The sequence below is a fragment of the Paenibacillus sp. SZ31 genome, from assembly GCF_012912005.1.
GTDB lineage: Bacteria > Bacillota > Bacilli > Paenibacillales > Paenibacillaceae > Paenibacillus.
Genome location: NZ_JABBEA010000009.1, coordinates 57,672 through 115,342, shown reverse-complemented (window position 1 = coordinate 115,342; position 57,671 = coordinate 57,672). Strand labels below are relative to the sequence as shown.

The window sequence follows — 57,671 nt, the reverse complement described above, 5'->3', positions numbered from 1 at the left end:
CCGTCCATTCTTCATTGAGCATTTTGCCATTCGCCAAAGCAAGTTGGTCTTCCGTGGACAAAGGGAACCGGCTATCCAGTGCCTGCACCAGCAGTCCCTGTCTCTGACTCCACGTTGCCAGATTAGGAAGAACTACCTCGGTCAATACGCCTGACCATTCCTTTACCGGTTCAATTGATTCCTGAAAGCTTTCTGTTCCCCATGCGGCAGAATTGGCATCCTGGATTTTGAATGGGTAGACCATGGATTCGCTTGCCGGGCCTCTCACCGTCAACTCCTGCCCATATTTCAAATGGGATGTAATCCAGCCTGCATTCTCACTATTGATAAACAAGGACAAGGACACCTTCACGTGACTCCCGTCCTCCTGAAGCAGCGTAATGTGGAACGGGTCATTAACCAGTCTTCCGGTATTCGTCAGAATGACCAGATGGGACTGATTCTGACGCATAAATTTCCCGGTTTCCTTAGCAAGCTGCAAATCATTCCAATGTCCATTGGAATATTGCTGTTCGAACTTGGACAGCTTTTTCTTCATACTGCTAACCTTCTGATGCTGATAGAAGTCGGGAAACCAGACCAACTGGGCTAATACCGTCGTTCCGTATAGGAGAACCAGACATCCTGCCATGACCAAGAAAAGCTTCATCGTTACGCCATTTCTTCTCATGCTTCTGCCTCGAAACGATATCCTGTGCCAATCACAGTCCGAATGCACTTGGCTTCATCACCCAATTTGCTGCGCAGCTTCTTAATGTGAGTATCCACAACACGTGAATCCCCTTCAAAATCAAATCCCCATATCCGATTCAGGATGGCATCCCGGGACAATACAATACCTGCATTTCGTACCAAATAGAGCAACAGATCATACTCTTTCGGCGCAAGCTCCACTTCAATGCCGTCCTTCTCCAGTCGCCGAGCCCATGGATCAAGGGTTACCTGTCCGAAGCGAATCACACCCTGCTCTCGTCCAAATGACCCTTCAACCCGCTTCATTAATGTCTCCGCACGTGCAACCAGCACACGTGGACTGAATGGCTTCGTGACATAATCATCTACTCCGAGCTGGAATCCATGAATTTTATCGTCATCCTCGGACCTTGCAGTCAGCATGATAATAGGTACGGTGGATTGGGAGCGAATATGCCCGCATAATGTCCATCCATCCATTTCAGGCATCAAAACATCCAGAATAACCAGATCCACCTCATGCAGAGCCAATAGTTCCAATGCCTGTACTCCATGTTCTGCTTCTATGACGTTCCATTGTTCTTTTATGAAATAATCGGCCACAATCTCACGAATGCGGCTTTCATCTTCCACCAGAAGCACTGTTCTGATCATGGCCGAATCTCCTTTTCGATTTCTGATGATAACATACCTATTCCATGTGTCGTTCATGTGTCCAGACATGTTTTGGAATGAACCCCATGATATATACGATTAATATAAGCCAAAAGTTACTAATTTTTATCAAAATTCGCACAAAAAAGAAGCCATCAACGAGCAATCTCCTGCTCATTGACAGCTACTTGAATGAAATCGAAGTGTGTTATCCAGAAATGATACGCTATTGCGCGCTCACTGGTAACACTTAGCGTTGGTGCTCCAGACGGTGTGCCACATGCAGTGTCGGGCCAACAAAACGGTTCAGCGGGAATCCGCCAGCAATCGCTTTGGTCACGAATGCTTTACCTTCACGAACAGCCTCTTTCACTGAAAGACCACGAGCCAGTCCTGCGGTAATCGCCGCAGATGTCGTGCAGCCCGCACCATGCGTATATCCGGAGCCGACAACATCGGCTTCAAACCATTCGTAGTTGGTTCCATCATAGAGTAGATCCATTGCTTTACCCGGGTTAATCACACCTCGGTCTTTGATCAGGACATGCTTTGAGCCATGAGCATGAATTGCTGCTGCCGCTGCTTCCATCTGTTCTTTAGAGCGAATCGGTCCACTCTTCGCCAGTTGGGATGCTTCGAACAGATTAGGTGTAACCAGATCGGCACCTGGCAACAGGAATTCGATCATCGCTTCCGTATTTTCCGGTTGCAGTACTTCGTCCGTACCTTTGCAGACCATTACCGGATCGATCACGATCTGTGGCAGACCACTGCGGCGAATATGCTTCGCTACCAGTTCAATAATATCTACAGAACCGAGCATACCTGTCTTCATTGCATCAAAACCGATGCCATCAAGAACAGTGCGAAGCTGAGCTTCTACTACATTTAATTCCACAGGAAAGACCTGGTGATCCCATGTATCGGGCTCCATTGCCACAACCGTAGTCAGTACGGTCATGCCATACACACCCAGCTCCTGAAAAGTTTTCAAATCCGCTTGAATCCCTGCACCGCCGCTCGTATCCGAACCAGCTATTGTTAATGTCTTTGGAATCGTCATGGTAGTTGCATTCTCCTTTGTGTCTCAGTTGACATTATCCTATCCCTTGTACGAGCGGATGTCAATGGCATCTGAAGCCACACAGAGCATGGTTTTCCGAATGAATCAATTCACATCTTTGGTCTCCAAACGAACCATGGACATCGAAGCAATCCATATACCTACAGCTCCAAGGGTCAGCGGGATAACAATAAGCGAATGAATGGAAACTTCCGACCCGTTGAATCCGGAGCAGACAATCGAAACTAGCAAAATGGACGAGACCATTGTCGCTGTAACAGAATGCTTACGCATACCGAAGAATAGGGGAATGAGTGCCATACACGCAGCCGATAAAGAACTGATACTGTACTTCACCAGAAGTCCCAACATATCCCGATTGCTCAGTGATTCAGGAATGAAGGAGTAGAATTGATTAACAATCAACAGCAGTGAACCCATCAACAAATCGGTAACCATAATCATCACAAATGTAAAACCAAACACAATAACCAATTTGGCCGCGATGATTTTATGACGCTGGATGGGATAGGTGAACATGACGTTCATGGTTTTATTTCGATACTCACTGATCACCAGCTTGGATAATAAAGCTCCTGCAAATATGATGAAGGTCGCTCTCACAAATGTATCGATAATTATAAAGGCGGTCTGGTAATCGGCATAGGCATAATCTTCTGCTCCCACATCCATGAATCCAATCATAATCAGGAAAAGAAGAATGGCTATGTTGGCAATACCTGCACCTGCAAAATTACGTGCAAAGCGGTGCTTCCGCATCTCAAGTCTGATTAGTTTAAGCAACGTCTTCATCCCCTTTTACCAACTTCATGAAGTGTTCTTCCAGGGAATGAGCCCGTTTGGATATCGATTCGATCTCAATGCCGTGTTGAATCAGCTTGGTGTTCAGTTCCGATGGAATGATTCCCGGATCATAGATTCGTAACGTTTGGTCATCGACCAGTTTATAATTACTCAAACCAAGCTGGTGTTCAATGACATAAGTCGCTTTGCGGATATCTACCGCCTGTAACTCGATGTACTCATTTTGACTTCCACGAATGCTCTCCATCGATACTTCCTCCACCAAGCGACCGCCGCGAATGACACCAACCGTGTCAGCAATCTGTTCTATCTCGCCAAGAATGTGACTAGAGACCAACAGGGTAATGCGATACTCATTGCTAAGGCGCTTGAACAAATCTCGCATCTCCCGGATCCCTACAGGGTCCAATCCGTTGATCGGTTCATCCAAAATGAGCAGTTCTGGTGTGGTTATGAGTGCACGAGCCAATCCCAGCCTCTGTTTCATACCCAGGGAGAAGTCCTTGACCGGTTTCTTGCCCGTATCCTTCAGCCCTACCGTTTCCATCGTGTTGTCGATGATCTTTTTGTTGTGAAATCCCATGTATTCACAATGAAGCTCCAGATTCTCGCGAGCAGACAGCCTATCATAGAAAAAAGGATATTCAATAATGCTGCCCATTCGTTTCAACACTTCATAGGACGTAGGTGTAAGCTTCTCCCCAAACAGTTCAATCTCTCCTGTTGTTGGTTTAATCAGATTGGTCAGCATCTTCATGATGGTTGTTTTGCCTGCACCATTCGGACCGAGAAACCCATAGATCTCACCTTGCTTAATACTCATATTGACGTTGGATACAACCTCGACCCCTTCATATACTTTGGTCACATCTATCGTTCGTGCGATATAAGTCATCGTCTTGTTCTCCTTTACGTCCCCTGTCCGGGTTCCTATATCTGTATTGTAAAGAGAAAAGTCTGCTTTTTTATTAATCAAATCTTACAAAAACCTTAAGCTTGACCGAAAATGCCAAAACAGGCTCTACCTGGCCTTTAAGGTAACCGAAAATACAGTCCGTTGATGTGGCACACTATGTAAATGAATACTTCCACCCATCCGCTCAACTAGCCGCTTCGTGATCGTCAGCCCAAGGCCGCTGCCCTGATAGAGTCGATTGCGAGAATCCTCCAGTGTATACATACGTTCGAACACACGGCTATGCTCACTTTCAGGAATTCCCTTCCCTTGGTCCCAGATTTGTAGCGTCACAGGTCCACCTGTCGAATGTTCGAGCGTTAGCCCCAGCACCTTACCCTCTGCTCCATACTTCATCCCATTGGTAATGAGATTATCCAACACACGGTCCATTGCTTCTTCATTCGCTTGCACGAAGATATCCCCGTCAGGTATCTCCAACTGCACATGCAACCCGAGATTGGTCAACATTTCATAAAAGGAGATCATCTTCAACCGGCATAATTCGCTTATATTAACTCGACTAAGCACTAGCTCAGTGTCTCCAGATTCCAGCTTCGCCAGATCGAAAAAGGAATGAATCAGACGTAGCACTTCCTGCGCCTTATCTTGTATTTTCTCCGTCATAATCTTTCGTTCCTGATCGGTCAATGATGGACTGTGCAGCAAGGTCTCACTATAGCCCAGCACAACCGTAAGCGGCGTTTTCAGATCATGCGAGATGTTGGAGAGCATATTGCGCATCTCCTTCTCCTGGTTCGCATAACCGGCCGTCGCACGGTGCGCATGGTCCAGCAGCTGGTTCATGTCTTTCAGAAGTTGGCTAACTTGATCATCACTGTTGAATACAAGCAAACGCTCAAAGGTGCCTTGATCCAAAATAGCGGATATTTTCTCGTGAATATAAGACAGGTGTTGGCTGCGTTTCCGCAATCTCATCCACATTCCAATGACCACAATGACTAGAATAACTGTTGTACTGGCAAAAATCAGTGTCATGTCTGCTCCGCCTCCAGCTTATATCCGATGCCCCAGAGTGTCTTGATATACTGGGGAGCCGAAGGGTCCACCTCCAATTTTTCACGCAGACGACGCATATGTACGTTAATGATATTTTCGTCTCCATAATAATGATCATTCCAGACCGAAGCGTAGATTTGGGCCTTCGTGAACACTTTGCCGGGATGAGTAACCAATAGCTTCAGAATGCCAAATTCCTTGGAGGTCAGCTTGACGGGTGTACCTTCACGCTCCACCTCGTATGTCTCCATGTCGACCACAAGTCCTCCGAGGTGAATACGCTGATCTTTAGTCACTTCAGCCACAGGCTGTGCGGTATAATTGGCGCGGCGAATCGCAGCTTTAATACGGGCAGTCAGCTCGATTAATGAGAAGGGTTTGCTCAAATAATCGTCAGCGCCAAAACCCAGACCCAGTGCTTTGTCCACCTCCCCATCCTTCGCAGACAGAATAAGCACAGGCACCAAACTGACCGCCCGAATGGTCTGCAGCACATCCATCCCACTCTTGCGGGGCAGCATCAAATCCAAAATAACCAGGTCATACCCAGGTTGTGATTGGCTGAACTGACGCTCTGCTTCTAATCCGTCATATGCATACGTGACGTCGTATCCCTCTTTTTCCAGATAAGGTCCGACCATCTCACTAATTGAACGATCATCTTCAACAAGTAATAAGCGTTGACTTGACACAAGTTCCCCTCCAACATGAACATTTTTCTTTATTACCTCACAGTTTGTTTGAATTGGCAATGACATACGAAAAAACCCGACAGGAGCACCACTTTGGTATAAAGTGTGTTTCCTGCCAGGTCTATGAGCGACTATAGATGAAGGCTTGTGCGTCTAATCTCTATATCCGTTCTCGCTGTGTATCCAGCACAGTCCAATGGTTCCTGCACCTGCATGGATACTCACCACAGGAATAAACGGCATGATTTCGGTCTTTAATCTAGGCAGCAGAGCAGCAATCTGTTTTTTGATTGTGACAGCTTCTTCCTGATTGTTTGCATGCATTATGCACACATGCTTTACTTTCTCCACATCCAGCTTGAGCATATCCAGCATGCGCTCTTTCGTCCGCTTGAACGTGCGAATCTTCTCATTCACAACCACTTTGCCCTCTTCGAATCGAAGCAACAGATGGATCTTGAGCAGTTGACTGATGATCAGCTGTGTGCCCGACACCCGCCCACTGCGGTGAAGATGCTGAAGACTGGCCGGTATGAGGTAAAAAGACATGTTATCAATCATCTGTTCAATATTTACTTTGATCTCGGCAGCCGAACATCCCTGTTTCTGCCATTCTAGTCCTTGCATAATCATCTCACGGTGAGGATAGGCACCTGCCTTTGAATCAATTGCGGTCACCGTCACTCCTGCAATCTCTGCAGCCTGCATAGAAGTATGCAGCGTTCCGCTAAGTGCAGTAGAGCAATGAATCGTAATAATCTCATCGTACTTGTCTTTGAGCGACTCATACAGTTCAATGAACTCGCCAATGGGTGGCTGCGAACTGCTCGCACGTGAAGCCTCCGCAAGTTTCTCATAGAACATTTCAGATGTGATGTCATCGGTTTCCCGGTAACATTCTTCTCCAAATACGATGCGCAGCGGTACGATGTAGATATGATTTTGCTCCGCAAAAACGGGATCCAGTGTACTGGTACTATCGGTGACCCATGCAATTTTCTTCATGACATCCTTCTCTCTTGCCGGATTGTTCGTTCTGTATCCTCAATCGTCAGGCACAAGCCCGGCGGTTTATTTAAAATTTGAATATTTCATATTGTAAACGTTTGCGATACTACCTCTCAATTATAAAGGAACGGACATACCGTTGTCTTGTGGCGCAATCATGAACAACCCTATTAATTCCATTTTTAGCTAAAAAAATGTCTTGCCTGTGAAGGAATAAATTGGTATGCTGTTGTCCTTCTCTCTTTTTTCGCCTTGACTGAAGTGAACGGAAATGCCGTTCAATCCACTTATCGGAGGTGTCACATGCTTTATTTCACGCTGGCTTCCAAAGCCTACTCCCGGAATCTGCAATACCGAGGGGCACACATGGTACATAACCTGGCTAGCGCCATGTTCGGTTACATGTACGCCTGCCTTTGGATCGGCATCGGGGCCGACCACACGCTCGGGGAATACGGGACACAGGGGATGATCAGTTACATTGCGTTCACGCAATCCTCTCTCTGGATCTCGGGTTTTCTCACGAACGGATTGGGTATCCCCTTAACCGTCAGGACAGGGCAGATTGCACTGGATCTGATGAGGCCGGTTCATCTGTTCACCCACCTGATGGCACGCGAATGGGGGCAGATCGCCTACCAGTTCGTGTACAAAAGTATTCCGATCTACCTGCTCTTCTCCATTGTCTTTTCCCTGGATTGGCCTTCAGACGTTTCAACACTGTTCTATGCCGCACTTGGTCTTGCCAGCGCCGCCTACTTGTCCATCTGCATGAACTACATCATTGGTGCTACGTCGATGTGGACCACGGAGTCTTCCTGGCTTCACTGGGGCAATCACGCCATGATGAATCTGCTGGCCGGTTTCTTCATTCCGCTGGAATGGCTACCTGACTGGCTTCAACAACTTGCCTGGCTATCACCCTACCCTTTCCTACTCTATGTACCTACCCGAATCTACCTTGGTTTCGAAGATGGCTCCTTACTATGGGGAACCTTGCTTTGGTGTGTCTTCATGACGTTGATCTGTCTTGCAATCACCCAAGTGTTACGTCGTAAAGTGGAGGTGCAAGGCGGATGAAACGAACTTCCTGGTTCAATTTATATAAAATGCTCATTCGAACAAGCATCCGCAGCCGGATGCAATACAAGTTCAATTTCATCATGGGTTCCGTACTCGCCGCTTTAATTCAGATCTCCGAGTTTCTGATGGTTGCTCTCGTGCTGCACAAATTCGGAGCGATTAAAGGCTGGTCACTCCATGAGATCGGTTATCTCTTCGCCATCATGACGTTATCCAAAACACTGTACCGCACATTCGGCAACGAAGTTCACCATCTGGAAAAATATTTGGTGGGCGGTGAGCTTGATCAACTGTTAACCCGTCCCATGCCCGTATTGCTGGCACTGCTTCCGCAAAACTTTCGCATTATGGCTGGGGAAGTCTTGCAAGGTGGGTTCATTCTCTGCTGGTCTTTGGCAGGCATGATGCACAGCGGACAGATCGGCTGGACTGCCATTCCATTCTCCCTGTTCATTATCCTGACGGGGGCAGTCATTCTCTTTTCCATCGGACTCGCTACCGCTACACTCGGATTCTGGACCACCCGCATCGAGGAATTACAGACGATCACGGAAGATGCAGCACGAACGGCTGCCCAATATCCGCTAACGTTATATCCCAAATGGATGTCTGGCATTCTGCTAACGGTGATTCCGGTAGGATTCGTCAACTACATTCCGTCACTCTACCTGCTGCGTGGTGAAGGAGGAGCGTGGGTCCTTGTAGTTGTTGCGGCGGTTGCCGTACTGAGCTTGGCTGCAAGTCTGCGTTTCTGGCAATTCGGTATGACCAAATATCAAAGTACAGGTAGCTAAGGAGGCGAAACGAATCATGAACATGATCACAGCACGGCATCTGCAAAAGGAATTTAAAACTCCTGTTATTCGCGAAGGACGTTTCTCTGGATTACGTACGTTATTTTCACGTGAATATGTGTCCAAGGAAGCGGTACGCGATATCAGTTTTGATATCGGCCCAGGTGAGTTTGTGGGTTACATCGGTCCGAACGGGGCTGGCAAGTCTACTACGATCAAAATGTTGACAGGTATCCTGCACCCAACCTCGGGTGAAGTAAGGCTTGACGGTATGAATCCACATCAGGACAGGCGCAGAACCGTTGGTCGACTGGGCGTTGTGTTTGGACAGCGCAGCCAGCTCTGGTGGGATCTGCCCGTGAAAGATTCATATGATATTCTGGCCGAGATGTACGGCGTGCGTGCCGAGGATAAAAAGAAACGGCTGTCCCAGTTCGCCGAGCTGCTGGACCTTGAATCGTTCTGGACCACGCCTGTCCGCAAGCTTTCGCTTGGACAACGCATGCGTGCGGATCTCGCAGCTTCCATGCTGCATGATCCGGAATTGCTTTTTCTCGATGAACCGACGATCGGACTGGATGTGAACGCAAAGCGGAACATTCGCCAATTTCTACGTACATTAAATGAAACGTTTGGCAAAACGATTCTGTTGACCACACATGATATGGACGACATTGAGCAGTTATGCAGCCGGGTCATGGTGATTAACCATGGTCAACTGACATATGACGGTACAATCTCATCGCTTCGCGAAACCATCGGACTTCCTACGTTGATTCGGGTAACGTTCCGGGGAGCGTTTCACATCCCGGATGTTATATCGTCCGCGATACAGATTACAACAGTGGAAGGACAGATCGTCACCATTGAGGTGAACCGGAAGGAATGGAGCACAATGGACATTCTGAAACAGTTGGAGCAATGGGGTCAGATTGAAGATGTAGAGATGAAAGAACCCGATTTTGAAGATATCATTCATCGGGTCTATTAATTGGCCCTTTTGTGATGAAATTGGATCAAGACCTGTTCTTCTGCCGTTACATGAAAGAGGGACATGACGTACTGTAATAGCGGAGGTGAAGCGTCATGCTTGTGACCAAACATGTACTGGCAGCATCCAGCGCACACGCTACTCCCTATTACATCGTACGTGGCATGATGCCGGGACCGGTGATGTTCATTACATCCGGGGTTCACGGGAATGAAACGGCGAGTATGGCCGCTGCACAAAAGCTCGCAGATGATTGTGCGACGGGTCGTCGTGTCATTCAGCGAGGGCTGCTGATTATCGTGCCACGCGTGAACCAAAAAGCCTACGCAAAGAAAATCAGAGGCAAGCCAGATCTGAATCGTACGTTTCCACGCCGTATGTCGGGCAAGTCCAAGCATCCATTGGCTGCGGCGGTTTTTCAGCTGGCCCGTGAACATCGGGCCGATTGGTTTCTCGATCTGCATGAAGCCAACGGCCTATCGCAGCTTAGTTCGCGAGTGCTCGGACAGACGCTGATTACCAATCCCGGCAGTCGGACAATTCCGGCTTGCCGAAGAATTATCGAACGTATGAATCGGTCGATTTCGATTCGTGATCGTCATTTTAACCTCAAGCAGCATGAATTACCGGGATCTGCCCGTACAGCGGCTTCAAGGCTATTGCAAGCTCGTTCTGTTACGGTGGAGACCTGTTGGAGTCTGAAACGCGCGACCCGTATCAAGTATCAGACGGAGATTGTGCATCATTTTCTGCGTGAAGCGGGTATGTCATGATTGAGATCATGAAGATAGAACTAAAAGAAACCTCGAACAGAGAGCACCCGAAGTACATCCTCAGGGCTCTCTGTTCGAGGTGTTAAATTTTGTTCCTCATTTCCATTACTCTAATAACACTTCTGCGTTTATCTCTGCATCATGGCTTCCAGTATTTTATTACCCACAGGGTCTAGCGGCATGAGGAGATAAAGGTCTTTTTTAGTTATAAACTTGAATATCGCATCCAGATACTCATCCACAATAGAGGCTGATCCAAAACAATAATTGGACAATAACACGACGCCTATCCCCTGTTGCTTATTTATAGCCAAATAACTGGAGAAACCAAATGTGCTACCGTCATGCCAGAGTATATTCTGATCTGAGATATGATCACTAAACCAAGCGTAATGATGGGTCGAATCTCCAATCATTACAGGAATGTGACTTTGTTGTATTGCAGAGGCTGGCGGATGATCTTCATTCAGATTGGCCTGTACAAATAAACACATATCGTGAAGAGATGACTTGATCGCCCCCGCGCCTTCATGTACACAGTTTCATTATTGGAATGTTGAAATTTCGTTAACCACTATATTTTGGAAAACTTCACTATGTATTCGTTTAAAACTTCCAATTCCCTGCTCGTTAGTTAATGCTTGTTTTCTCCTAAACAGAAAAAGAGCCGTGATTACGGCTCTTTTTTTATCACCCTGAACGACTCAATATAGTTGTGGATATCATCTTCTGGCGTCTTGAGCAATCTGGCCAGATGAATCTGCATTTGTTCCAGGTGATCGATATGCTTCTGAATATCAGCGATTCGGTCAGAGACGAGGGTTTTCAGCGTATCACTCTCCATATCTTCCTGGCTGAGAAGTTGCAGGGTCTCTTGTATTTCCTTTAAGGAGTAACCCAACAGCTGGGCATCCTTAATGAACTTAATTTTGACCAAATAATCCTCGGTATACACCCGATATCCGTTGGAGGAACGACGGGGAGCAGGCAAAATCCCGCTATCCTCATAATAACGGAGGGTTGCCATACTCACACCAGTACGTTTGGCCAACGTTCCTCTTGTCATGGTTTCCATGCCTACCCCTCCACCTTTCTGTGGATTCATTGTGCTTGTTCGTTGCGTATCTTGGTATATTGGGCATCATAGGTGGCCTCGGGGAATTTCGCCGAAGACCCTTGCAGCAACGGCTGCTCTTCCCCTTTGAGATAACGGTCAAAGAATGCCAACGTATAAGATCTTGTTATATTCACATTATGTTCTGGCGTCATGCCTCTGGCAAACATTTTTGGTGAAATTAACGAAATATCCGTAAAGCTCTGATGGAAGAAATTCTCCACCGTCAGATAATAGGTATCATTCAGACTGCTCGTCATCACTCGATCCAGATCCGGCTCAAACTCGGGGTAAAACACTTTATCTTTGGACGAAGCATTCGGATCGAAGCTTTTGGCCGTTCCACCCGACATGATATACATAAACGGCTGTTTCAGGGCTGTCGTGGATACTTTTCCCCAGAATCCGCCTTCCAGACTAAGTCCTGCTTGGAATCGCTCATCCTGCGCCAGTGCTTCCGCTGTCGTTGCCCCACCATAGGAGTGACCCATGATGCTTACATGATCCAAATCAAGCTTGCCTTCGATCAATTGATTCGGGTCATGTGAATTCCACTGGGTAAGCTTATCAAGCACAAATCTTGCATCAGCTGCACGGATACCTATGCCTTCTACATTATATTGATACAATTCCTCTGACGTTGCAAAATCAGGGTCGGCCTCATAGGAGACTGCACGTCCGTCAGGGAAAGTCACTCGTGCTGACGTATACGGGTGATCTATACCCACCACAATATAACCGTGACTTACCAGCTCCTCAATCATTGTCATACTCTGAAAACGGGCTGAGCGGATACCCGGTGAGAATAGCAGTACCGGATACTTGCTCTGGACGGTGGACATCTCAGCTCCTTGCACCACATGTGTTGGAATGGTATCCAGATAACTGAACACCTGAGACGGAATGCCAAACACCAGACTAATCGCTTCTCCCAGTTCACTCGAGTAATGCTCCAGTGGCAGCCCTTGAGCGGCCTTTTGATCTACTGGGTACCACACATTAATCATAAGTTCACGCTTGTCTCCAGCCTCGGGTGTTTTGGTCTCTTCACGAGATTCGTCCACCAGGTGTTGAGAGAACGTGCCAATCGCAGATGTGCCGGTAGGTTCAGGCATCGTAAAGACAGGTAACAGCCAAGTCAGTATGATTGAACCCGCACTGAAAGCCAGAACCAGAATCGATGCCAGCGTCATCTTAATCCATGAACGACGGTTGGATTTCTGCGCGCTCTGAACATAACGGCCACTGCGGTATGATTTCATGAGTTGAATAATTAACATTATGAATAATACAAATCCAACAAGATACGTTAGTATCATCTGCACGCGAAATGAATTGATTAAGCCATGCAGAAATACTGCCAGGACCAGAACTGAAAGTATACCCACTGTCATTGCCCTGCGCTTCGGAAACACCAGCATGAGTAACGTAGCAGCTACGGTTACCAATACTAAAACCCATTCTAAAATTCTCATTATTCAGCCTCCAATATTCTTGATAAAAAAAGAATAAACCTTGAAGTATACTTCAAGGTCAAGGTTGAATATATGAACGAAAACTCGATAAATGAGGCCAATATAAGTACATTAAAACACCAGGTGAATATACCCTATATGCAACACGAATGGAGTTGTACGGTATATTCATCGGGTGACTACAAATGACTATTCTACGGTTACCTTTGTTCGAGGCATGGTATGCATCGCTCCTGAGGTTACATGGGCCTGAACGACATACACTCCGGGTTCCTGAAACGCATGTTTTACTTCATATATACCATCGCCTATAGATACAGCCTTCGTCGCTCCCCGAGATTCAAGCTCTTCGGCACTCATCATTCCTTGATCAAATGAAGGTGCTTCGGGTTCATCCTGTTCATTCCATACCTGAAACTGTACATGATCCGCATCATTTACAGGTTGCTCTCCCTGTGTCAGCTTGATCTGCAAGGCGACCTCTTCATTCACTTTCGCCTTATCCGGCATCATGAGTTTCACCCGGATCATCTCCGGCATCTCACCGGAAGCAGACTGTTCCTCATAGGAGCAGCCAGCGACCAAAAGGATTAGCACCAGAAAGGGCATGAACCAACGAGCTTGTCCGCTCATCACCATCTATCCTTTCTTATTAAGAAGATTTTGGTGTTTTGCCGATACCCCACAGCATCACGATGATGATAATAAATGCAATCAGTGCCAGTAATGGGATGGTGATAAAACCAAACCAGTTCAAATAGTCGGTATAACATGGAACCTTACCGCATGCCACGGCATTGCCTGTAGCCGAAAAAATACGCTGAATCGTTACATGATATAACGAAATGCCGCCACCGATAAAACTAAGTGGGAGTACGTATTTCGTGATGCCCACGTCATCCTTAAAGTAGGCAATGCCCAGCAAAATCGTTAGTGGATACATGAATATGCGCTGGTACCAGCACAGATCACATGGAAGAAAGCCCTTGATCTCACTGAAATAGAGACTGCCCCCTGTTGCAATAACGGAAACGGCCCAGGCAACAAATAACCGGGTATCCACACTTTTCGCTGGACGCTCCGATTTTGATGATGTACTCATTCCTCTGTCCCCCTCTTCATTTTGCTTATGCCAAATTATCATACCTCATTCTAGACTCCATCGGCTATTCAAGCTGTTATGTAGGTCATTACTCGTTGATTATACCAAATATTTGGAACTTTTGGGTGAATGCAAAAAAGCTGCCGTATGGGGCAGCTCTTTTGCTTAATTCATATGAAGATCTTTGTATTACATCGATTTAGTCAGCGTAATGGAACCATCTTTTTGTGCCCATTTCACGTCCCAGTTCAGAAGTTCAGCAATGAAACGCAGGGGTACTTGCGTACGTCCATCTTTGTTTACAAATACAGTTGCACCCACGTTTTTCTTCACGCCGTTCACTTCCATAACGTTGTTGTTCACCCAGAATTCAAGGGTATCATCGCCAGCCATTACCGTTACTTGTTGTGCTTTTTTGTCCCATTTCACTGTTGCACCAATACCTTCACTCAGGAAACGCAGTGGAATGTATGTTGTGTTTTTCCAAAGTACTGGTGTTGTGTCCATGTTGGTTGTTTTGTCGTTAATTTTCAGCATTTTGCTGTTCAATTGCATCCACACCGTTGTCATTACTGGCGCTGGTGCAGGTGTTGTTGGCTCTTGGAATTTGTCATTGAATTGAGTCACGATGGCGTTACCCAGAGCTTGACCTACACCGAACATCACTTTGAAGCCTTCGCGATTCGTTGTGTAAGAAGCATCATAGTTACCTGCTGCATATTGATCCAATACGTTTTGTACTTGATTTTCATGCGTTGTCAGAGCTTGTTGTCCTGCTGCTTTTGGCAGATTGCCAGCTGTTGCAGAATCCAGGAATGTAGCGAACTCTGTTGTAAACCCATCAATACGTTTCTCTACTGCTGCACGAGCGGTAGCATCGTTGTTTTTAACAGCTTTTACATAGTCGCTTTGTGCGTTAACGTGGTTCGTTACCCAAATTTTCTCGAAAGCATTGGCACCGTCGTTACCGTAAACGGAAGCAATTGCTGCTTTGAAGTCAGCTGTGTTTCCAGCTTCAGCTGTAACCAATGCGTTGGAAGCTGCTGTGCGTCCATCGAATTCCTCTTGCATTTGCAGAGCCGAGAGCGCAAAGTGCTCGGAAGCCAGGTGGTTGAGTGCAGATCTCAGATCAGCTGCTTTTGTATCCGCTTTGGTATTTTCGAATTTCTCAGGCATTTGTGTAGTAATGGCCGTGGAGAGTGCTTTACTTACGTCGAACATTTCTTTGAACCCTTCACGGTAAGCCTTGTATGCATCAGCATAATCTCCAGCTACATACTCATCGAATACTTTTTGCACGAGATCTTCATGTACTTTCAGCGCCTGTTTGGCTGCTGCTTTTGGCAATTTGCCTTCGGTTGCTGTGCTCAGGAATGTGGAGAACTCTTCCACGAATCCGTTGATGTTATCCTGTGCTTGTTTGATGCCAGCCTGGTTACCCATTTTGGTTGCTTTTACAAGATCATCTGTGTATTTGTTATGAGCGCGGAAGATGCGTTCGAATTCTTTGGCACCTGCATCACCATATAGGGAAGCGATTGCCGGTTGCATATCCAGTGCATTTTGGTCGAGTGCTTTGTAAGCTGCGTCTGCGTCTTTTGCTCCATCATATGCTTTAGCCATTGCGGTTACTGCGAGTGCAAAGTGCTCGGACAACAGGTGGTCCAGGTTCGCTCTCAGGTCAGCCGCAGGTGTGTTCACGGATGCTTTCATCATGGTCATCGGTGTCTGTGGTGCGGAAGCTGCTCCAGCGATCCCCGGCATCAATAGTGTCAAGCTAAGTACAGGTGCGATAAACTTCTTCATTTTCATTTTCATTACGTATTCACTCCTCGATTATGTTTTGTGTATAATTTCTTTCCTCGTCGTCGTCTTCATAGGGTGTAACGCAGGGTTCTCTATTCTGGATCACTCTGTGGGCAAAAAAAATTCGCATCCTTCAGTAAAGAAAGCTGCGAATGCCTGTTGTATCAAGGTTTTTTAGAATTAAAAAAATATAAAATTGTAGTGATCTTTCCGATCCGAGACTACATACCTTCTGTAAGATAGGCACTTCATTTCCCTTTATTTCTCAGTTAAAGCTTACATCAAAGGTTATCCTGAAGTACAATGAAGAGAATCATATCACTCGTGAAGGGGGTCCATTCATGACCTGGTTGCCTTATGTTTTAATTGTGGGTATCGCCTTATTTGGAGGCATTGCTACCATGATCATCGGAAACTCCAAAGCCAATCAGACCAGTAATCCCGACTATGATCGCCGCACAAAGCAAAACCTCAGCAAACTTTCCTATGTATACGTTGGTGCGATTGTACTTGGTTTTGGCGGACTAATCCTTTATCTTTTTAACTAAAATGTTTCGATTCAGCAAAGAATACTCTCAACCATGCCAAGCAACTTCAGGTTTCGTTCTACATATCCAATGGTTGAGGGGCCACCTCCCCTCTCCCTGATTACTGCCAAAAATCCGCGTAACATCCATACTTGTAACCGTTCGTAAAGCTGCTTCCTGTTAAAATCAGCATTCTCCTGCACATAACCATCTTCAAAGTCAGCCATAATCTTTCCAAGTTCTTGCCTATGTGTTGACGAGGGAATTGTAGAAATCAGTACAGCTGCCAGATCGAAATGATGATCGTCCATTCTTACTTCACCGAAATCAATAATGTAGATGGACTCTTTTGTAAACAACAAATTCCACATGCCCAGATCCCCATGAATGACTGAATGGTTCGTCTTGCGATATTCCAGACACTCCTCTGTAAGCTGGGCTAACGTACGAATTTGTTCAGATGACGAGGCTAACACTACATTGGAAACCTCACGCCATAATTGAGATAACTCGAAACGATCTTCCATACCAGCAACCTTAATATGATTCGTCATACGATGAAAAAGGCCGATCACCTGACCTAACCGAACAAAGTCAATGTTACTTTGGGAACGCGGAAGCAAATCCTCTATGTAGATCTGCAAATTATAAATCTCATTATTATATGTAATATACGGAATCTTGTATTTTGTCTGTACCATGGATGGTGAAATGTTTACCGATGCCAATGCCTGAACCATTTCATACTCAATCCACGCCTGTTGTTCGTTCCTCAGTTTACGTAAAACGAACTTACCTTGTGTCGACTCGATCAGCATCGCTTTAGAACTATTACCGTGTTCTATAGCATTAAATCCTACAATATTCCCAATATCATAATGAACTGCCACGTAATGAATAATTGTCATGCCTTCACCTCGTTTCCTGATCCTAAGCGATCTATTCAACAGACAGATGCTAGTCTCCTGTCTACATGCACATGTTTACAAGTTGGAGATAATTCAGAATTATTCTCGATATGTTCGGGGTTTAATATAAAGCCATAAGGGACAGCGAGCCCATAAAAACATAACAACCCCCAACTTGAAGGAGAGATATATGATGAAAAAAAACATGAAGAAATCCGTAGCAACGATGATGGTGCTGGGCATGACATTAACAGGAGCAACGGGCGTATTCGCCGGAACGCAGTTGGAGAAAATCTCTGCATACCTTAACCATGGAATCAGCTTTAATGTCGATGGCGCGGCTTACTCACCAACGGATGGCAATGGCAACAAACTTGCGCCAATTACTTATAACAACTCTACTTACCTGCCCGTACGAGCGCTTGCCGATGCACTGCATGTGCCTGTATCCTATGACGGCAAAAAAGGACAGGTCATTATTGGCCAAGCAACAAGCAATCCATCAGCCATGACGAATGTAACGTATAGCGCAGCACAAAAAGAGGCCATTCAAAAGGCTTTTGCACAATTCGATGGTTTCGAGACAGCTTATGCACCTCAGCAGATGATTGCAGGTGACACGTTCAAAAGTGTAGGTGCGGGTGGCGACGGAGTCAGCTTTGTCTTCAATCATATGAAAGTGGATGTGTCTCCAAGAGATTATTCGGACGGCTATACGAGCAAAGACGTGAAACTGTCCAATGGCGTGATCGCCAAATGGTACACACCAGATCAAACGGGCATGCTCACGTTCCAATTGGATGATCGTTACGTTACCCTTAGCACGCCGGATCATAAGCTGAGTCAAGCCCAGCTGCAACAAGTCGCTGTCTCTGTTCAGAAAGCAAATAGCAACAACGATCAAGGGATCACTGCATTCGCAGATGTGAACTATAGCAAACAACAATTGGATAACATTCGCAAAGCATTTGCGAAGTTTGACGGGTTCACAACAGCCTATGCCCCACAACATATGGTTGCCGGAGATACGTTCAAAAGCGTAGGTGCGGGCGGTGATGGTGTAAACTTTGTTTTCAATCGTATGAATGTAACGGTATCCCCTAAAGATTACTCGTTCAGCTATGATGGTAAAACGGTAAAACTACCTAATGGCGTATCAGCCAAATGGTATACACCAGATCAAACGGATATGCTCACATTCAAGCTGGATGATCGTTATGTAACACTCAGCTCACCGAATAACCAATTGACTCACACTCAACTGGAGCAAATGGCGGTCTCCGTACAAAAAGTGAAATAAACAAAAAAATAAACACACATCATTTCGGTCCCACTATATAAGCTTGGGCTGATTTGATGTGTGTTTGTTTTGAATCTTTAGAATTTATTTTTATCAAATGGTTCTGGAAGCTTCAAGGAGTACACCAGCGTTGATTTTCCTTCTTTCACGGGAAAAATCATATTAAGCACGCCATCTTGTAACATGTTTTCTGGAATCTTGGCTGTGCTAAATCCCCACTTCCTCTCAGGTATGTCCCTTAAAGATACTTTCCCGAGCACCGAAGTGTAGTCTGGATTGGTGAACAGCAACTCTGTAATTGAATCTTTAGAGGAGGAAATGGTCAATGTTCGATCAAAATTCAGCACTACACCATCAATTCGGTCTGGCACAGCTGATTCCAACGGTCTTGTGTTTACTGGATCTAATTTGTACACATCTCCAACCCGATCTATTCGCAGTGCCTTTGCATAAAACGGAAGAGTTCTAGGTGCCATTGCTAGATCAGTACCCTTTTCTTCATCGCTCATGATTAATTGTTTGTTGTAACCACTTGCTTTTGTCTCCGATACTTTAAGCCCCAAGTCCTTACTCCACTGACCCAAAGGAATAAAGGTCTGATTGTATAGCGTCAACAATTGTTTTGAAGGTTGATTCACACTGGAAGAACGCTGTCCACGAGTGAAGGTGATCCGATCCTTGCCAAGATTATATTGAATATGAAATGCTTTAGTGAATTCTTCTAAAGGAACATAATGCTGCCCTTCCATATAGAAGGTGGGCTGCCCTTTATACTCCAATACACCCTGATCAGACTTAATAGCTACAGGTTCCATCGGGAAAAACACATTAGAGAACTGAAAAGAATTCCAATATTTTTTCCAATCACTGTACGTACTATAATTCAATTTAAGATGTTTATTTTCTGAAATAACATATAAGGATGGCGGATAAGAGCCCGGATTGGAAAAGTACTGTTCAATAATATACTCATCCTCAGTAATCCACTGGATACTTTCGGTACGAGCGCGATAAGGAGAATCATAGGAACGAATCCGTTTAAGGGTCTTCAGATCATAAACTTGTACCTTGGACGACTCCATTTTACTATCCAGACCGCTCTCTGTGACCAGAACCAATGTTTTTCTTTCGGGTGAGATAAATGATTGCACATAGCCCACTCGCTCTTTAATCAGTGTAGTTTTTTTGCCATTTTTGGTTACAACCACAGTCCAGTCTGATTTCCGATCCCTCGTGTTGCCTTGAGAAACATTTAGATGAACATCTGCACTTACCTGAAAAGCTTTAGTAGACAAGCCTGTCTTCTGGTCGGGCTTCATCCACAAGTCGCTTACTTTGGCCTTCTTCCCCTTTATACCGCCATATTCAAGGTAGTGACAATCTAAAGTATCTGTGCAATAAACCCCAAAATTACGGGTTTGTGGAATCGGTGATACCACATATTTGGTATCTGTAAAATCCCTTTCCAGCAAAAGCTTTCCGCGAGTGTATACTTTTTTTCCTGTGACCATGGAATAGTAGTTGGATTTAGGTACGTTTTTCTCATAGATCGTATAATATATTCCGATTTGTGGTTCCAAGTGGATACGGTTTTCGCCCTCATGGACCTTGCGAAGTGTGTTCGAGCTATAGTCATATTCATACAAAACGTAATAATGTTGCTTATCATCCGTGGCATAATAAGTTATGTATCCTTTTAATCCTGCTGGTGTGTCACTAACAATAGGATCATAGTGATGGGAAGTTGTCGTCAGACCGGTATGTATCCTAGGAAGGATAGCTGGAACGGTAAAATGGTACTCATTTTCTTTGATTTCACCAGTATCAAAACTTGTTCGAAGCGTAGTCACGGCCACCTCCGTGCCTCTTATTGCAAAACGAATGTTATGTTGCACCCGATCTTTGGATGAAATGGATCGCTCTGCGTTCTGTGCGATTTGAACTATTGAAGTGGACGCTGAGACTGTGAATTCCGACATGCTAAGTATAAAAATTGAAACTAAACTGACGATGAGCCATTTGGATACTCTGGACATACTTAACTCCTTCTCTGTGTAATGAATTTGGTTGAGACTCGTTAAGTATAGAACTTTTGATCTAAATATTCATTACTTTTTCTTCCATCTTCTGCTCCTAATGGAACATCCCAAAGGACAGAGACGAATGTATCATTTATCTGTCAGCTGTCACTTTAGAATTCACTAAATCTATTTCTACGTATGGGATGCTACCGCTTAATAGCTGTTTCGGTTAACCCATCAAACCTTTAGTTCAGCCAAACGAATAACCCTGCGATAAACCATCGCATCCATCAAATCCTCCCATTCGAGTTCACTGGCATTAACGTCTCGATAATAGACCGAAGCAGCAGGCAAGAACCCGACCAACGGCCCTGTTCCACCACATATCAGGCTCCCACCGTCTCCGCCTTTGGGCATCACGTCTCCAGCCGAATCGAGCGTAAGCTCATACTTGTAGGGATCACCCGCAAATTGCACTCCGAAAAAATTCGGCAATTCCAGATCATAAGGACGATCATCCTTTTCTTCACCCCATGAAGAGGCCATCTCTACCGATCCATCCACAATTTCATCCACGCCTTCCAGACTTCCAAAGTGCTTCAATCTCATCGTATAGTCGAAGCTGTCACCCCAGGGAAATAACGTACGACAACCTCCACCATAGATATACTCCCATTCGTCTTCAGTCAGCAAACCAAAGCCCGCCGCAGCTTCCTCCCTCACAACGTCTTCCAGTTCTATTCCTTCGTTGAACCACAGAATTCGGACTTCATTCTCACTTTGGCGAATCAGACGAAATTGTTGATGCAATTCATATTCACGTATTTCCGACTGCTTAAACTGCTCCAGTGCTGACGGGAAATCAGGATCTTCTTGCGCATGTGCTTCCTCCTCAGACACTTCAATCCAGCCAAGCGAGATCAGTTCACATTCCACGAGCATTGGCCCAATAACCACTTCTCTCACAGGTGACATCTGACTCGCCAGAAACGAATCCACGTCCTCCACACCATACTCACTGACTGTTTCATGCAGGTCGGCTGATGTCTCTTCGTTCATTCCATGCTGCCAACGATCCCAGCCGAGTGTTACTTGATCCCCAGGCACAAACACAAATCTCAGCCCATCCTCCGTAAATACAGCCGTCTCCATCCGCTGACCGAATCGTTCAAATGTCTCGAGCCCCTCATATACCATACCGTCTGGTAACTGACGAACAAGCTTACGCATCCAAGCCTCTTTGTCCTGAGCATTCAACGCCTGCCACATGTCTCGTCTCAATGCCTCCACAACTTCCCCCACCTTTCCTTATACACTTTCTCTTCACTAAAATAATTTACTGGCTGGAACAGCAAACTTACTTGTGTTGTTTACATTTTCACTTCCCTGCAGCCTGCAACAGTTCCAGCAATAATTCCTTCCGTCTTCCCTCCGCTTTGCGAGCAAGCGTTGAGAGCTTCTCCACCTTGCCAAAGATTGGATAGAGTACACGTTCCGCTTCATAATGCTCAAGTTTTTGAATCTGTCTAACCAACAGTTCGAGTATTTCCTCATTCTCCAGTTCGGGTTGAATCTTCAGCTTCAGACTATCGGTCGAACGACGCAAGCTGGCGACTAACGCAGGTATGGATTGAGCCGTTACACCCTGTTGTTCTACAAATGCCGCAATGAACTTATCCTGAATCAAATGATGCTCATCATCCACTTCACCCATGTAATGTTTAACCAGCGGGAAATATCGCTCATCCACGAGCCCCAATCCAAAGGTTGCATAACTGCCCGGCATACAGCTTTTCTCCCCCTCGGTATCTTCGTAGAACTCAAACTCCTGGATAGCCTCACGTGCATACTCTTCCAGAAGTGGATGCAACTCCGGGTACTCCAGTGCATTGGCAAAGAATCGGTGGGTATCCGACTTCGCGAGCCCTTTGATCGGCAAATACTGCTTTACGGTAGATTTGAGCTTGATCTTATAACTTTTCGGAAAGCCCTGCTTCAATAAATGAATAATAAAGGTAAGTGCCTGCTGATAGGCACCAGCCTCTTCCTTACGAATGTGAATGGTCATCAGAGCAAATACATCATTCGCTTTGCATTCCACTTCTTCCGTTTTCACATGAATATCGTCCTTCGCATACGTCCCGCTACCTTCTGTCATCATACGTGCCGCACGTTTGCTACCGAGTTGCTTCGCGAGCTCCAAGAAAGTCAGACCTTTGGGTTTGCTATAACTCGGCTCAAAACGTAGAATCATGACCGCCGCGTATAACAGCAGATCGATTGGTTGAGTCCCGGCTGTTTGCGCCTTCTCATGCTCGTCCGAATGTTTGCCTGCCTGTGTCTCAACGTTCGACTCCAGCATTGCTCCTGGTTTTAGTGAATACTCATTGGTACGATAAGGCGAAGACTGTACATCATAATACTGTGGCAAAAACTGATTCTCTGCCCATGCCGTCACCGCACGAGTTATCTCACCACGATGTTCCGCAAGTGCCTCCGGACGCCCCTGATTCAACTCTTGAATCCGATCATACTGCCTGATCGTCCATGCTACATCCAACTCCGAGAACAGCTTTGGATCGAGCAGATGACTCGTCAAAAAGAAGGATTCCAATGGCTTCGTTGGATATGTACTGTTCTCCAGATTCTTGTCTACATAGGTATGAATACGATCAAGGAGCAGCTTTCTTTTCTCTTCGTTTATCCATTCCAATAAAGTCAGTTGCAGCTTACCTTCGGTTGTTGGGAATTTCCCTCGCAAGGTGAAGCGGTAGTCAATCAACGGAGTATCTGCCAGCTTGTCCAATCTTCCCTGAACAACCTCTACAAGCTTAGGCCCGATCTCGTTCCGTACCTGTTCCTCGGTAAAAGCTTCTGCCTGCTTCGATTGCACATCATCATCCAAACCCAGATCCAGGCTGTCTACCGTGGTCCGTCCAGGTTTGTAATCCAGTACAATATCATTGAAAATGCCCATTTGCAGCGTAGTTCGCTTCACAACACTTTCCAAGTCATCCCGCTTTTCCTGTTCATCAAACCATTCATGGAGCGTCGTCATCATCTCTTCCATCGCCTGATCATAAAGTGTACTCATCTAATCTCCTGCCTTCCCATGCATCTTATGATGTTCATCAACCACACTTGAACCTCTATTCATCCCGGATTAGTCCGAGGTATCTATGTTATAAATACGTATTAACGTTCGTATATTACCTATTATTTTACTCTCTCACGTACAATCGGAACAATAAGGCTTACGCACGGTTGTTTGCTAGTCAAGGAGATCTACGGATCGCTTTCACATCTATGTATGCTCTCGCTATCATCATCCCCACGTTGTATAATCATTGTATTCCTTTTTAGGAGGTCCGACTAAATGAGCTACAGCAAATACTTCCCCTTAGAAAACTATTTGAATCAAGTTTCAATCACCCTTACATACGCAGAGCTTGAGGAGATTCTTGGATTTAAGTTACCCCCTACAGCGTATAATCGCGAACAATGGTGGGTGAATAATTCCAATAATCATACACAGGCACTATCCTGGTTAAATGCCGGATGGAAGGTTGAGAATGTGATTCTAGGAAAAAACGTTACCTTTGTCCGTTGCGAGTCATAATCGATCTGTACGATATAGATTAATAGTTATAACTCCAAAGGCTCTATTTTTCCATAAATGTTATTCGAGACAAAAAAAGCAGGGTAGACTGATGAACTCATCAGTTCTCCCCTGCTTTGTAAATTAATTTACTGTCTTATACCACTCGTTCACTTCGGCTGTAATATCATCGCCGCCCATGGACTTCCACTTCGTCACAAACGCATCAAATTCCTCAATGCCCACCTGACCATAGATGATCTTGCTGAACGTATCCTTCTCCAGCTTGTCGATCGCGTCCTTCTTCATTTTCATCGTCTCGGTTGGTGCTCCCGTGAATTTGTTCTTAATCGCGTTATCTTTATTCGCAACGACCACTTCAGCGGCCGTAAATACTTCCGGTTTGTTGGCAATCTTCGTATTTTTCTCAAAAGGGGTCTCCGGCTCTTTGCCCTTCGCAAGTTCCGCCAGCGTATCCATCATCAGATTCGGGATCCGTGCACCATCATACGTAATCGTATATTTGAGTGGTGATACACCGTCCTTCACTTCAGCTTCACCAACGACTTTGCCGTCCACGATGTCATAGTCATATCCTTGCGCAAATCCATGTTCGAACTCGCTGCCCACTTCTGGATTGGCAAAGTTGTCGAACAGATAATTTTGATACGTGAAGAAAATCTCCGGGTTCGCCATGTCTTTGTTAATCAGTACCACCCCGTTACTTGCACCAGATCCATGTTGGTGGCTCTCGCCTGTTGGCCCAGTAGGTAATGCAATGGCCTTGTACGTGGCACCGTCCACATTTTTCTTCACATCATCAATCGGCCAGTTTGGCATCCAGTGTGGCCCAACGATAATGCCTGCTTTACCTGCGGTGAACAGTTCTGCTGCCTTGATCTCGTCATATACGCCCGCTTCTTTGGGCAGGTAACCTTTGGACAGCCAATCTTTCATCGTCGCAAGGCCTTCCTTCACACCTGGCTGAATGGAGCCATATTGCAGTGTTCCGTCTCCGGCATCATTCCACTGTCCAGGCATCGTGTTGTACATGCCGAAAATCCAGCCGGATTCCGTCATCCAGGTATTGAGCGCATTCTTCATGCCGACAGTCAAACCATACGTATCTTTCTTGCCGTTCCCATCCGGGTCCTGATTCGTAAAAGCATCCATGACCGTAACCAGCTCATCCATGGTTTTTGGTTCTTCCAGTCCCAGCTTCTTCAACCAGTCTTCCCGAATGAACATGACCGAATCACCATTGTAGGCATAATCAAAGATTGGAATGCCATAACGCTCGCCCTCATACATGTATGGATACCATTCCTCCGGTGCCGATTCAGATGCCTGTTTCCATGTGTCCGAAGCATATTGGTCAAATAACTCGCCAGCATTGGCAAATTTGCCGGACTCGATTAATTCCCTTACCAGATTGTAGTCTCCCCGAATGGAGACGATATCCGGCAGTTCCTCGTTAGCCGACAGGGACAAGCGCAATTTCGTGTAAAATGCATCATTGGTCACCGATACGGCCCACGGTGTGGTCAAATCGATGCCAAGTCGTTCCTTGGCCCATTTGGTATGCACATTGTTTTGTGCCGTCTCCCCGTTCTTGAACTTCGTATCATCATTCCAGGCCCGCAAATAACTCATCTGTACCGCCGGTTCATACTTCCCGTCTTGCAGAGCAAGTGGTGTAGCGGCTTCCTTCGTTGGTTCTTCCTTGGCCCCCGAACTACATGCCGTTACGGCAACCATCGTGATTGCGAGCAATGCCGTCATCATTTTTCTATACATAAACTAACCCCTCCTCAGGTAACTTGGATACCCTTATGTGCCAAACGCACCTCTGCATGTGGCATTATGCACCTTACATGAAAAGGATAGTGCAGCCGGGGAGGCAAACATATATCACAATTTCAATGTTCATATTGATTTGTTAACCGTTCCGAAAATCTTGCGGGGTCAGTCCATAATGTTTACGGAACACCTGAATGAAATAAGGGGTGTTGTTGTACCCCACTTCCTGACCAACTTCATAGATCTTCATCGCCGTATGCTTGAGCAAATGGACCGCACGTTCCATTCTGGAACGGATAATATAATCACTAATGCCTTCACCTGTGGATTGTTTGTACATTTTCGACAGATATACCGGGTGCAGATGCACCTCTCCGGCAATGACCTGCAACGATAGATCCTCGCCCAGATGTTGGTCGATCCATTGCTGCACCTGCCGGATCAGCGTTGATCCGGCATCCTGTCCCGCATCGCTCACACTCTCTGCCCACTGCTGTATTACAGACCGAGTCCACGTTTCCAGACTACGCAGCGAGATACCATAGCCGTCTTTGAGCAACTGCTGATACTGCTCACCAAGCACTTCGGCCAACTGCCTTCCTTCCCGATGAGCCATATAGGAAAATGCCGCCGCCAAATAATGAAAAGCCACATACACATGCTCCGGGAACACACTGTTCGACAGTTCGGCAAAGATCTGATCAATCTTACGGTGTGCATCCTCCATGCGCCCGGCTTCCAGTAACGTCGTTAGACCCGGTGGTTCATACAGCGCTGCAAGAGACTTCAACGTGGCCCCATTGGTTCCTGCCGCCGCATTCAGATGTAATCCTTTGCCCGCCTCGACCTGCTTGCGAAGTGCACTCACGGCCTGATGATATAGCTGCGGCACCTGATCTGGGAAACGCCCCACACGACTAACAGATAGGGAAATGGTCGCGTTCAGATACTGCCTCACACTGTGGATCAACCGCTCTCCAAGTCGGCCCATTAGCATTTCCGGTTCGGCTTGGGTTTGTTTGGGACTAGCCATGAAGACCAGATCATCGTAGGCGTCATCCGTATGACAGAGGTGATAGGTACTGCCGTAGATCTCTTCCACCACATTTGAGATGGCGTACTTCATCAATCGAAACGCTTTATGTGTGGGTTGATGGTCATCATACCGGATGAGCAACAGTTGCATTTTATCCTGTGGACGGAAACCGATCTCAAATTGCTCTAGCTTGCCTTCGAGTTCAGCATCCGCAAATTTATGCCCTAAAAGTACATCCTTCATCAGCTCCGCCCGCTTCTCGGGCAGATGTTCCCTCACCGAATACATGGCCCGCTGATGCAGCAATTGTTTCTCACCCTCCAGGCGAATCTGTACTGCGGCCTGCTGTACGGATTCGATCAGTTCTTCATCCCGGACCGGCTTGAGCAGATAACTGACTGTCCCGTGTTTGAGCGCCTGCTTCGCATAATCGAAGGAAGCATGCCCCGATAAAATAATACATTTGGTCTGTTCCCACTTTTGGCGGATAAGACTGACCAGATCCAGACCGGACATACCCGGCATTCGGATATCCGTGATAATAATATGGACCTGATGTGATGCCATATGTTCCAAGGCTTCTTTGACAGAATAGGCTTTGAATACCTGACCAATCCCGTGTTCTCTCCACGGTATCGAGACAGCGATCGACTCTACTGCTGAATGTTCATCATCCACGACCATCAGATTCATCATGCGGTTGTTCCTCCTCAAACCATCGAATTTCTACACTAAGCCCACCATAGGGAATCGCTCCAAAATGAAGCCCCGACGACAGCCCATATCGCGTAACAAGACGCTGGTGCACATTCCACGTGCCTGTTCCAATCTCCTCACCCATCGGTTCATTGATCTCCCGTTCCAATTCCGCAATCTCTTCCGCTGTCAGCGTGACACCGTCATTGTCTACAAACAGGCTATATCTTGTATATTTTCGTCCCTCAATATGTTCGGGTACCGCCATCCCCGTTACGACGACATGCCCACTACCCTCCATCGGCTCAATGCCGTGGATCACCGCATTCTCTACGATGGGTTGAATGAGCAGTCGCGGAATGTGAAGCAACATCAGTTGCTGCGGTACGGCAATCTCGTAGGTCAGCCGGTTGGTCCGCATCTGTTGAATGGACAAATAATGGTCCAGCAGCCGGATTTCTTCCTCTACTGTCGTCATATCATTCTCGCCCCGCGTAATGTAGCGATAGTAGTCTCCCAGACTTAGCGACATGGCAATAACGGCTTCACGGTTGCCGAGCTGGGTCATATTTTTGATATAAAACAGGCAATTGTACAGGAAATGCGGATTGATCTGTGATTGCAGATGTTTCAATGTTGCTTCCCGCGAGCGAATACGTTCCTCGTATACCTTCTCGATCAGTTCCTGAATCTGCTCTGCCATATGGTTGAAGCTCTGGGTGAGATACGCGAATTCATCACGAGAGTGATCGACCGGAATCCGTGTGGACAGCTGGCCTTTGCGAATCTGTTGCAACCCTCTCATCAAACGATGGATGGGCACCTGAACTTTTCGATACAAAAGCAGTGCAGCCCCGATACTCAGCACAAGCAGTAACAGAATGGAGGTAATAAACATATTTCGGCTCTTGTCCATCGGGGTTAACAAATCATCCAATACCACAGGGTTCACGTATACTGCTTGCAGTTGTTTGGAGTGCACGTAACTGACCAGATATTGTTTACCGCCCACCTCCAATTGATGATTGCCTTCCCTCTCCGGGCAGTTAAAAGGCATATCACGCATGATCGCTTCGACCAATTCGGGGTCCGCCGTACGGTTCAACAACGGATCGTTACCTGGTACCAGCAAGAAGGGATCTCCGCCCTGTGTCTCTTTGAAATCATCCAACATGGCAACCATGTTCATCGGGTCAAAATTAATCTCCATCACCGTTCGCACGCCTGTGTTCACCGGTTTTTCATTCCACTCGTAGTTATCCGTGAAAAAGTAGGTAAAACTCCCCTGCTCCAGCTGCCATTGGCCCGGTTGCGGGAACGTCAACATCTTCTCATCGTAGACCGTCCGGCTGGACATGGTGGATAACACAAGTTCTGCTTGTGGCAGCACAATGGTAATATCGTTCTTCCAGCGGCTGGTGGACTGGTACAACGATAATTTGTCGAGAATATCCAGATAGATGCTGTTCTTCTCATATTGGCTGGTTGAATCCGTCATGTAACGGTAGTGCAGGATACTCGGATCTCGCAGCAATGTCAGACCATACAGTGAGAGCTGCTCGATATTTTTATCTACCTGGGAACTGAAATAATTGAACTGGTTCAGACTCGATTGCTGCTTCTCTTCAACGACCATATCCACATTTGCCTGATTGGCGTATGTATAAAGCAGCAGAATGGGTACGAGCAGGCAGATTAAGAGAATGACCGTCTTCGCAAATACTGTGAATTTCATCGTTTCACCCTGTCTCTGAATTTGAAGTCGTTCTACACCGAAGTCCTATTTTATATTGAAAACCCTTACATTTCTATATGATTTTATGTTCTCCCGTTTTCCTGTGACTTGAAAACCTCTGTTTCCATCAACAAGTTAATATTTCAACATCCGCATTGAAATGTTGTTCTATAGTCCGCCCTTTGCCGTTGCTATAATTCAGTTGCTCCACTCTGTGCAGAGGCTTGCTCGCCTCATCATGCCGGAGCTGGACGAGATAAAGGAGGGACCCTGATGGCTATGGAACAACCGTTAACAACCAATACGCCGGTGCGAAAAATGACACCCCATCCACGCAAACGTACCCGCTGGAATTTCAAACGCACGTGGCCGCTGCATCTAATGCTGCTGCCTGCTGTACTGCTTACATTACTGTTCGCCTATGTGCCCATGGGCGGCATTATCATTGCTTTTCAAGATTTCAAACCGTGGCTAGGATTCACTGGCTCCAAATGGGTAGGCTGGGACAACTTCAGGTTCATGTTCGAATATCCCGACAGCGTTCAGGTCATCTGGAACACGGTACTGATTGCTTCCATGAAAATTGTGGCCGGACTTGTGGCCCCCGTGGTGTTCGCCATTTTGCTGAATGAGGTTCGGAACTCCACGTTCAAACGTTTCTCACAAACCTTGGTGTATCTGCCCCATTTCCTGTCCTGGGTTGTTCTTGGTGGTATATTACTCGACATGTTATCACCGGAAGGTGGGCTGGTAAACCAGGTGTTAGCGGCGGCTGGCGTTGAACCGATCTTTTTTTTGGGGGATGGCGACTGGTTCCGTGTAACGGTAGTTGTCAGTGATGTGTGGAAGGAGTTTGGATTCGGAACGATTGTATTTCTAGCAGCACTTGCGGGTATTAACCCGGCATTGTATGAGGCTTCGGAGGTAGATGGGGCAACACGACTTAGACAGACATTACACATTACCCTGCCTGCACTCGTGCCGATGATTATCGTGGTAGGTACGTTATCGCTGGGCAATATCCTGAATGCAGGCTTTGACCAGATCTTCAACCTGTACAATCCGCTGGTATATGAAAAAGGCGATATTATCGATACCTTTGTCTACCGGATGGGGATTCTGAATGGCAAAATGAGCTTTGCAACCGCCGTTGGACTATTCAAATCATTTGTCGCGATGTTCCTGGTCATCTCTGCGTACCGGATGGCGTACAAAATCGCCAATTACCGTATTTTTTGAGGAGGAATCAAGGTGTATCACAAAACAACCGGGTACCGTATATTCAATGGCTTCAACCTGATATTTATCGCGGCCGTCTCGATCCTGTGCATCCTGCCGCTGGTCCATATTCTGGCGGTTTCCTTCAGTGGTAAAGCGGCAGCATCCGCCAATCTGGTGACACTTTGGCCGATTGATTTTACGGTGGCTGCCTATACCAAAACATTTGGTAACAGTAACTTTCTCAGTGCGCTTTGGATTTCAGTTCAACGTACCGTTCTTGGCACACTGCTCAGTATGACACTTGTTTTCCTAACGGCTTATCCGTTATCCAAGGAGAGTCTGCACTTTAAAGGACGTTCGTTATATGCGTGGTTTTTCATCTTCACGATGCTGTTTAGCGGGGGATTGATTCCATCCTATATTTTGATCCAGAAGCTTGGATTGATGAATACGATGTGGGCTCTCATTTTGCCGGGAGCGGTGGCTGTCTGGAACCTGATTCTCATGATGAACTTTTTCCGCAACGTGCCAAAAGAGCTGGAAGAAGCCGCATTTATCGATGGAGCCAACCATATCACAACCCTGTTCAAAATCTATCTGCCTGTTTCCATGCCCGCCATTGCCACGATCTCCTTATTCACCATGGTAGGTCAATGGAATTCCTGGTTTGACGGGTTGATCTATATGAATGATGCTTCCAAATATCCACTCGCCACGTTAATGCAGACCATTATCGTTCAGCAGGATTTCTCTAATATGAACGTGGATGCAACGCAGCTTCAGAACATGTCTCAGCGTACGGTTAACGCGGCTCAGATCTTTATTGGCGCTCTGCCAATCCTGCTCGTCTATCCGTTCTTGCAGCGTTTCTTCGTGAAGGGGATTGTGCTGGGGGCGGTAAAAGAGTAAGGCAAACACAAGGAATCCCTACATGAAATTCTTTGTTCAGAAGGTTATGATTTCAGTTGATTCGCGATTGTTCTCCCGCGAGTTGCGTTGTTATACTCATTAATTAACTCATCCAGCACCATGGATTGGCGAATAACCTCCGGATGCCACAGTTCCGGGTATTGATTTGCAATCTGGTAGAGTCTTTGCCGTGCATGTTCGATACATTCCTGAATGGTTTCCGGATTATGTACCATACTCCCGCCCCCTGTTGTCCTTAAATATCCATCATCCAAAAAAGACCATCTAATATAATATTCGGAACAAGAGGGGATTTGGATTACCCCAAAATTAAAATTTTGGTTATTTTTTCTTGTAAAAGTTATGATTAGCGTGAATTACATGACCTGATCTGCATTTACATTCAATGCAAATAAACCGGATAGGCCACGGCCTGTCCGGTTTTATAGCGTTTATCTCTTTTCCAAAACGACGTCACATGCCGAGATGAATATGAGCATACTCAGCAGCTTACGTACGCTAATCCTCATATTTCGTAAAAAAAACATCCTCAAGAACGGCCTTGGCCTTCTTCAAATCACGGGAATTCAGCATATCAAGCATCCCTATAATTTCATTCATTTCCTCGTTAATGGTCACTGCTTCCGTATTCTCATTATCGTTATCGCTTGAAGCTTCATCGGCATAGGGCATCCCCTCACTAGAAACGATGGATGGCCCATCTTTTTCCGAATGGAACCATGAGGCCTGCGCGGTTTCACGGAGAGCATGCACTAAGAACTGCAATTCTTCTTCGGTATATCGCTGCAAAAAACGATTTGCGCCAAGATCAATTTGTTGATGCATGGCTTGATGTAAACGATAGATGTCTTGACCCCGTTCTGTCATGCGAAACAATACTTCTTTTTTATTATCAGGCAGGTATTCAGGCAGAATGATATTTTTCTGTACCAGCCTTTTGGTGATTTTCGAAACCGTGCCTTTGGAAAAGCCGAATTGCTTCGAAATGGTTATGCCATTTACAGGCTCAAGTGTTCCAATGGCATCCAGCACATGCAGCATGGTAACTGTCATTTCTTCGACTAACTCCTGAACTTCCGGATTAGGGCTATTCTGGAGTAGCCACTCCTTCTCTTCGTCATCTTCCGCTTGGAATTTAATCTGTATATCTTTCACAGCTTCCAGCACTTCATTGATTAAGTGCTCTTTATTGTGATTATCTGATGGCTTGATCATCCTTTTTCCTCCAACACTAATGAACTTCATCTCAGTATATCAAGGACAGGTCTACAATTAAAGTTTCCTAGGAAACAATATTGACAAAAGAACAGAATTTAAACTACTATTGTTGCAAGGAAACTTATTGTTTCTCAGAAACAATAAGTTGTGAGCATCATAGTCTGTTAGTGATGAGAATCAAAAATTATTTTAGACCCAATTAAGAGAGGAACATTACAAATGACAGATATACGATCCAATCCAGCTCAAGAGAAGCATCAACCAAATGTGAGTCCATCGAGGGAAGATTACGATATTGACGTATTGGTTGCAGGCGCTGGCCCGACCGGCTCTACATTAGCAGCAGATCTTTTGCGCCGCGGCCTTCGTGTCCGACTGGTCGACAAGGCTCCCCACGCCTTCAAAGGTTCTCGTGCCAAGGGAGTACAGCCGCGAACCCAGGAGGTTTTGGAGGACCTCGGCGTGCTGAGTGATGCTCATGCGGAGGGAAGCACTTATCCTCTCGCAGGTATTCATCTCGGGCCGATCACTGTGCCATGGCGCATGCAACAGCGAAATAAACCTACACCGGATTTACCTTATCCGAATATTCTTCTGCTGGCTCAACACCGTACGGATGCCATCCTGCACCGCCTACTCGAACGTCAGGGGCTAAATATTGAATTTAACAACGCGGTAGATTCTTTTGAACAGGATACCGATGGTGTGACGGTGACGCTCTCTTCAGGGGAGAAGATTCGCAGCAGATTTCTGGTGGGGGCAGACGGTGGTTCAAGCACCGTTCGTAAAGGTGTTGGAATTCGATTTGTCGGAGAGACCAACGAATCGGATCGTATGCTTATCATCGACGGAACCATCGATGGCTTGTCTCGCAATCGTTGGCATATGTGGCCACGCACAAAAGGTAAATTTGTCGGAGCATGCCCATTGCCTCACTCCGAACAGTTCCAGGTCATGATCAGGTTGGGAACAGACGAGAACCCAGACCTGAACGAGGCTGTACTTGCCGCTCAGTTCCACAAGCTCACTGGTTTACGACTCTACGATATTACCTGGAGTTCCGTATTCCGACCCAACGTACGACTTGCTGAGTATTATCGGTCAGGCCGAATCTTCCTTGCAGGCGATGCGGCCCACGTTCATACTCCAGCCGGTGCGCAAGGACTCAATACCGGTGTACAGGATGCTTACAACCTCGGTTGGAAGATAGGTCAGGTCATTGCTGGTGCACCTGATCGCCTGCTTGACAGTTACGAAGCCGAACGTCAACCAATAGCCGCACGCGTTCTTGGAAAATCCAGCGAGTTGTATGCCAAGCTCGATAATAAACGTCTCGCCAGTCTCAAACGCGGTGACGAAGAACGTCAGCTCACACTATCGTATCATGGTGGTCAACTTAGCTCTGAGAATGCATCAGCGACCAAGTCACTTCAGGTCGGAGATCGAGCACCCGATGCTCCATGCATCGGCCCAGGCGGGGTAAGACGACTTTTTGAAATTCTCCGTGGACCACAATTCACATTGCTTGCTTTTGGAGCCAATGCCGCTCATATCCTCCCTGACCTGATCTGGCCGGATAGTGGTGCCGAATTGCACAGATACATCGTCAGTACTGGTAATGAAGCCGAACAGAATGTTATCAACGACACCACCCAAAAACTGACTGACATCTACGGCATTAACAGCGACACACTGATACTTATTCGACCCGATGGTTACATCGGTAGCATCATCAAGAGCGACTGGCAGGCGGAATTTGAGAATGTAGTCAGCATGGTTACCCCGCCACGTTGAGTGTAACTTCTCGAATTGAAGTTAATTGATCTTAAACCGTAATCCCCTAAATGATTAACTTGTTTAGGTTTTTTTTCAATTCAGAAAATAAAAATGTCCCCTCTTCGACCTGAAGAAAGGACAACATTTAGGAAAGATCTGTGCTCGTCTGAGCCGCGGCCTGCAATAATGGTTGCAAGAGTCCTGGAAAGCGTGTTTCCAGATCTTCGGACCGCAGGGTGAGAAAATGCTGTGTGCCCTGCACTCTGACCCGAATAACTCCAGCTTCCCGCAGGGTCCGAATGTGGTGCGACATCGTTGACTTCACAACAGGTGCATGAAAATGACTGCACGGCTGCTCCCCGCTTCTCGCTGCTTCCGCAACAATCCCAAGACGGGTCGGGTCGCTTAATGCATACAATACGGAGGAAAGTTCAATATCTGATACTTGTGGATGGTGTAAAATTTTCATACTGTAGTCTCCTTTTTTCAGACTATCCATTGTATTTTAACACAGATCCATGATATATTTCTAATGTTCGACACTAATCGAACTTTAATGATTTCGTTATGTATCCCCTGCTGTCAGGCACGGGATTAACATCATACTACATTTTGCAAATGTTACACACCGTTTCTGAAATGTTGCGAAATACACATCACTTTAGGAGGTTTTTATGAACAACACCGCAACCGCATCATCAGGGGAACGGACCGGAATACAGGAAGGTTTAATTGTAAGCTTGCTCGGATTCACCGTTGTACTCGTTGTTATGAATACAATGATGTTTAATCTGGCTTTGCCTAAAATTGCAGCCGAATTTATGCTTACATCCGTCGCTTCATCTTGGATTGTTACAGGGTATTCCATTGTCTTTGCCATTTCCTCGATTACGTTCTCACGTCTATCCGATTTCATACCTATCCGTACATTATTCACGACTGGGCTGACTTTACTTGGTGCTGCATCCGTTCTAGGATTCTTCAGTAATCACTTCATCATATTGCTCATTGCACGTCTGATTCAGGCTGCGGGTGCTGCATCGGTTCCGGGGCTTGCCATTGTGCTGATTACCCGGTACATTCCGAATGATCGCCGGGGTAAATCGATGGCTGTCATCATGTCCGCCAGTTCACTGGGTCTTGGGCTCGGTCCCGTCATCGGCGGAAGTATTACACAATTTCTGGGATGGCACGATCTGTTTATCGTTACAGGACTAACGTTATTCTTGATTCCTGTATTCTTCAAACTGCTCCCGCGGGAAACACCGCAAAAAGGTTCATTTGACCTGCTGGGTGCCATTCTTCTCGCCATCGGTACTACCGGTGTGCTGTTATTCCTGACTTCCCGTCAGTGGTTCACGCTTGTCATCGGTGCTGCTGCACTGCTTCTGTTCTGGCTCCGAATTCGGCGCGCGGCAGATCCATTTGTCCAACCTGCTTTGTTCAAAGACAAAAAATATATGATGCTCAGCTCGCTGGGGATTGTATCCTACATCAATAACTTCTCAACGTTGTTCCTGTTACCGCAGATTCTGGCGCATCTGTATGGGCTGACACCTGCTCAATCCGGGCTTGTCATCTTCCCGGGTGCAGTCGTGTCTATGCTGCTCTCCAACCGCATCGGCCGCATGATTGACCGACACGGCAATACGTTGCTATTGAAATTTGCACCATGGCTGCTACTGGCAGCTGCCGGGCTATTCGCCTTATTTGCAGACAATAACATCTACGCCATTATGGCTGTCTATGTCCTGCTCAGCGTTGGCTTCTCTTCCCTGACCACCAGCGTGTCCAATGAATTGTCAGGCAATCTGACCATGGATCAGGTGGGTGCAGGTATGGGGCTGTTCCAACTCAGTCAATTCTTCAGCGGTGCTTTCAGTGTTGCTGTTACTGGTGTAGCATTGACGGCGATGCAAAATATGCCGCTGTCCTCAGCGTACACCAATATTTTCTGGGGAATGACTGTGGTCGCACTCGCATCGGTTATTTTCTCTCAGGTGTATCTGAGAATGCAGTCACGGAAAGTCACGGAAACAAGTAGCCGGATCTAACATCTCATTTAACCAAAAGAAGTCAGGAAGGGACCCTCGGGTTCTGAACCTGGCTTTTTTCTATCCCATTTTCTATGCATCTGTCAGCTGCCCCTCTCCCACAAACACAAAAAAGCCCCAAGGATGCGTTCATCACGCTCTTCGGGGCTATTATTCTATTGTTTACCAACTTCTCTATTCTTCTATACGGATTATACTATTCAAACAGGTCCAGACGAAGACGTTTCAGACTCGTATGTTTGATGTACCACTGGCCATCGATTTTGACAAAAGTCTCGTGGTAGTGCCCAAATCCGTGGAACGATTTGTTCTCATTGCCCTCCGGGAACGTTACCCAATCTTCCATTGGGGAGATGACCTTCGCTTCGTTCTCGGATACAAATTCAACTTCGGCGCTATGTACATGGTGCACGGTTACGGCAACATCCACCAGATCACGGAATACTTGTACGATCGTATCACGGCCTGTTAATACCGGAATCGGATTGCCTTCTGTACTGAAATCGGCGATTGCATCCGGAGCGAACACGTCACCCAAGGTATCCCATTGTTTGGTATCAATATAGCGGCAATAGCGCGCCTTGGTGTTCCGAATGTTTTCCAATGCGAGCAATTGTTCCAGTCCTGTAATCGTTGATTGGCTCATGTGTTGTCCCTCCATAGATGTAAAATGTGATATAAGATTGGATCGAATATGTATGCAACTATACCTTCCTTATTGTACCATTCGACATCTATTAGGTACAACGACATATTATACGTTTGAATACTTACCATTTCACTTACTCTTGGAGCGTCCCCATGCAACAAAATACCTACAATACAAAAAAATCTTTCCTTACCTCTCACGAGGTTGGGGAAAGATCTGGATATACCTATGTGCCAGACGAGTTAACAGCTTCCATCGAAACTTCACTTCTAGTGCAAGTTACAGGGAATGTGCACCCTTCATCTGAGAAGCCAGTTCTGACATTTTCTTATTGTTCAAAAAACTTTCCATCTCTTCTTCTGCCTGCACCATCACCTGCTGGATCAAACAACCTGCGTTATGATTCTGGGAACATTCGAACAGAGACGCCTGACCTTCAATCGCATGAATGATCTCCAGAAAAGAAGGATCAGGATTTTTACGACTAAGCCGATAGCCACCATTGGCACCGGATGTAGATTCGATCATGCCCGCCTTAACCAATTTGGTCAGTATTTTGGACAGATAGGTTGGTGACACCTTCTGCAGTTCTGCAAGTTGGTGTACACTAACCAGCTGTTCGGGGGCAGTGCTTACAAGATGAAGCATCGTATGCAAAGCATAATTTGTCGCTTTTGAATATTTCATGAGGGCACCTCATTATACACGGATTTAATTTATCCATAATAGACTTGATTAAGCTCTCTGTCAAACCGCTGCACTTTATGCATTGGCAACATCGAAAGGATCTGGGTTAATTGTGATACAATCCGCGGTAATCCGTAGGTGTCATCCCCTCATGGGCCATGAACTGGCGGTTAAAATAACTGGCATTGGGATACCCCGCTTCCTCAGCGATCTGTCCAATGTTGGCCGCAGGCCTTTCCAGCAACCATTGCTTTGCCATCTGTAGCCGTGAACGAGTGATAAACTCCATAGGTGTCATCTCCACAGCACTCTTGAACATTTTGCAAAAATAATACGAACTCACACCTGCGAGATCCGCCCAGTCCTGTAAAAGGAAAGGTTGGCAGGCCTCCTGCTGCATCTGCGGAAGCAGTGCAAGAACCCGACTCTCCGCCTTACTTGTGGTGCGTGTGCTCTTTAAAGGTACCGCATGTTGCACGAACTCAGCGAGTACGGCATAGGTCAGTGTGGATAGCTGAGCAGGACGCAGCATGGTGTTCTGTTCCGCTTCAGTCAGCAAAGCCAGATGAGCTTCTTCCCATGAGTTACGCTGCCGTAGCGTCCACAGCAGATTACGATGTAACCCCCGCTCAATCATATAATCATGCAGACGTTCACCATAAAAATGAACCCATCGTACATCCCATGGATCATCATCACTGCTATAATAATGCTGTTGTTGCTGCGGGAAATAAAGCACGGCCTGACCTGCACGAAGCTCATGCACCACCCCGTCCACTTCCACGTATCCCTTGCCTGCAGCGACATAGTGAATATTAAAATTGTTCAGTACACCTGCCTCCCGTAATACGGAATGCTGGGGATGTTCCATATAATGTCCGACCGATTCCGGGTAACAAAAATATGGAATATCCTGCAGGGTTAGCAATACGGTTTGCCTCATCATAACGACTTCTCCTTACTGAACAATATTGTGTTAACTAACTTCAATATATTATCATTTTAATTCATTCATCTATTCCTTATAATCACAATATACATTTATACACAGGAGGATACAACACATGAATTCAGTTCAAAAATTGCGTTGGGGCATTCTTGGTAGCGCTAGCATTGCTGTAGAATCTGTCATTCCAGGCTTGCAGCAATCCGAGTTAAATGAAGTAACCGCGATCGCCAGTCGGGACGAAGATAAAGCCAAGCAGACGGCCAAGCAACTGGGGATCGACAAGGCTTATGGCAGTTATGAAGCTTTGCTCGCAGATGATTCCATCGATGCCGTATATATCCCGCTACCGAATCATCTGCATCGGGAATGGACGATCCGGGCCGCTGAGGCAGGCAAACATATTTTGTGCGAAAAACCACTGGCTCTGACTGAGCAGGAAGCTCAGGAAATGGTTCAAGCTTGTGCAGATGCAGGTGTGCAGCTGGCTGAAGCATTCATGTACCGCCATCATCCACGTTACGAGCAGATCAGGGATATCATCGCCAGCGGTGAGATCGGTGAGATCCGCGGTATTCATAGTACATTTTCGTTCAATAATTCCAATGCATCCGGCAATGTCCGCTTTCGGCGGGATTGGGGCGGCGGTGCACTGTATGATATCGGATGTTATTCCATCAGCGTAGCACGTCTGTTGCTTGGTCAAGAACCAAGTGCAGCTACCGTGATTGGCATGTTCTCCCCGCAGCATGATCAAGTCGATATGATGGCATCCGGACTGCTGGAATTCGATAATCACGTTGGCGTGACGTTTGACAGCAGCATGTGGGCAGCCTTCCGCAACACGCTGGAGGTACTGGGGTCCGAGGGCATTATTGAAGTCCCTTCCGCATTTGTCAGCCAGCAAGACAACAGTTCGAACTTCTATGTAACGGCTGGCGGTGAACGCAGAGAGATTGAAGTCCAACAAGTGAACCACTACTCTTTGCAGGGAGATGATATGGCACGTGCCGTACTTCAGGGCAAAGATCTGCGCTTCGCTCCTTCCGATGCGGTAGCTAATATGAAAGTACTGGAAGCTTGCCTTCGTTCAGCGGAACAACGTACACGAATTACACTATAATCGAGAGGATGAACTGACTTATGGAATATATCGAAATTGCTGGTGCAGTTAAACCCGTCTCCAGATTGATTAAAGGAACCGATTATTTCGTGCATGATGCCTACGATAAAGCAGCTACGAATATGGATGCATTTCTATCCATTGGCGGTAACACTGTAGATACAGCACATATCTATTGTGGTGGACAGAGTGAAGAAGTCCTTGGTCGTTATATGAAGGAACGTGGTAACCGCGACCAGATCGTCATTCTCACCAAAGGCGCGCATCATGACCAGAATGGACCACGTGTTAACGCTGCTTCCATCCGTAGTGACTTGTTGGAAAGTCTGGAGCGTCTGCAGACAGATCACGTAGAGATGTATGCCTTGCACCGGGATGATCCCAATACCCCAGTCAGTGTTATTCTCGAAGCACTGAACGAACACATTGATTCCGGCAAAATCGGCGCGATCGGTGCCTCCAACTGGACCTGGCAGCGCCTGGAGGAAGCCAATGCGTACGCTGCGGCGAATGGCCTGAAGGGCTTCACCTTCAGCAGTCCGAATCTCAGTCTCGCCAAAGCAAACGAACCTTTCTGGGAAGGCTGTGTATCAGCAGATGCAGAGACGCTGGCATGGCATGATCAAACCAAGCTTCCATTGCTATCCTGGTCCTCCCAAGCGCGTGGTTTCTTCACTGGACGATTCACACCTGAAGTTCGGGATAACGAAGATCTGGTGCGTGTATTCTACAGTGATGGCAACTGGGAACGGTTGCGCCGGGCTGAACAATTGGCGAATTCCAAGAAAACAACACCAATCCAGATTGCGCTTGCTTATGTATTGAATCAGACGTTCCCAACCTGTGCGCTGATCGGAGCCCAGAATCAGGCAGAACTGCTCTCCTGTGACGAAGGGTCACGTATCACGCTGACTCCAGCTGAAATCGCATGGCTGGATCTGGGCAGTAATGTGCCAGCTGGCATCTAAAGAAAGTTAAACATTCTATCATTTAATTTAATGACTCCAAGAGGCTGATATTCCGCGATAGCGTGAAATGTCAGCCTCTTTCTGTTCTGCACAAGCGATCAGATGTTTTAACCTTGTTGCACGAATTACCATATACACTGTTCACTTTCCCACACTTGCCTGGGAAGAAATAGAGAAGGACTTACCCCAGAACACTTCTCTGAGATAAGTCCCTTATATCATAGATTAGTACATATAAAATGTTAGAAATTGCACTGTCATTCGGTTGAATTACAGCTTAATGATCTGACCTGTCTTCTCGGATTCGAAAGCTGCCAAGATAACTTGCAGGGAACGCAAGCCCTCTTCTCCAGAAATCGCTGGAGGTGTTTGGGTCACAATCGACTCTACAAAAGCATCAATTACGCCACTCGGCACTTGTTTCTCGTTGGTAGCCATGGCTCCGACTTTGTACGTCTCAACTGTACCATTGGTCAGCTCAACAATAACTTCATCGCCTTCGACTGTTCCGATCTTCATAACACCATTCTCGCACCATAGAACTGTACTGTTGTCTCCGGCTCTGTATTGTGTCCAGCTCGCTACCAGCGTTCCGATCGCTCCACTCTTCATGCGCAGCAAGCAAGTCGCGTTGTCGTCAACTTTAGTGCCTTCCTTGTGCAGTGTGCTGATGAAACCAGCCACTTCAGATACTTCATCATCCAGCAAGTAACGGATGAAGTCTGATTTGTGCACGCCCAGGTCGCCCATGGCGCCCATAATCGCTTCTTCTTTACGGAAGAACCAGCTTTCCGCTCCGTCCACACTCCATGCTTCCGGGCCCGGGTGACCGAAGGAAGTACGGAAATTCAGGACTTTTCCCAGTCTGCCGGAGTCGAGAATTTCTTTTGCTTTCACGTGAGGAGGCATTAGGCGCTGGTTGTGTCCAACCATCAGATACACGCCATTTTTCTTAGCAGCTTCGATCATTTGCTCGCCTTCTTCAGTGGATACTGCCATTGGTTTCTCAACCAATACATGCTTGCCTGCATTTGCAGCAGCAATCGCCATTGGTGCATGCAGATAGTTCGGTGTACACACACTAACGGCATCAACCGTTTCGTTTGCAAGCAATTCTTCGTAACTGGAGTACGCTTTACCTCCATAAGTCTCGGCCATCTTCTCCGCACGCTCCACAATTGGATCGGCAAAAGCGACAAGCTCTACGTTCTCATTGGCAGCGTACTCTGGGATATGTCTGCGCTCGGCAATGGCTCCACAGCCGAATACAGCAACTTTAATTTTACTCATGTACATAAGTCTCCTTTGACAAATAGATTAGCATTTTTCATGGTTCGATGGTCCATTAGAATTGGTTCAAATAGTTCTGCTTCAGCCAGTTGTAGCTATTGGATACGCTCTCAAGTGGAGGATTCTGACATACGTCTTGCTCCACGATCAACCACTCCACGCCTGCATTCGTAGCGCCTTCAATAACAGCTGGCAGGTCAACTGAACCTTGTCCCAGTTCCAGTGTTTTCATCTGGCCCTGTTCGTCTTTGCTGAAGTCCTTCAGATGAAGCAGCGGCAAACGACCCGCATATTGTTTAATATACTCGATCGGATTTTGTCCCGCAAATTGTACCCAACATACGTCCATTTCCACTTTTACCGCTTCCGGTGATGTTTGAGCGAACATGGCATCAAAGGCATTGGCATCGCCAACCTGGCCGTGGAATTCAAAGTCATGGTTATGGTATCCGAAGATCAATCCTTGCTTCGCCGCTTCAGCTCCATATTGTTGTAACTCAGCGAACAGCTTGGTCCAGCCTTCTTCATTCTCAGGACGATCTTCTGGCATTAGGTAAGGGCAAATGATATATTGTGCACCAATTGTTTTTAGGTAATCGATCTGTTTTTGCAAGTCTTCACGCATCGCATGTAGTGAAACGTGGCTGCTGAATCCTTTCAGTCCAAGTTCATCTAGTAGCGCTTTCATTTCTTCGGCTGGAATGTCACCATATCCGGCAAACTCCACGCCTTCATATCCAAGGGCAGCTACTTTACGCAACGTACCACGAAAATCTGCTGCAGTTTCATCACGGAGTGTAAACAATTGCAAACCAATATTAAGTTTCTTCATGTAGGATACACCTCTGTTCTCAAATTTGCTTTCATTGCTCTATCTGGTATCATCCTAACGCAAAACAGGCTAGAATGAACATATACAATATAGTCAGAACATGAACTATCTGATCAAATTTTATTTCCATCATTTTGCATCTATTGAATGTAGATAATTTCAACTGAAGATATTTACACTGGCACTCCGATGACAGAACAACCTTCCGATCGCTGTTATCCCCAGATTTTCTTGATTTCCTTTTCAAAAGGATAAAATCCGGAGATAAAGGCGAACACTTCGTTTCTTCAGGTTCTTTCTGTCCTCTCCGTTTTCGTGTAAATGTTAAGTTAAACTTATGATGTAAAAGGATGAACATATTGGGGGATTTCATCTTTGGATACATTAGAGACATCTGTGCTGATCTGTGACTACTCATACCACTATAAGGCGTTCACTCATAATATGAAGGGCGAGCTGCAAACTTATCTGTTCCGCCTGCAGACCGAAGGCTCGTGCAAAGTATATGTACAGGATGAAGAATTCAGGATGACCAGCGGGGATTTGTTACTCTTGAAGCCTGGCGACGACTATCATCTCGTGGTCGATGAACCACATAAGGAAGGACGTTTGTCCAGTGGAGATTATTATCTATTCTGCGAAGGCAGCTGGATCGATCACTGGTGGAAACGGCAGCAACGAGCTACCGTAAGCCGAATTGGACTGGATGATAAGCTGATCAGCCTATGGCGAAATATGCTACTGGAGAAGCGTCGTGGACCTCTTGAGGAAAATGCGGAGCTAAAGGATGCGTTACTACGCGGATTATGTCTATATATCGACCGGGCAATCACCGAGAATATTCAGACGGATCGGGCAGTTTCCTCTGCGCTAAAGTTAAAACGCTTTATTGAGGAGCATGCCACGGTTACCTTTAAACTTGAAGAAGCCGCACGTTATGCCGGACTCAGCCTGTCACGTGCAGTCCGTTTATTCAAGGAGCACTACAACCAGACCATGATTCAATACGCGATTGAGATCCGTCTGAATGCAGCACTGGAACGTATGAAATACAGTGAAATGACACTGGAGCATATTGCCGAATCCTGCGGTTTTGCAAGCTATTCCTATTTCCATCGGGTATTCCGGGCGCACTTTGGTGTGTCTCCGGCGGAATATCTCAAATCGAAGCAGCATGAGCCGATCGATGATCTGGAGCATGTATGACGTGCTTATAATTTTTGATTATGTGCTTTTCAATCACTTTATTAATTTCTAAGTACCTTCTCTTTCTTAAACCATTTTTATAGACTATTTTTCAATATAGTATAATGAAAATCAAGCCGCATCTTTTACAAATATAAATAATTAATGTAAATGAACAAATTTATCTGCCTTTAACAAATAAGCATGGAGGAATTATATGACAATCATTAATGAAAAGTACCTGGCCTTATCTCCACGAAAAGAATACTTAGTCGATCCTGTTATCTTAGCGCAAGCTTGGAAAAAATCTCACAGTTACATCAGGCGACATAACTGGTATGCAGATGTGTTAGAACTTGATCTATCAACTATTACTTTGGAAAAAAATCTTACTCTTTGGGCAGAGCAACTAGAAACTGATGTGTACAAACCCGATAATTTAATGCTGGTACCTGCGCCCAAAACCTCTACTTGGGAGTTTCCTAAAGATGGGAATGTTTACTGGAAACCTACAGATAAGACTTCAGATTTAGATATTGATATTGAAGAGGACTTTAGTCTACGCCCGTTAGCACACATAGGAATTCGGGACCAATCCATTGCTACGGCAGCAATGTTGTGCTTGGCTGATGCAATTGAAACTCTACAGGGACCTACTGACGGTGATAATTTCGTCGAAGCACAAGAACAAAGTGTTTTTAGTTATGGAAATCGTCTGCACTGTCACTGGGATTCTATGGACGGAAAAAACAAGGCAACATTTGGCTGGGGAAATTCTAAAAGTTATCGAATGTACTATGAAGACTATCAACAATTCTTAAAAAGGCCAAAATTTATGTGCCAGTACTATAATTCAATAGCACAACCTAGTATGAAGCAGTATGTAATTACGCTTGATCTTAAGAAATTCTATGATCGAATAGACAGAACAGCTTTGATTAACGAAACAAAGCGTTTATACGAGGATTATGCTTCTAAATACCAAATTACTGATCTTTCTTTAAGAAATGACAATTCATTCTGGAAAAGTCTCAAGAACATATTCTCATGGAAATGGGATCCTGATGATAAAATGAAATCAATGGAAATATTTGAGATTGAAAGTTTACCAGAAGGCTTGCCTCAGGGTCTTGTAGCTGGAGGATTTTTCTCAAATATATATATGATGGGATTCGATAAAAAAGTTGGTGAACTTTTACATAAAGAAATTAAAACTGAAAACTTATCAAACAAGATTAGAATTCGGGATTATTGTAGATATGTAGATGACATGCGTTTAGTTATTGAAGCAAGCGATGATATATTGCCTCAAGAACTCATAAGCGTAATTACTAAGGAAGTCGGCTTATGTCTATCTACACATCTCAGTTCAATGAAAGTTACTAAACATAGTGAACCCCTGTGCATCAATGAAGACAAAACAAAAATTCAAAGCTATCAGGAGATATCTAGCCAAAATGAGTTGTCAGCTCGTATGAATATGCTTCAAAATGTAATCAGTGGTACTCCTGATATAGACTCAATTAGACAGATCATAAGTGATTTAGATAGTCTATTGCAGCTTTCGGAACACCTTGATGAGAAGCCAAAAAACAGTTTCAATACTCTCGCTCTATCAAGAATCTCTGTATTAAACGTAGATGTCAACTCAGATACACTTAAACGTTTCGCTGCAAAGCGACTAGTTGATGCTCTGAGAACACAGAAAGGAATTAACATTCCTGAAGAAGATTTTGTGAATACATCGCAACAGACAAGTGGAAATGTTGCAAGTATTGATCATGATCTTGAACTATATTCACGCAAATTGATTTCCATTTGGTCAAGGAATCCAGCTCTTTCCTCTTTACTTAAATTCGGACTAGATCTCTATCCCGACCCGTCTCTTTTAAGTTTAGTTATTGATGCTCTAGAATCTAAAATATTTATTCTTCCTTTTTCTTTTTTAATTAATAACAATGAAAAAAAACATAAATTTGCAATGGAATATGTAGCAGCCGATCTCCTATGTTCAAGTGCAGTTTGGATAGGATATCGCCATAAACAGGACTATCCGCAAAATATAGATGTTCAAGCATTTCGCGAGACACTCGCTCTTTTTGCTCGAAAAATATTAAAAAATGCTACTCAATGCTCATGGTACCTAAACCAGCAGGCTGCACTATATCTAGCTTCACTGGATCAACCATATGCATTTAAAAACTGGGAAAGTCTAAAAGCAATGGAACATTATGTTGCTCTTCATCAGTCTTTGCTTTATGAAACTATTGAACCTGTAGATATACAGAAAATTGAAGATCGACTTGTGACAAGTCTAGTCGTGCAACAACTCAAACCAAATGTGACTAGATTTGCACTTTGGATTTCTGAATTCTACAACTTATTGAGCATGGATTTAAAAATCACAACATTAAAGGTTTTATCCATAAATCGACCCGATTTGGTGCATGAAGTTTTCAAACATATTAAAATAGAAAAAGAGGTACTGAACGAAGCACCAGAGCTTTCTTCTATCGCTTACAGAGACAATATCAAAAAAGTATTGTCACAAAAATCAACAAATAAAACTAGTTATAACCTAGCAACTATTATCAGTAGTCCCGATAATCCTTTCCAACAGGAGAATGCACTGCTGATTTTAATTGAAAAATTATTAGATCCTACCTTCTATAATAGATTGAATTCTAAAAGCGGACTTTCACTTGAAGATGTACAAATTAAGTTCAAGCAATTTGATTCTATACAAAATCCGAGTATAAAGGATTCTTTTACTCTCACACTTTCCAGTAGTAGTAATTCTACACTTTCATTAGATCGTTTATATGATAAGCCTTGGGTCAAAGAAGAGTACTTTTGGCTCTATAATCTAGGAAGCATTATACGCTCTTGTATTACTGGAGAATATGACTTTACAACACACTCATATTTGATTAGACAAGATCATTCGATCTCTTACGGCTACAAAGGATTGAAATCAACATGGTTTACCCGACGTTTTGGTATGTCTGTGTTTGCTCAAGGTGTTTTCACAGAACCATTACCCCTATCACCTTGGCTAAGTGAACTCCTTCTTCGCATGCTTCAGTGGCCTGGTATTCATTATTTCGATAGACACCTTAAAAACTTTAGTGAAGCACCCACACGCGTCGAATTAATGAAGATTATAAAAGGTCGAAAAAAGACACAACAGCAGCTTTACGGTAAGCTTTCAAATACTCCAGTGTATGTGTTACCAGTTATCAACAAAAAGAGAGAAGAAGATAATCAATTTAGGGCTGTTATTGTTCAATCTCTACTTCCTAACATGTCAGATTTCAATTTGAAAAACCCCATTTACTGGACACCTGAATTTAGGAGGAAACACCGTGGACATATCGCTGATGTTTGCCATCTAGTAAATAAACATTTAGCTGCATGGCAAGCTGCATCATCAAATTCAGTCGTTAATAAACGAGAAGCTGCAAATGCTGTTGATCTCATTGTTTTCCCAGAACTTTCGGTTCACGCAGATGATATCGATTATCTAAAAAGATTATCAAGACAGACTAAAGCTAGTATATTCGCAGGTGTTTGCTTTCAAGAAAGAACTACAGATAAAGTATTGGTTAACCAAGCTATATGGATTCTATACTCTGACGATGACCCTGATGTTACCGTATGGCAAGGTAAAAAAAATATGACTGTTTATGAAGAGTCCATGGAGATTCAAGGACACCGCCCTTATCAGTTACTAGTAGAGTTTCAAAAATCAGGAAACAGAAGGATTCGAGTAGCAGGTGCCATTTGTTATGATTCTACTGACCTTGAGCAAGCCGCGGATCTCCGAGATATTTCTGATATGTATGTTATTTCTGCACTAAATCAAGATGTAGATACTTTTGATAACATGATTACAGCTTTAAACTATCATATGTACCAACCTGTCATTTTAGCTAATACAGGTGAGTTCGGTGGTTCCGCAGCTTATGCTCCTTTTAAAGGGCATGACAAGTTAATCGCACACGTTCATGGTGGTAATCAACTTGCAATTAGTATGTTTGATATTGATCCTACAATGTTTAAAAACAAATCAAAAGTCAAAGCAACAAGTGGAAAAAAAGTTAAAACTTCACCTGCGGGATTCGAAGGAAGATAGATTGAATGATTGATAATACTGGAGGGCCTCTCGTTCAACTATTTGGCTTAGTTCATCAGCCGCGAGTAAAAAGAGAAGGCTCTTGAGTTTTATTTTCTACACATTATAGTAACTTACTCACCTCCCTCATGACTCATCCACATCAAACCTGTATAGTTAAAACCATAGATTTTCTTACAGTTTCAACCAACCAAACATCTTATATAGATACTCTAATACTGGAGCGATACATATGTTAACCCACCAGCGCAAAGTCCTCATCATCGAGGATGAACCGGATATTTCACGCATTCTCCGAGATTATCTGACCAAAAATCAATATGAAGCCGCCGTGGCAGCGACTGGTCAAGATGGACTTCAGATCATGGAGCTTATTCAACCGGATTACATCATTCTGGACATTATGCTTCCAGACATGGACGGAATCGAGGTGTGCCGAGAGATTAGACGGCGTAATAATATCCCCATTCTCATTCTAAGTGCCAGAGGTAGTGATACCGATAAGGTACTTGGCCTTGGTTTTGGAGCAGACGATTATATGACCAAACCTTTCTCTCTGAGCGAACTGTTAGCACGGATCAATGCCCACTTTAGACGTTATGACAGCATGACATTGGATCAGGACAGAACAGATCTACTGCGTCTTGGAAACCTTGTGATTGATAAAAAAGCCTATAAAGTTACAGTGAACGGATCGGAAGTTTCCCTGTCTGCCAAGGAATTCGAATTACTTCATTATCTGGCAAGCCATAAGAATCAAGTTTTCTCCAAAGCCCAGTTACTCGACGCCATCTGGGGATATGCAACCTATGGGGATGAAAACACCGTAACCGTATACATTCGCAGACTACGAGAAAAGATCGAGGCAGATGCCTCACATCCGACCGTTCTGAAGACGGTATGGGGTGTCGGTTACAAATTCAATTATGAATAAGCGAGATTGGAGGCACCCACATGTCATTGAACATCTGGTCCAGACGCTGGTTGTTAACAACACTTGGCCTTCTGATTATTATGGTTTTAAGTATCCTCGCGCTGTCGATAATGCTATTCCAAAATCGAAATTCTGAACAATCCAACCTGTCCATGAATCAGGTTCGCCTCAAGATCAATCCAATTTTGCTCGCTTTGGAGCAAAATCATCAGCTTCTGGGTGAACAAAATATTCATGAAGATATACGGGCCATCGCCAGCGAAAGTGGGGTTCTGCTTACCTATGTGAACTTGGATGGAACAGTAACTCTGTCCTCCGTCCCTACCTCTGAAGGAACTCAAGTTAACCTGCGTTCAGCTCTTCATTATGATCTGCATCATGCCGCGCAGGCTGCGGACGGTAACGAATCCCTTGATATTGCGTTTCCCGTGATGGACGGACCCGTGGGAAGTCAGATCGGCAATGCCATCTTTTCCATCCCCCAAGCCATGGTTACGGTTCAGCAATCGATGACTTTTCCGGTGATATGGATTAGCGCACTCATGCTCCTGTCACTGATTCTGAGCTTATTTCTATTCTGGATGAAACGAAAACTGAACAAGCAGCTCCTCTCTCCCATCCATCAATTAAAGCTGCATGCGGAATCCATCCTCAAAGGAAATTATGAAGAAAAGATTCAGTACAACCGGACCGATGAGCTGGGCGAAGTGTATGCCATGTTTGACCTGATGCGTACAGAAATCAAACATATGCACGAGCTACGCATCCAGCAGGAACAAGCACAAAAGGAACTCATCACCAATATATCTCATGATATTAAGACACCGATTACCACGATAAAAGCATACATAGAAGCTATTGAGGAAGGACTATGCAACGATCAGGAGACGCTAATGGAATACATGGGAGTCATGCGAACCCATACGGATAAAACAGCCCGACTTGTGGAGGACCTGCTGGTTCATGCACTTCAGGAACTGGGGCAGATATCAGTGGAACCCCGTGAAATGTACAGTGGTCCTGTACTCGACGCCATGTTGAAACCTATTGAGCATGTGATACTCACAAGAGGCCTCATCTATGACGGGCTCAAGCCCAACCACATTCCCAATGTATTAATCGCTATCGACACTACTCGAATTGAACAAGTCATCTCCAATCTTGTCGCCAATGCCCTCAAACATACAGCTCCGGGAGACACGATACGTATAGCCATTGAACTGGAATCCGGGCACCTGAAAGTGACCATCGCCGATTCGGGTCAGGGCATACGTGTACAGGATATGCCGTTTGTTTTCCAACGTTATTTCAGAGGCCAAGTGAGTCATACAGACCAACGTGTTCAGGAAGGCACGGGACTGGGACTTTCTATCTGCCAAAGCATTATTGAAGCACATGGAGGCCATATTTCCTTCACTAGTAAAGAAGGACAAGGTACGACCTTCCGGTTCTACCTGCCCATCTGCTAAGCCACACTGGCGTGGCTATTTTATCAAATGCCTTTAACTTCCGCTTCAATCCGTTTGCCTGTAATACTTTATTCATTATTTGATAAGGCTTCCTCAACATCTCTCCTCTAGAATGAATCCTATACTGCACTCGGGAGTGATTCGACTTGTCCAAAAAAGTGATTATCCATGCACAGAATCTGTGCAAGACGTACAACAGCGGAAGTGAGCAACATCATGCCATCCGTAATGTCGATCTCGATATCTATGAAGGGGAATTCACGGTGATCATGGGTAACTCTGGCTCTGGCAAATCAACTCTTTTATATCTGCTAAGCGGACTGGATCAGATCACAACAGGTGAGGTTTATTTTCGTGACCAACGGATTGACGCTTACAGTGAAGGAGAAATGTCCCACTTCCGCACCCGCCGAATCGGTTATATCTATCAGAGCATCAATCTGGTCCCGGACCTTTCCATCAAAGAGAACATTGCTTTACCGGGATATATCGCTGGAAACAAAAAGAAGGACATCCAATCCAGGGCTGCTGAGCTGATGAATGCCATGGATATTGATGGACAGCGTAACCGCCTCCCCTCCCAAACTTCCGGAGGACAACAGCAACGAGCAGCCATTGCACGGGCTTTGATCAACTCGCCAGATATCATCTTTGCGGACGAACCGACCGGAAGCCTGAACCTGGAACACGGCACAGCCGTTCTGGATATCCTCACGGCTATCCATCGAAAAGGACAGTCCGTAGTTATGGTTACGCATGATATTAAAGCCGCCTGCCGGGCAGATCGCCTGATCTACATTCAGGACGGCAAGATAGGCGGAATCCTTGAGTTCAATACCTATGACGATCATCAAATTCAAGATCGTGAAGCGATCATCTTCGCTTTAGTTACGGGGAAGGAATAACGATGGCGGTCATGTTTAAACTTAGCTTGTCGTATCTGAGTAAAAATAAAATCCAAAATTTGTTTATCACCTTGCTTATTTTGCTGTCTACACTACTGGTGTCCACATCTGTCATCATTCTGGCCAATACGGGTAACCAGTTCAAGGAAATGCATAGTCGGACCAACGGGTCCCATCAGATCTTGACGTTCGACAAAGGACTGAATGATCCCCCAACTGTGCATGACTGGTGGGCTGCCCAGAACGGTGTTCAAGTCTCACCTTTGCTTACTTACCGCATCTTGTCGGGCATCACTTTTGGCGGCACTGACATCCCTAACCTTTATCTGTACATGATGAATACCCCGCCTCCTCCGTGGAGTGTAGATGAACTTGTATTTGCAAGTGGTACACAGCATTCGGCTCCTGAACAAGGAAGCGTATGGATCCCAACTTCCATGGCGAATGGCTATAACATCGCTGTCGGTGATACCATTCAATTCAAAACTGGATCTACCACACTTGACCTCGCAGTCTCAGCTATTGTTGTGGATGTTCCTTATGGAGCACCGTTCACCAATACGGCAAGAATTTGGATGAATAGTATGGATTACCAAAATGATTTTAGTACGCTTGCAGGAAAAGATATTCACATGATGGGCATCCATTTTGATGATTACAGTACGAACTCCAGCTACTGGGATCGGTATACAAGCGAGACGGGTGCCCCATTTCTGGAAACCAAAATGGAATTTGAAAGTATCTCATCCTTTTATCTGATCATCAATCAGATCGTCGGGTTCATTATGATTTTCTTAGGGGCCGTCATGATGATTATTGCCCTCATTACGATTGGCTTCACCATATCCGATGCCATTCTGGCCAACTACAAAACGATAGGTATCCTTAAATCGCTGGGACTCACTTCCCGGGTCACCATTGGTACCTACGTCATTCAATATGCCCTGCTGTCCATCATCGCTGTTCTTCCCGGGCTGGTACTTAGCGTATTCGTCTCCAAATTCATCATCAACATCTCCGTATCGTCCCTGCGGACTGGCCAGGGTGATCTTCCAATTGAGGGCATTGGAGCTGCTATTGTTGTAGGGCTGCTGTTACTCGTCTTGGTTATTGCATTTGTCGTGTTATACGCCAGAAAAGCTCGTATGATCGAGCCTGTTCAGGCCATTCGGTACGGTATGTCGGAGAGCGACAATGTACGCATGGCGCGACGAATGAATTCACCGCTCGCAAATGCGGGCTCGTTTGGTCGACTGCCTATCTCTTTAGTAATCGGCCTGCGCAGTCTGATCAAAAACAGCAAAAGCTCTGTTTTAATAATACTGCTGACGTCCGCAGCTGCTTCCGTGCTTGTCTTCGGATATGTTGTGCTGAGCAGCATTACCGGAATCGATCAGACTGCAGCTAAATGGGGTTATGACAATGCAAACATTGCTGCTGTGGTGGTGAACAAAACAACATTTCCCAGAGCAGAGCTGCAAAACGTATTGGAAGAAGACCCTCGCATCAAAAATGTGGGCTGGCAAGGGAACATCACCGGAGTTATTCCCTCAGATATTTCCTCGCGCAATATAGCTAGTCAGTCTATTAGCCTTTATTTAGGCGTGTTGGATGGAAGCTATGAGGATTTCGGCTTCGAGACATTGAGAGGAAATAACCCTGAACGAGAAAATGAGATTTCAATCGGGGTCAGTGCTGCCAAGATGTTAAACAAGGATCTGGGAGACCTTATCGATATCTACATTGAGGGAGAAAAGCGTACGTTCATCATCTCGGGTATCTATCAAGCGATCTCCAACATGTCGGTATCCGGAAGAATCACAGCTCAAGCGGTTCGAAGCGTGAATCTGGATTACGGAGATGTAGATGTTGCATTTATTAATGTCATCGATCCTTCACAAGCAGGGGCAATTGCAGCCCAGCTAAATGAGCGGTTCAAAGACTCTGCTTCCATCGTCACGCAAAAAACGCTGCTGGATTCTGTTTATACAGAAGCAGCAAACATTCTCATATATCCCATGACCCTGATCGGTCTACTATTCCTCATAGTTACATTTATGATCATCTTCAGTACCTGCCGGATCAGCATTCGCAAAGAAAATAAGACGTACGGTATCTACAAATCGATTGGTATGACATCCGGCAGTATTCGGTCCTCTATTACACTCGGAGTCGTATTGTTATCCCTGATCGGTTCGATGTTTGGCGTTATTGCTGGCGTGTACCTTCTTCCAATGTTGCTTGAAAAGGTACTCTCCGGATATGGTATTGTACAAATCCCGTTGGTTCTGAATTGGTGGGGGATTATACTTTTCTCTTGTCTGAGTATCCTTGCAGCAGCTTTTGGCTCCTGGAGATCATCCAAGGTGATTCGTCAGGCATCCCCGCGCATTCTTGTCATTGAATAACATGTAGAAGACAATCATTAAAACACATGACAATATATTTCAACAAAACTCTAAATCCGACACAAAAATAGTCCTATATACCTAGCAATGATAGATATGATAGACTTAATGGCATACTATGGTAAAGGAGTTAATTTCTTTGTACAACAAAAATAAAACGAGTAAATTGTTGAAGTGGATCGCTTGGATTAGCGTCATTCTATCCATTATTGCCGGTATCCTCGTTGGGCAAAATGAGTTCAATGGCTTTCAATGGTCTTTGGCTCTTCCAGTTATGATGAACGGCATTGTAGCAGGACTATTGTTACTAGGTGTTGCGGAAATCATACGGTTAGTGCAGGATATTAAAAATGAAACGGTAGGTCCAGATTAAGTTTGACCTCGATCTTTCTTAAGGAGCTGTTTATTTTGAAATGGTTTTGTATTCGATTTTGTTTGTTGATCAGCATCCTGAGTCTAGGATTGTTGTCAGTAGACAAACCCTCAGCGTCAGCTAAAGCCAAGACCGTGCCACAGCTTGAATGGGTCAAGCAGGTCGATTCTGGCCAATGGGGGGATGGATTTACTCCGCATTACTTCAGACTGGATTCGTCCGGCAACCTAAACATTTTGGTGAGAAAGGTAGTGAACGAGGAGCTCACATACGTGGAGAATATTAATGGTGAAACCGGAGACATCCGATGGTCCAAGCCAGAATTCGACTATTGGTTAACCAGTGATGGTTACATGTATACTTTCAAGCCCGCTGAAACTGATGACTATGAAAGAAGATTTGATGATATTATTACGGTCTCGGATCTGACAACCGGTAAACCGATATGGTCCTCAATAAACCCTTACTTTCGTGAAGGTCGGTCTTCAGATTTCACCAAAAACGGAACAGCTTATTCTTTCACTTATCACAAAAACAAATATGCAACTCTTTATTATTATGATGAAAAGGGAAAACGAAGCAAAAAGTTCATTCTCCCCTATATGCAACACTACACAATAGAAGGCAATTTTATTTTAGGTCAACCGGGCAACAAAAGTCCGTATACTCACGTTTTTGATCTTTCTACAGGGAAGAAGCTAACGGTGCTGACCAATGAAACAACCTTGCCCTACGGGAATAGGGTTACGGACGATGGAACCCTAATAACCCGGAAGTTTATCAATAACCGTGAACTTGAGTTGAGGGCGTACTCGCCTACGGGAGCTTTGAAATGGAAGTATGATTTTTCTTTTAAAAAGGGGCCTCCCGAGATATTTATCATCCATGATCGTGTGCTGTATCTGGAACAAACCGCAGGCAATATCATGCTTATGAGTTCGGATGGAAAATTCATTACAGGAGTCAATGAAAATCCCTTCTACATGCAAGGTGAGCCAAATAGCCCTCTGAAAATGGCCATCGATTTACAGAGTTTTATGTACATCCAATACACGGAACAAGGAATAGAACTCGTGATTAGAGATTCAAATAATCTGAGAGAACTCTATCGGGTGTCGCAGAACGATTGGAACGATGTACGGTTTAATCGAGATGAACTGTTCCTCAACAAGCAAAATGAACTATTTTTCATACCTTCCGACGGGCAAACGATAAGAAAGTATCAGTTACTTCCATAATCCAGAGAACATTACATAAGGAGTCTACCAATCATGAGTTTAAAACGAATCAACTATTGGCTTATAGCCAGCCTATGCATCTTCCTTGCGATCCCATCCGAGCCAGCTCTGGCTAAAGATCTGCTGCAATTCCAATGGGGATATGATATTACCAACGGCGGACAGAGCGCAACAAGCTCATATTCAATGAAGAGTGTTACGGACGCCATGGGGAATGAAAGTCTGCTCGTAACTAAAGCAGGCAAGAATAATGATTATTATATCGACAGTGTGGATGCCAAAACAGGGAAACTCCTCTGGTCCATTCCAACGGACAACGAATACAAACTTTCCGATGATGGATATATGTTTATTTTTGCCGATAATCAAGTAAGTGCCAAGCATATAGCCACAGGTGAAATCCGTTGGACAGCACCTCTGCCCGGGCCGCCAGAAGATTTTTTGAGATACTACGGGCCTGAGTCAGCCTATCCAAGAGAGAATGGAAGTTTGTATGTGGTTGCGGACTCTGGTGATTTAAAAAGCAGTACACTCTACTATTACGATATCAACGGAAATTTAAGCCGAAATTTCAAGGTTCCATATTTTATTGAACAGATTACAGGAAATATGATCATCGGCAAAAAATTTAATGATCATCCCGATTTCTACATGAGCAGCCTGACCACAGGAAAAAAAATAAAAACGATTGCTGGTGGAAAAGGGTATAACCAGATTATGGGTCTATCCGATGATACATTGTTGCATTATAGTATTCACAAAAAAATTATGACGATAAAAGCATACAACAGTGCGGGGAAAATCAGATGGACAAAAAAACTTCCTTATATTGATTATTCAACAGAAATTGTTGCATTAAAGGATCGTTTTTTGTTTGTGGATGCTAAAAATAAACGAATTAAGTTATATTCATCTGCAGGTAAGTTAATCTCTGAGAAGGCATATCTGCCGATACCAACCACCTATAACAGCTATTGGATGCCTCTTCATATGGCAGTTGATGGTACAAGTTTTATGTTTACAGCAAAAAAGAATGGCAATGACGAACTTGTTATTATGGACACAAGCAATCTGAAGGTTTTGTTCACCTACAAGAAAAGCGAATTTGATCTTGAAAAGGAATTTCTATTTTTAAATAACACAACGGGCCTGTACATCATGAGCGACGAAGGTCGGACCTTAGTTAGCACTCAGTTAATTAAATAGCATAATCAGAAGCATCAGAAGAGGAATGTCCTCATGTTGATGTTAACGCTAAATCACACTGAAGAAGCCCTCACCAATCCAGTAATGGGTCGTGAGGGCTTCTTTATATTTGGTTGTATCTCTAGCTTTTCGGTGTACAACTCTATTTCAAGTCTTTTAACTCCGCCACTTCTTCGCAAGTTCACCAATCTGATGTGGCGTAGTGCGGCAACAGCCGCCAATAATCTGCGCGCCCGCAGCAACCCACTGCTCCGAAGCATCGCTCATGCTACCACAGGTCCCCTGTCCGCTCCACGTCTTCGTTGCTGCATCGTATACTTCTCCCGAGTTCGGATACACAATAACAGGTTTGTCACTGGCACGGCTGAGAATACCTACGGCTTCCGTCACCACTTCCATCGGAGCACAGTTCAGGCCAATTGCAGCAACCTGCGGCTCGGAGCCAAACGTCTGTG

General features: G+C 45.2%; 52 protein-coding genes and 1 pseudogene (2 of these 53 cut by a window edge). 22 read left to right on the top strand and 31 right to left on the bottom strand.

Annotation, left to right across the window (positions count from 1 at the left end):
- From HF638_RS17945 to HF638_RS17910, 8 genes are all read right to left on the bottom strand, one after another.
- Window positions 1-670, bottom strand: the beginning of a protein-coding gene (locus HF638_RS17945) for a sensor histidine kinase (protein ID WP_169481436.1). It extends 1,079 nt beyond the left edge of the window; only the first 670 of its 1,749 coding nucleotides appear in the window; the start codon lies at window positions 668-670; its stop codon lies beyond the left edge, outside the window.
- Window positions 667-1,347 carry a response regulator transcription factor gene (locus HF638_RS17940; protein ID WP_169481435.1) on the bottom strand — a complete coding sequence of 227 codons (681 nt, stop codon included), beginning with the start codon at window positions 1,345-1,347 and terminating at the stop codon, window positions 667-669. Before HF638_RS17940 ends, HF638_RS17945 begins: the two co-directional genes overlap by 4 nt.
- A gap of 250 nt (window positions 1,348-1,597) precedes the next feature.
- Window positions 1,598-2,410 (bottom strand): bifunctional hydroxymethylpyrimidine kinase/phosphomethylpyrimidine kinase, encoded by an 813-nt coding sequence (gene thiD, locus HF638_RS17935; RefSeq protein ID WP_169481434.1) that lies wholly within the window; start codon window positions 2,408-2,410, stop codon window positions 1,598-1,600.
- 105 nt (window positions 2,411-2,515) lie between these two features.
- Entirely contained in the window at window positions 2,516-3,214 is a 699-nt protein-coding gene (locus HF638_RS17930; RefSeq protein ID WP_169481433.1) for an ABC transporter permease, read from the bottom strand.
- Window positions 3,207-4,130, bottom strand: a complete 924-nt coding sequence (locus tag HF638_RS17925) for an ABC transporter ATP-binding protein (protein WP_169481432.1) — start codon at window positions 4,128-4,130, stop codon at window positions 3,207-3,209. The genes HF638_RS17930 and HF638_RS17925 overlap by 8 nt, the downstream gene beginning before the upstream one ends.
- Before the next feature lie 126 nt (window positions 4,131-4,256).
- Window positions 4,257-5,189, bottom strand: coding sequence for a sensor histidine kinase (locus tag HF638_RS17920; RefSeq protein ID WP_169481431.1), 933 nt, complete (start codon window positions 5,187-5,189; stop codon window positions 4,257-4,259).
- Window positions 5,186-5,851 carry a response regulator transcription factor gene (locus HF638_RS17915; RefSeq protein ID WP_248278197.1) on the bottom strand — a complete coding sequence of 222 codons (666 nt, stop codon included), beginning with the start codon at window positions 5,849-5,851 and terminating at the stop codon, window positions 5,186-5,188. The genes HF638_RS17920 and HF638_RS17915 overlap by 4 nt, the downstream gene beginning before the upstream one ends.
- Before the next feature lie 204 nt (window positions 5,852-6,055).
- Window positions 6,056-6,907 carry a DegV family protein gene (locus HF638_RS17910; protein WP_169481429.1) on the bottom strand — a complete coding sequence of 284 codons (852 nt, stop codon included), beginning with the start codon at window positions 6,905-6,907 and terminating at the stop codon, window positions 6,056-6,058.
- A 306-nt stretch (window positions 6,908-7,213) separates the two neighbouring features.
- Here HF638_RS17910 and HF638_RS17905 point away from each other — a divergent pair, with 306 nt between their 5' ends.
- The 4 genes from HF638_RS17905 (at window position 7,214) to HF638_RS17890 (ending at window position 10,551) form a co-directional block, all read left to right on the top strand.
- Window positions 7,214-7,990, top strand: coding sequence for an ABC transporter permease (locus HF638_RS17905; protein ID WP_169481428.1), 777 nt, complete (start codon window positions 7,214-7,216; stop codon window positions 7,988-7,990).
- Window positions 7,987-8,787, top strand: coding sequence for an ABC transporter permease (locus HF638_RS17900; RefSeq protein WP_169481427.1), 801 nt, complete (start codon window positions 7,987-7,989; stop codon window positions 8,785-8,787). The genes HF638_RS17905 and HF638_RS17900 overlap by 4 nt, the downstream gene beginning before the upstream one ends.
- A 22-nt stretch (window positions 8,788-8,809) precedes the next feature.
- Window positions 8,810-9,778, top strand: coding sequence for an ABC transporter ATP-binding protein (locus tag HF638_RS17895; RefSeq protein ID WP_169481504.1), 969 nt, complete (start codon window positions 8,810-8,812; stop codon window positions 9,776-9,778).
- A gap of 95 nt (window positions 9,779-9,873) precedes the next feature.
- On the top strand, window positions 9,874-10,551 hold the full coding sequence (locus tag HF638_RS17890; RefSeq protein ID WP_169481426.1) for a succinylglutamate desuccinylase/aspartoacylase family protein: 678 nt from the start codon (window positions 9,874-9,876) through the stop codon (window positions 10,549-10,551).
- 128 nt (window positions 10,552-10,679) lie between these two features.
- Here the strand turns inward: HF638_RS17890 and HF638_RS29055 are convergent, their stop codons facing one another.
- The 6 genes from HF638_RS29055 to HF638_RS17860 form a co-directional block, all read right to left on the bottom strand.
- Window positions 10,680-11,066 (bottom strand): serine hydrolase, encoded by a 387-nt coding sequence (locus tag HF638_RS29055; protein WP_481856165.1) that lies wholly within the window; start codon window positions 11,064-11,066, stop codon window positions 10,680-10,682.
- A 158-nt stretch (window positions 11,067-11,224) separates the two neighbouring features.
- Complete coding sequence (locus HF638_RS17880) at window positions 11,225-11,626, bottom strand: MerR family transcriptional regulator (RefSeq protein WP_169481424.1); 402 nt, start codon at window positions 11,624-11,626, stop codon at window positions 11,225-11,227.
- A gap of 26 nt (window positions 11,627-11,652) precedes the next feature.
- Window positions 11,653-13,140, bottom strand: a complete 1,488-nt coding sequence (locus HF638_RS17875; protein WP_169481423.1) for an alpha/beta hydrolase family protein — start codon at window positions 13,138-13,140, stop codon at window positions 11,653-11,655.
- 189 nt (window positions 13,141-13,329) lie between these two features.
- Complete coding sequence (locus HF638_RS17870; RefSeq protein WP_169481422.1) at window positions 13,330-13,773, bottom strand: FixH family protein; 444 nt, start codon at window positions 13,771-13,773, stop codon at window positions 13,330-13,332.
- Window positions 13,774-13,792: 19 nt separating this feature from the next.
- Window positions 13,793-14,242 carry a disulfide oxidoreductase gene (locus HF638_RS17865; RefSeq protein WP_169481421.1) on the bottom strand — a complete coding sequence of 150 codons (450 nt, stop codon included), beginning with the start codon at window positions 14,240-14,242 and terminating at the stop codon, window positions 13,793-13,795.
- 189 nt (window positions 14,243-14,431) lie between these two features.
- Window positions 14,432-16,054, bottom strand: coding sequence for a copper amine oxidase N-terminal domain-containing protein (locus HF638_RS17860; RefSeq protein ID WP_169481503.1), 1,623 nt, complete (start codon window positions 16,052-16,054; stop codon window positions 14,432-14,434).
- Window positions 16,055-16,389: 335 nt separating this feature from the next.
- Between HF638_RS17860 and HF638_RS17855 the strand changes: the two genes are divergently transcribed.
- Window positions 16,390-16,596 carry a hypothetical protein gene (locus HF638_RS17855; RefSeq protein ID WP_169481420.1) on the top strand — a complete coding sequence of 69 codons (207 nt, stop codon included), beginning with the start codon at window positions 16,390-16,392 and terminating at the stop codon, window positions 16,594-16,596.
- A gap of 11 nt (window positions 16,597-16,607) precedes the next feature.
- Here the strand turns inward: HF638_RS17855 and HF638_RS17850 are convergent, their stop codons facing one another.
- Entirely contained in the window at window positions 16,608-17,483 is an 876-nt protein-coding gene (locus tag HF638_RS17850; RefSeq protein WP_169481419.1) for a phosphotransferase, read from the bottom strand.
- Window positions 17,484-17,673: 190 nt separating this feature from the next.
- On the opposite strand from HF638_RS17850, the gene HF638_RS17845 reads away from it, so the two are divergent.
- Window positions 17,674-18,783, top strand: coding sequence for a stalk domain-containing protein (locus HF638_RS17845; RefSeq protein WP_248278193.1), 1,110 nt, complete (start codon window positions 17,674-17,676; stop codon window positions 18,781-18,783).
- 77 nt (window positions 18,784-18,860) lie between these two features.
- Here the strand turns inward: HF638_RS17845 and HF638_RS17840 are convergent, their stop codons facing one another.
- From HF638_RS17840 to HF638_RS17830, 3 genes are all read right to left on the bottom strand, one after another.
- Window positions 18,861-20,819: a hypothetical protein gene (locus HF638_RS17840; protein ID WP_169481418.1), complete on the bottom strand. Its 1,959-nt coding sequence runs from the start codon at window positions 20,817-20,819 to the stop codon at window positions 18,861-18,863.
- Between the two features lie 222 nt (window positions 20,820-21,041).
- Window positions 21,042-22,094 carry a hypothetical protein gene (locus HF638_RS17835; RefSeq protein ID WP_169481417.1) on the bottom strand — a complete coding sequence of 351 codons (1,053 nt, stop codon included), beginning with the start codon at window positions 22,092-22,094 and terminating at the stop codon, window positions 21,042-21,044.
- A gap of 88 nt (window positions 22,095-22,182) precedes the next feature.
- On the bottom strand, window positions 22,183-23,898 hold the full coding sequence (locus HF638_RS17830; RefSeq protein WP_169481416.1) for a DUF6138 family protein: 1,716 nt from the start codon (window positions 23,896-23,898) through the stop codon (window positions 22,183-22,185).
- A gap of 282 nt (window positions 23,899-24,180) precedes the next feature.
- Between HF638_RS17830 and HF638_RS17825 the strand changes: the two genes are divergently transcribed.
- Window positions 24,181-24,423, top strand: coding sequence for a DUF7662 domain-containing protein (locus HF638_RS17825; RefSeq protein WP_169481415.1), 243 nt, complete (start codon window positions 24,181-24,183; stop codon window positions 24,421-24,423).
- A gap of 123 nt (window positions 24,424-24,546) precedes the next feature.
- Here HF638_RS17825 and HF638_RS17820 read toward each other — a convergent pair whose 3' ends face one another.
- The 4 genes and pseudogenes from HF638_RS17820 to HF638_RS17810 form a co-directional block, all read right to left on the bottom strand.
- On the bottom strand, window positions 24,547-26,199 hold the full coding sequence (locus HF638_RS17820) for an extracellular solute-binding protein (RefSeq protein ID WP_169481414.1): 1,653 nt from the start codon (window positions 26,197-26,199) through the stop codon (window positions 24,547-24,549).
- A 142-nt stretch (window positions 26,200-26,341) separates the two neighbouring features.
- The gene (locus HF638_RS29050; RefSeq protein ID WP_481856164.1) at window positions 26,342-26,818 is read right to left on the bottom strand and encodes a helix-turn-helix transcriptional regulator; all 477 of its coding nucleotides are present in this window, start codon (window positions 26,816-26,818) and stop codon (window positions 26,342-26,344) included.
- A gap of 828 nt (window positions 26,819-27,646) precedes the next feature.
- Window positions 27,647-27,922 (bottom strand): annotated as a pseudogene (locus tag HF638_RS29045) (response regulator); the annotation flags it as partial.
- Window positions 27,909-29,669, bottom strand: coding sequence for a sensor histidine kinase (locus tag HF638_RS17810; protein ID WP_169481412.1), 1,761 nt, complete (start codon window positions 29,667-29,669; stop codon window positions 27,909-27,911). The pseudogene HF638_RS29045 and the gene HF638_RS17810, both read right to left, overlap by 14 nt.
- Window positions 29,670-29,987: 318 nt before the next feature.
- Here HF638_RS17810 and HF638_RS17805 point away from each other — a divergent pair, with 318 nt between their 5' ends.
- On the top strand, window positions 29,988-30,908 hold the full coding sequence (locus HF638_RS17805; RefSeq protein ID WP_036668173.1) for an ABC transporter permease: 921 nt from the start codon (window positions 29,988-29,990) through the stop codon (window positions 30,906-30,908).
- 12 nt (window positions 30,909-30,920) lie between these two features.
- Window positions 30,921-31,799, top strand: a complete 879-nt coding sequence (locus HF638_RS17800; protein ID WP_169481411.1) for an ABC transporter permease subunit — start codon at window positions 30,921-30,923, stop codon at window positions 31,797-31,799.
- A 44-nt stretch (window positions 31,800-31,843) separates the two neighbouring features.
- On the opposite strand, the gene HF638_RS17795 is transcribed toward HF638_RS17800, so the two are convergent.
- The gene (locus HF638_RS17795; RefSeq protein WP_169481410.1) at window positions 31,844-32,035 is read right to left on the bottom strand and encodes an aspartyl-phosphate phosphatase Spo0E family protein; all 192 of its coding nucleotides are present in this window, start codon (window positions 32,033-32,035) and stop codon (window positions 31,844-31,846) included.
- A gap of 283 nt (window positions 32,036-32,318) precedes the next feature.
- Window positions 32,319-33,035 carry a MarR family transcriptional regulator gene (locus tag HF638_RS17790; protein ID WP_169481409.1) on the bottom strand — a complete coding sequence of 239 codons (717 nt, stop codon included), beginning with the start codon at window positions 33,033-33,035 and terminating at the stop codon, window positions 32,319-32,321.
- A 222-nt stretch (window positions 33,036-33,257) separates the two neighbouring features.
- Here HF638_RS17790 and HF638_RS17785 point away from each other — a divergent pair, with 222 nt between their 5' ends.
- Entirely contained in the window at window positions 33,258-34,832 is a 1,575-nt protein-coding gene (locus HF638_RS17785) for an FAD-dependent monooxygenase (protein ID WP_169481408.1), read from the top strand.
- A 127-nt stretch (window positions 34,833-34,959) separates the two neighbouring features.
- On the opposite strand, the gene HF638_RS17780 is transcribed toward HF638_RS17785, so the two are convergent.
- A complete protein-coding gene (locus HF638_RS17780; RefSeq protein WP_062836375.1) occupies window positions 34,960-35,283 on the bottom strand; it encodes an ArsR/SmtB family transcription factor in 324 nt (107 codons plus the stop codon).
- A 205-nt stretch (window positions 35,284-35,488) separates the two neighbouring features.
- On the opposite strand from HF638_RS17780, the gene HF638_RS17775 reads away from it, so the two are divergent.
- The gene (locus tag HF638_RS17775) at window positions 35,489-36,868 is read left to right on the top strand and encodes an MFS transporter (RefSeq protein ID WP_169481407.1); all 1,380 of its coding nucleotides are present in this window, start codon (window positions 35,489-35,491) and stop codon (window positions 36,866-36,868) included.
- A gap of 196 nt (window positions 36,869-37,064) precedes the next feature.
- Here HF638_RS17775 and HF638_RS17770 read toward each other — a convergent pair whose 3' ends face one another.
- The 3 genes from HF638_RS17770 to HF638_RS17760 all read right to left on the bottom strand — a co-directional run bounded on the left by HF638_RS17770 (window position 37,065) and on the right by HF638_RS17760 (window position 39,150).
- Complete coding sequence (locus HF638_RS17770) at window positions 37,065-37,514, bottom strand: nuclear transport factor 2 family protein (RefSeq protein WP_062836373.1); 450 nt, start codon at window positions 37,512-37,514, stop codon at window positions 37,065-37,067.
- A gap of 282 nt (window positions 37,515-37,796) precedes the next feature.
- Entirely contained in the window at window positions 37,797-38,204 is a 408-nt protein-coding gene (locus HF638_RS17765) for an RrF2 family transcriptional regulator (protein ID WP_017692155.1), read from the bottom strand.
- Between the two features lie 106 nt (window positions 38,205-38,310).
- Complete coding sequence (locus HF638_RS17760; RefSeq protein WP_169481406.1) at window positions 38,311-39,150, bottom strand: AraC family transcriptional regulator; 840 nt, start codon at window positions 39,148-39,150, stop codon at window positions 38,311-38,313.
- A 118-nt stretch (window positions 39,151-39,268) separates the two neighbouring features.
- Here HF638_RS17760 and HF638_RS17755 point away from each other — a divergent pair, with 118 nt between their 5' ends.
- Window positions 39,269-40,273, top strand: coding sequence for a Gfo/Idh/MocA family protein (locus HF638_RS17755; RefSeq protein ID WP_169481405.1), 1,005 nt, complete (start codon window positions 39,269-39,271; stop codon window positions 40,271-40,273).
- A 20-nt stretch (window positions 40,274-40,293) separates the two neighbouring features.
- A complete protein-coding gene (locus tag HF638_RS17750; protein WP_169481404.1) occupies window positions 40,294-41,241 on the top strand; it encodes an aldo/keto reductase in 948 nt (315 codons plus the stop codon).
- 270 nt (window positions 41,242-41,511) lie between these two features.
- Here HF638_RS17750 and HF638_RS17745 read toward each other — a convergent pair whose 3' ends face one another.
- Window positions 41,512-42,531, bottom strand: a complete 1,020-nt coding sequence (locus HF638_RS17745) for a Gfo/Idh/MocA family protein (protein ID WP_169481403.1) — start codon at window positions 42,529-42,531, stop codon at window positions 41,512-41,514.
- Window positions 42,532-42,586: 55 nt separating this feature from the next.
- On the bottom strand, window positions 42,587-43,363 hold the full coding sequence (locus tag HF638_RS17740) for a sugar phosphate isomerase/epimerase family protein (RefSeq protein WP_169481402.1): 777 nt from the start codon (window positions 43,361-43,363) through the stop codon (window positions 42,587-42,589).
- A 375-nt stretch (window positions 43,364-43,738) separates the two neighbouring features.
- On the opposite strand from HF638_RS17740, the gene HF638_RS17735 reads away from it, so the two are divergent.
- From HF638_RS17735 to HF638_RS17695, 9 genes are all read left to right on the top strand, one after another.
- Window positions 43,739-44,569 carry a helix-turn-helix domain-containing protein gene (locus HF638_RS17735; RefSeq protein ID WP_169481401.1) on the top strand — a complete coding sequence of 277 codons (831 nt, stop codon included), beginning with the start codon at window positions 43,739-43,741 and terminating at the stop codon, window positions 44,567-44,569.
- 196 nt (window positions 44,570-44,765) lie between these two features.
- Window positions 44,766-48,683, top strand: coding sequence for a reverse transcriptase domain-containing protein (locus tag HF638_RS17730; protein ID WP_169481400.1), 3,918 nt, complete (start codon window positions 44,766-44,768; stop codon window positions 48,681-48,683).
- 232 nt (window positions 48,684-48,915) lie between these two features.
- Window positions 48,916-49,617, top strand: coding sequence for a response regulator transcription factor (locus tag HF638_RS17725; RefSeq protein ID WP_169481399.1), 702 nt, complete (start codon window positions 48,916-48,918; stop codon window positions 49,615-49,617).
- Window positions 49,618-49,637: 20 nt separating this feature from the next.
- Complete coding sequence (locus HF638_RS17720) at window positions 49,638-51,086, top strand: sensor histidine kinase (protein WP_169481398.1); 1,449 nt, start codon at window positions 49,638-49,640, stop codon at window positions 51,084-51,086.
- Window positions 51,087-51,232: 146 nt separating this feature from the next.
- The gene (locus HF638_RS17715) at window positions 51,233-51,991 is read left to right on the top strand and encodes an ABC transporter ATP-binding protein (RefSeq protein ID WP_169481397.1); all 759 of its coding nucleotides are present in this window, start codon (window positions 51,233-51,235) and stop codon (window positions 51,989-51,991) included.
- Window positions 51,992-51,993: 2 nt separating this feature from the next.
- Window positions 51,994-54,399 (top strand): ABC transporter permease, encoded by a 2,406-nt coding sequence (locus tag HF638_RS17710; protein WP_169481396.1) that lies wholly within the window; start codon window positions 51,994-51,996, stop codon window positions 54,397-54,399.
- A 139-nt stretch (window positions 54,400-54,538) separates the two neighbouring features.
- Entirely contained in the window at window positions 54,539-54,772 is a 234-nt protein-coding gene (locus tag HF638_RS17705; protein ID WP_169481395.1) for a hypothetical protein, read from the top strand.
- Between the two features lie 272 nt (window positions 54,773-55,044).
- Complete coding sequence (locus HF638_RS17700) at window positions 55,045-56,010, top strand: hypothetical protein (protein ID WP_169481394.1); 966 nt, start codon at window positions 55,045-55,047, stop codon at window positions 56,008-56,010.
- 33 nt (window positions 56,011-56,043) lie between these two features.
- Window positions 56,044-57,216, top strand: coding sequence for a PQQ-binding-like beta-propeller repeat protein (locus tag HF638_RS17695; RefSeq protein WP_169481393.1), 1,173 nt, complete (start codon window positions 56,044-56,046; stop codon window positions 57,214-57,216).
- Window positions 57,217-57,372: 156 nt separating this feature from the next.
- Here HF638_RS17695 and mmuM read toward each other — a convergent pair whose 3' ends face one another.
- A protein-coding gene (mmuM, locus tag HF638_RS17690; RefSeq protein WP_169481392.1) for a homocysteine S-methyltransferase crosses the window boundary here: on the bottom strand, window positions 57,373-57,671 show its end. The gene runs 772 nt beyond the window's last position; 299 of the gene's 1,071 nt are visible here — the last part of the coding sequence; its start codon lies beyond the right edge, outside the window — the gene reads right to left on this strand; it ends in the stop codon at window positions 57,373-57,375.

Coding starts and splice junctions, on each gene's coding strand:
- HF638_RS17940 (WP_169481435.1), bottom strand. CDS start 1,347: ATGATCAGAACAGTGCTTCTGGTGGAAGATGAAAGCCGCATTCGTGAG.
- thiD (WP_169481434.1), bottom strand. CDS start 2,410: ATGACGATTCCAAAGACATTAACAATAGCTGGTTCGGATACGAGCGGC.
- HF638_RS17925 (WP_169481432.1), bottom strand. CDS start 4,130: ATGACTTATATCGCACGAACGATAGATGTGACCAAAGTATATGAAGGG.
- HF638_RS17920 (WP_169481431.1), bottom strand. CDS start 5,189: ATGACACTGATTTTTGCCAGTACAACAGTTATTCTAGTCATTGTGGTC.
- HF638_RS17915 (WP_248278197.1), bottom strand. CDS start 5,851: ATGGTCGGACCTTATCTGGAAAAAGAGGGATACGACGTCACGTATGCA.
- HF638_RS17910 (WP_169481429.1), bottom strand. CDS start 6,907: ATGAAGAAAATTGCATGGGTCACCGATAGTACCAGTACACTGGATCCC.
- HF638_RS17905 (WP_169481428.1), top strand. CDS start 7,214: ATGCTTTATTTCACGCTGGCTTCCAAAGCCTACTCCCGGAATCTGCAA.
- HF638_RS17900 (WP_169481427.1), top strand. CDS start 7,987: ATGAAACGAACTTCCTGGTTCAATTTATATAAAATGCTCATTCGAACA.
- HF638_RS17895 (WP_169481504.1), top strand. CDS start 8,810: ATGATCACAGCACGGCATCTGCAAAAGGAATTTAAAACTCCTGTTATT.
- HF638_RS17890 (WP_169481426.1), top strand. CDS start 9,874: ATGCTTGTGACCAAACATGTACTGGCAGCATCCAGCGCACACGCTACT.
- HF638_RS17880 (WP_169481424.1), bottom strand. CDS start 11,626: ATGGAAACCATGACAAGAGGAACGTTGGCCAAACGTACTGGTGTGAGT.
- HF638_RS17875 (WP_169481423.1), bottom strand. CDS start 13,140: ATGAGAATTTTAGAATGGGTTTTAGTATTGGTAACCGTAGCTGCTACG.
- HF638_RS17870 (WP_169481422.1), bottom strand. CDS start 13,773: ATGAGCGGACAAGCTCGTTGGTTCATGCCCTTTCTGGTGCTAATCCTT.
- HF638_RS17865 (WP_169481421.1), bottom strand. CDS start 14,242: ATGAGTACATCATCAAAATCGGAGCGTCCAGCGAAAAGTGTGGATACC.
- HF638_RS17860 (WP_169481503.1), bottom strand. CDS start 16,054: ATGAAAATGAAGAAGTTTATCGCACCTGTACTTAGCTTGACACTATTG.
- HF638_RS17855 (WP_169481420.1), top strand. CDS start 16,390: ATGACCTGGTTGCCTTATGTTTTAATTGTGGGTATCGCCTTATTTGGA.
- HF638_RS17850 (WP_169481419.1), bottom strand. CDS start 17,483: ATGACAATTATTCATTACGTGGCAGTTCATTATGATATTGGGAATATT.
- HF638_RS17845 (WP_248278193.1), top strand. CDS start 17,674: ATGATGAAAAAAAACATGAAGAAATCCGTAGCAACGATGATGGTGCTG.
- HF638_RS17840 (WP_169481418.1), bottom strand. CDS start 20,819: ATGTCCAGAGTATCCAAATGGCTCATCGTCAGTTTAGTTTCAATTTTT.
- HF638_RS17830 (WP_169481416.1), bottom strand. CDS start 23,898: ATGAGTACACTTTATGATCAGGCGATGGAAGAGATGATGACGACGCTC.
- HF638_RS17825 (WP_169481415.1), top strand. CDS start 24,181: ATGAGCTACAGCAAATACTTCCCCTTAGAAAACTATTTGAATCAAGTT.
- HF638_RS17820 (WP_169481414.1), bottom strand. CDS start 26,199: ATGTATAGAAAAATGATGACGGCATTGCTCGCAATCACGATGGTTGCC.
- HF638_RS29050 (WP_481856164.1), bottom strand. CDS start 26,818: ATGGCTCATCGGGAAGGAAGGCAGTTGGCCGAAGTGCTTGGTGAGCAG.
- HF638_RS17810 (WP_169481412.1), bottom strand. CDS start 29,669: ATGAAATTCACAGTATTTGCGAAGACGGTCATTCTCTTAATCTGCCTG.
- HF638_RS17805 (WP_036668173.1), top strand. CDS start 29,988: ATGACACCCCATCCACGCAAACGTACCCGCTGGAATTTCAAACGCACG.
- HF638_RS17795 (WP_169481410.1), bottom strand. CDS start 32,035: ATGGTACATAATCCGGAAACCATTCAGGAATGTATCGAACATGCACGG.
- HF638_RS17790 (WP_169481409.1), bottom strand. CDS start 33,035: ATGATCAAGCCATCAGATAATCACAATAAAGAGCACTTAATCAATGAA.
- HF638_RS17785 (WP_169481408.1), top strand. CDS start 33,258: ATGACAGATATACGATCCAATCCAGCTCAAGAGAAGCATCAACCAAAT.
- HF638_RS17780 (WP_062836375.1), bottom strand. CDS start 35,283: ATGAAAATTTTACACCATCCACAAGTATCAGATATTGAACTTTCCTCC.
- HF638_RS17775 (WP_169481407.1), top strand. CDS start 35,489: ATGAACAACACCGCAACCGCATCATCAGGGGAACGGACCGGAATACAG.
- HF638_RS17770 (WP_062836373.1), bottom strand. CDS start 37,514: ATGAGCCAATCAACGATTACAGGACTGGAACAATTGCTCGCATTGGAA.
- HF638_RS17765 (WP_017692155.1), bottom strand. CDS start 38,204: ATGAAATATTCAAAAGCGACAAATTATGCTTTGCATACGATGCTTCAT.
- HF638_RS17760 (WP_169481406.1), bottom strand. CDS start 39,150: ATGATGAGGCAAACCGTATTGCTAACCCTGCAGGATATTCCATATTTT.
- HF638_RS17755 (WP_169481405.1), top strand. CDS start 39,269: ATGAATTCAGTTCAAAAATTGCGTTGGGGCATTCTTGGTAGCGCTAGC.
- HF638_RS17750 (WP_169481404.1), top strand. CDS start 40,294: ATGGAATATATCGAAATTGCTGGTGCAGTTAAACCCGTCTCCAGATTG.
- HF638_RS17745 (WP_169481403.1), bottom strand. CDS start 42,531: ATGAGTAAAATTAAAGTTGCTGTATTCGGCTGTGGAGCCATTGCCGAG.
- HF638_RS17740 (WP_169481402.1), bottom strand. CDS start 43,363: ATGAAGAAACTTAATATTGGTTTGCAATTGTTTACACTCCGTGATGAA.
- HF638_RS17730 (WP_169481400.1), top strand. CDS start 44,766: ATGACAATCATTAATGAAAAGTACCTGGCCTTATCTCCACGAAAAGAA.
- HF638_RS17725 (WP_169481399.1), top strand. CDS start 48,916: ATGTTAACCCACCAGCGCAAAGTCCTCATCATCGAGGATGAACCGGAT.
- HF638_RS17720 (WP_169481398.1), top strand. CDS start 49,638: ATGTCATTGAACATCTGGTCCAGACGCTGGTTGTTAACAACACTTGGC.
- HF638_RS17710 (WP_169481396.1), top strand. CDS start 51,994: ATGGCGGTCATGTTTAAACTTAGCTTGTCGTATCTGAGTAAAAATAAA.
- HF638_RS17695 (WP_169481393.1), top strand. CDS start 56,044: ATGAGTTTAAAACGAATCAACTATTGGCTTATAGCCAGCCTATGCATC.